This window comes from Streptomyces sp. NPDC058145 (assembly GCF_042884245.1).
GTDB lineage: Bacteria > Actinomycetota > Actinomycetes > Streptomycetales > Streptomycetaceae > Streptomyces.
Genome location: NZ_JBHVUH010000006.1, coordinates 203,951 through 260,842 on the forward strand (window position 1 = coordinate 203,951; position 56,892 = coordinate 260,842).

Sequence of the window (56,892 nt, forward strand, 5' to 3'; positions counted from 1 at the left end):
GTTGGGTGTGGTGGACCGAGGTGCGGTCACGGGCGCCACGGCACCCGGTGTTCGGCCAGGTGGGCCAGTACCGCGTGGTTCGCCTCCCACCCGTCGGGAAACTTCACCAGCGTGCCCAGCTGGACCGGTTCCGTGGACGGGTAGTCGTCCAGGAGGTCGCCGACGCCCGCGCGGCACACCACGACGCAGGCGTGGCGGTGGCGGGAGGCCAGCACGCACAGGCGGCCCGTCTCCAGGTGGAAGGCCGTGGCGTCGGGGCGGCCGGAGAGCGGGTGGAGGACGACGGTGACGTCGTACTCGCGGCCCTGGAGGCGGTTGGCCGTGTCGACCGTGACGTCCGGCACGCCGAGGTCGGCCAGGGCCGAGCGGACCGCCGCGGCCTGGTCGCGGTGGGCCGTGCCGACGGCGATGCGGTCGGCGGTCAGCGGGGTCGCGTCCGGTGAGCGTTCGGAGACGGCGGCGCCGCCCCGGTCCAGCAGGCGCCGTACGACCGCCGCCACCGCCCGTACCGCCTCCGGGTCCGTGCGCGGGGTGTGACGGGCGGGCAGTTCGAGCAGGCCCCAGCCGGACGCGGCCGCCTCGTTGATCACCCGGTCGGGACCGGAACCGTCGGAGGGGACCGCGAAGGTCAGCCGGCGGTCGCCGTGGCCCGTGCCGCTGCGGAACGGGGTGTACGGGTAGAAGGCGTCCGAGACCAGCGGGGCCGCCGACGCCGGCAGCCGCCAGGACACCGGCAGGCGGTGCTGCGGAAGCTCCGGGTTGTGGGCCAGCAGAGTGGTGACCGCCGAGGCCGACGGGTCGTACGACAGGCCCGCCCACTGCTCGCTGCCCACGATCGAGAACGGGTCGAGCTGCCCCGGGTCGCCGACGAACAGCGCCCGCTCGAAGAGGCCGGCGACGGCCAGCAGCGAGTCCGAGCGCATCTGGTACGCCTCGTCCACGATCGCGTGCCGCCACGGCTCGTCCACCTTGACGTGCGCCCACTTCGCGGCTGTGGAGACGACGACCGGGAGGCCGTTCAGATCGGCCGCCTTCGCCGACGTGCGGACCTGCGGCAGGTCGTCCAGCGCCTTGTCGTACGGGTCGGCGTCGCTGCTGTGCAGGCGGCCCACGGGCAGGTCCGGATCCTTCTCGGCGAGACGCAGCACCAGGTCGTCCACCTGGGCGTTGGTCTGCGCGACCACCATCAGCGGGCGCCCGGCGGCGGCGAGTTCGAGGGCCGCGCGCACCACCAGGGTGGACTTGCCGGCGCCCGGCGGGGAGTCGACGACCACGCCCCGCGCGGTGCCGTGCAGGGTGTCGTGGAGGATCGCCTCCGTGGCGCGTGTCGCCGCTGCTCCGGGGTCGAAGTCGACGGTCGTCACAGCACGTCCTCCACGGTCACGGTGTCGGGCGCCTCGGGGACCGTCTCGCCCGGCGGTCCGCCGTGCGTCCACGGGGTCTCCTCCGGGTCGGGCAGCTTCGCGCCGCCGCGCTGCTCGTGCTCGAAGAGCGTGAAGCAGACCGCGTCGCCCTTCTCCGGCACCGAGCCCGGCTCGGGCTTCTTGCCCCGGCCCATCTTGTCCACGATCCGCAGGACGAGCACACCGTCCTCCGGGGCGCCCTCGTACCCGACGAACTCCGCCGCCTGCGGCTTGCCGCCCAGCGAGCGGTACACCTTCGCGCGTTCCGCCAGATGCGGCCGGTCGTCCGTGCGGACCGTCACCAGCGGGCGCGGGCTGGGCCGCTTGCCCTCGCTGTACGCCATGACGGCGTCGGTGACCTCGCCCGCGAACGCCTCCCCGGCCAGCCGCCGCCCGGCCATAACCAGCGGATCGTCCAGCGCCTCCTGGGCCTCCAGCCGGGCCTGCTCGCGCTCGCGCGTGGCCAGCTTGTTCGCCGCGGTCACCGCGTCGTCCAGGCGCGGCTGCGGGGGCTCGCCGGCCAGGACCCGGTCGCGGTGGCCGGTGAACGACCAGCGGTCCCGCGTCCACCGCTCCTCGACGTGCGCGCCCTCCGGCAGCGCCCGCAGCAGGTCCAGGCCCTGCCATACGGAGTCCCAGGTGGGCCGGACGCGGCTCTCCACCAGATCGCGCACATGCTGTTCGGTCGCGGAGAGCGCGGCCAGCCGGTCGTCCGCCTGCACGGCGTCCTCGGCGGCGGCGAGGGCGGTACGGGCCCGGTCGTAGCGCTCGATGGCCGGGGCCAGCAGCTTGTTGTCGAACGCGGGATCGGTGGCCGGACCGGCCGGCGGGCACCGGAGCTGTCCCTCGTCGTCCCGGGCCAGCTCGGCCCACTGCGCGGCCTCCGCGCCGGTGCGTGCCCGCTGGGGGGCGCCCTGCTCGGGCGAAGCCGATGGCGGGGGAGGGTCGATCCAGGCGAGCAGGGCGCCCAGGTGCTGGTCCTCCAGGCTGGACTGGCCGGTCGCCCAGTGCCGGGACAGCACGTCGGTGAGCGCCAGCAGCAGGGAGGAGCCGGGGACCCGGGCCCGCTCCCCGTAGTGGGTCAGCCAGCGGCCGAGCAGGGGGACCCGGGGCGGCGCCGGGTGGGGCGCCTCCGGGTCCTGTTCGGCGGTACGGCGGAACCGCATGGAACGGCCCAGCAGCCGTACGAAGTCCAGGCCCGCCCGGCTGGGCACGATCAGCTGGGGCGCGTCGGCGCACAGCTCGACCTCGACCTTGACCCGCTTGCCGGTCTCCGGGTCGGTCTCCGTGCGCTCGGCCGCCTCGACGTCCCGCGCGTAGGAGTCGAGGTACGGCAGGACCACGTCGGCCAGTTCGGCGAGGAACGCGAAGCGCAGGTCGCGGTCGCGGGGCTGCGGCACGACCAGCAGCCGCGGCGCGTCCCGCTCCGTGCCGACCAGCGCGCCCAGCGGGGCACCGGCCTCACCGGCGGTGGTGAGCGGCACGAACACCAGGGGGCGGTCGGACAGCCTGCGGTGGCGGACGGTCGCCGCCGGCTGGGCGCGGCCGGTGCTGACGGCCTCGAGGCGGGCCAGGGTGGCGATCAGCGACACGGGGCCGCCACCTCCCGGCCGGCCGCCTGGGCGAGCGCCTCCGCGCGCAGGGCGGCCGCCCGGCGCAGGGCCGCGACCGCCGGGTCGTCCGGATCGCCGCTCTCGCCGCGAGCCGTTGAGAGGACGTCCTCCACCGTGGACAGACCGCCGAGTTCGGCCCGGAGCGGGCGGCCGAGGCTGGTCACGGCGCCGTCCGCGCGGGAGCGGCCACGGCAGTGGAAGGCCAGTTCGCAGGCGGACAGGCACTCGGGCGCGTACGCGGCCGGGACCGACTCGACGGCTGCCGTCAGCTCCTCGGCGGGCCGGTCGGGAGCGAAGCAGGTGCCCTCGGGCAGGGTGCCGGCGATGTCCTCGACGCGGGTGAGCCGGGCCAGCTGACGGGCGGTGACCGCGCGCTGCTTGCGCACGTCGACGGCGGAGGCGGTGGGCAGGTTGGAGAAGTCCCTGGGGCAGACCAGCAGCACCCGGTGCCGCACCCGCGGGGCCGGGTCGAGCCGGGCGGCGACGTCCTCCAGGGCCAGCACGTACACCGCCGACTGCCGGGCGGCGGCGCCGACCTTCGCCGGGTCGGCCGAGCCGTCCAGCATCGGGAAGGACTTGATCTCCACGACCGTCCAGCTCCCGTCCGGGTGCACCACCACCGCGTCCGGTTCCAGGAACGCGAGCGAGCCCGCCACGTCCAGCGCCAGCATCGGGTGGTCCAGCAGCGTCCAGCCGCCCGCGTCCACGGCCTCACGCAGCGCCAGCGCCGTACGGGCCGTACGCCCCTCGGGGCCGTGCGCGGAGAGGTCGGGAACCGAGGCCTTCGCGGGCGGCTCGGCGCCCGGGTCGAGCCGCGAGTGGACCAGCCGCAGCAGTTCCGCGCCGCCGTCGGCCTTCACCTTCGCCTCGAACGCGTTGCCCCGGGTCAGCGCGAACTGCGACTGCCCGAACCCGGACGGCGCGCCCAGCCTGTCCGCCAGCGCCGCCTTGTCCACCCCGGCGCCGTCCAGGATCGCCCGCCTGCGGCACCCCGGGTTCGCGGCCAGCGCCGCGAGGGCGCGCGCGTCCAGGGCCTTGGCCGGTACGTCGGGACCGCGCAGCTCAGCGAGCCGCTGCCGGAGCCCCTTCTCCCGCCTCGCTGGGGGAGGCGTCCGGTTCGGCCGCGGAAGCGAGCTGCGACTCGCGTTGCCGTGGAATTCGCTCACCCGCGGAAGTCTGGCATCCGCCACTGACAATCGGGGAACCGGCGGCCGTGGCGGCCCTCGGTGCCCGGGCGCCGAGGCGGGCCCGGAGCAGGTCGGTGGCCCGCATCAACCGCGGCGCCAGCAGCAGGCCCACGCCCATCACGGCCACGCCCGCGAGCGCGTCGAGGAAGTAGTGGTTGGCGGTGCCCATGACCACGAGCGCGGTCAGCAGCGGATAGGCGACGGCGAGGACCTTGGCGAGGCGCGTGCCGCCGTACCGCCACAGCATGACCCCGCACCACAGGGCCCAGCCGACATGCAGACTGGGCATCGCCGCGTACTGGTTGGTCATGCCGCCCATGCCGCGCGGCGCACTGGCCTCGCCGCCCCACCAGCCGTACGAGCTGTAGTGGGCCATCGTGTCGACGAAGCCGTAGCCCGGGGAGAGCAGCCGGGGCGGGCAGGTGGGCAGCAGGGTGAAGCCGATGAGGCCGATGAACGTGGACGCCATCAGCCAGGTCCGGGCCGCCCGGTAGTGCTCGGTACGGGCCCGGAACAGCCAGACGAGGATGGCCGGCGTGACGACGTAGTGCAGTGAGGCGTACCAGAAGTCCGCCGGTATGCCGAGCCACGGCTCGCTCGTGAACAGCCGGTTGAGCGGGTGCTCGGCGTTCAGGTACAGGGCCTTCTCGAGGCGCAGGAGCGCCAGGCCGTGATCGACGGCGGAGGAGACGTCGCCCCGGGCGAGCAGGCGGCCGGCCGAGTAGCAGCCGTAGACCAGCAGGATCAGGGGCAGCTCGGTCCACCACCGCAGCCGGGCCCGCTGGGTCACCTCGGTGCCCGGTGTGTCGGTCTGCGGCATCCGATCGCCCTCCCCCTTCTGCTGCGGCGCGCCACGGCGGCGACCGTGCCACTTTACGGTGTCCACATCCCGGCCATGCGGGCGCTTCAGCCCTCAAAGACGCCGTCATCGCCCGCCGGGTTGCCCGTGTTCGGGCTGAGCGATGATGGGAGTACCGCGTCTTCTGTTCGAGATGACCAAGATCTGTTCAACATGTCCCCGAAAGGTCTCCCATGGCACCGCGCATCCTGCTGGCCCGGCACGGACAGACGGAGTGGTCGCTGTCCGGCAAGCACACCGGCAGGACCGACGTACCCCTCCTCGAGGAGGGGCGGCGCGGGGCCAAGCTGCTCGGCGAGCGGCTGCACCGCGCTCCGCTGGACGGGCTGCCGGCCGCCGAGGTGCGGACCAGCCCGCTGGTACGCGCGCGTGAGACGTGTGAACTGGCCGGGTTCGGTGAGCGCGCGGCCGCCTGGGACACGCTCATGGAATGGGACTACGGCGCCTACGAGGGCATGACCCCCGCCGAGATCCAGGCCGGCCGGCCCGGGTGGCTGATCTGGCGGGACGGGGTGCCCGAGGGGGAGAGCCTCGCGGAGGTCACCGCGCGCGCGGACGAGGTGGTGGCGTGGGCGCGGTCGGCGGACCGGGATGTGCTGGTGTTCGCGCACGGGCACATTCTGCGGTCCATCGGGGCGCGGTGGTTGGGGCTGCCGCTGGCCTTCGCGGGGCGGATACGGCTCAATCCGACCTCGCTGTCCGTGCTGGGGTGGGCTTACGGGGAGCCGGCCATCGAGAGCTGGAACGACTCGGGGCATCTGGCGGGGTGACCGGACGCCCGGTGCTGCTGCCGGGCATGGGCGTTTCGCTTGCCCGCGCTTGCGGGGTGCCTCCCCCGCTCTCGGCTTCGCTCGAGCGGGGGGTCCCCATCGCCCACCCGTGCCGCCCTGGAGGGCCCGGGCCCTTGAGTCACTGGGAAAGGCACGCATGCCCGTGGCTGGGGCGGCTCGGCCGCCGTCGGCTGCGGGCAGTGGGCCTACCCCCGGCCCGCTCGGGGGGTTGAGGCGTGGCGGTCCAGGAAGTCGGAGACGCCTGAGGCGCGGCGGTGCGGGAGCAGGACCCGGGCCGTGCCCGCCAGCATGGTCTGGATGCGGGAGGACTGGACCTGGGTGAGCAGGTCCAGGACGCGCAGGCCGGCCGCCGCCGCCTCGTCGGGGCGGCCCTCACGGGCCAGGTCGTCGGCCAGTTCGGCGGTGTAGAGGGCGATGTTGCGGGTGAAGTGGGGGTTCTGGAGGTGGGCCGCCCGGCGGGCGTGCCGGGACGCGCGCCGCCAGTCGCCCAGCGTCGACCAGCACTGCGCCTCCAGGCCCTCCAGCTCGGCCTCTCCGTAGAAGCTCATCCACTCGGGGTCGGCGTCCGAGTGGCCCCGCTCGAAGAGGGCCTGCGCCCGGGCCAGTGCCTGTTCGCAGCCCGTGCGGTCGGCGAGTCCCGCCCAGCCGCCCGCCTCGCGCAGCGCGAGCAGGGACATCAGCCGGGGCGAGCCCAGGGGAGCGGCGGCGCGTCGCGCGGCCTGCGCGGCGCGTACCGCCTCCCGGGGACGGCCGGCGTCGCGGGCCAGGAACGCGGTGTTGCAGAAGGCGTGCGCCTCCAGGGCCGGGTCACCGGTCATCCGGGCGGTGGCCAGCGCTTCGGCGTAGTGCGAGCGGGCGTCGTCGAAGCGGCCGGAGTCATGGGCCAGCCAGCCCACTGAGATGGCCAGTTCACCGGCGCCCGAGTGCAGTCGCTCGGCGGTCGTCTGCCGGGTCGCGCCGGCGTCCAGAAGCGCGTACGCGGCGCGCAGCGGTGCGGCCGCGCGCTGGTACAGGCCGTCCGCGCCGTGCCGGTCGTCGAGCAGCCGGATGCGGCGGACGGCCTCCTCGAGGGCGGCCGCCTCGGGGGTGCCGACGCGGCGCGGCGGACGGACCGCCGCCGTGGCTTCGATGGTGAGCCCCAGCGGGCCCAGCGTGGCGGCGGCCACCGTGGCGCCTCCGCCGGTCATGAATGCGCGACGCAGCACGTCGCTCTCCTCGTGGTTCAGGGGGTCGTTCTCGTGCGGGTCGTACGGGTCCTGCGTGTCATACGGCTCGTGGGCCCCTCGCGTCTCAGTGGTACCGAACGCCGGGGGTGCCCCGGAGGCCGTACGCGCCGCGCGCCCGCGGACGGACGAGCGCGGCGCGAAGCCGAGGTCGGTGAGCGTGCGGTCGGGGAACATGTGCAGGAACACCCGTTCGTACGCGTAGTTCGGGCAGCGGATCTCACCCGCCTCCACCCTGCCGACGTAGCGCGCGTCACAGCTCACCCGCTCGCCGATCTCGCGCGCGGCCCGCCGCACCAGCGCCGCGAACTCGGCCGGTGAGTGCCGGCCGCGCAGCTGCCGGAAGGCGAGGTTCGGCCGTGCGGGCCGTTCGGGCTGTGACGAGGTCTCCGTTGACGACGCCATGGCCGGGTCCTCTCGTGCGAACCGTCGAACCATGCCGGATCCAACGTGGATTCGGGCTGAGTTGTCCGTGTGACACCCTGGTTCCGGCGAGCAAGAACGTACCCGCTGTGTCGGACCCACCACGCAGTGTTTAGCTACAAAACGGATATCTCATCCACGATCTGCCATGAACTGCCATCCTTTGCGGCGCACTTGTGCCGTAGCCGTTGACGCCCTCGCGCGTTTGACTCCACGGACCGCAAACGTGCAGCGTGGTGGAGGCCGGCATGGAGACCAGCCAGAGCAACGATCCCTGTACACCGGGCGCGCCACCGTCCGCGACGGAGGCTGACGCGACCTGCGACCTCGTGACGGTGCCGACCCGGCAGGGGCTGGAGGCCGTCGACATCCTGAGGCGCGGCGCGCCGGCGACGGTGGGTCCCGTCCTGCACGACGACGGCTGCGACACCCTCGGCTTCCTGGTCCCCGCCGGCACCGCCGCCTGCTGGGACGTGCCGGGCAGCACCTGCACGGAGACCGAGGGGCGCGGACTCAGACTCAACCCCGAGCCACCGGTGGAGGGCTCGGACTGGCTGCTGCCGCCCGGCGAGGCCGACCTCGCGACCGACCCCGCGGTGCTGCGCCGGGCCCTCGGGGAGGCGGCCCGGATGATCGAGGCGGCCGACAACTGCCGGTGACGCACCCGCCCGGGGCGCCTGCGAAAATGGACCGATGGGCAGGTCCAGGAACAACCGGCGCAGGCCGGCCGACGCGCAGGCCGTCACGGAAACCGTCGACGGCGGGCTCGCGCAGCTCGTACCCGACCCCGACCGCCCCCGCGCCCGTACGCTGCTGATCGACGGGGCACCCCAGTCGCACGTGGACCTGGACGACCCCGCGTACCTCTCCTTCGAGTACCAGCGCCGGATCGGTCATGTCATCGACCTCGCCGCGCCACCCGGCCGGCCGGTGCAGGCCGTGCATCTGGGCGGTGGCGCCCTCACGCTCGCCCGCTACGTCGCCGCCACCCGGCCGCGCTCCACTCAGCAGGTCGTCGAGCGGGACGCGGCCCTCGTCCAACTGGTACGGCGAGAGCTGCCGTTGGATCCGAACGCGCGGATACGGGTGCGGTCGACGGACGCCCGCGAGGGCCTGGCCAAGGTCCCGGACGGCTGGGCCGACCTGATCATCGCCGATGTCTTCAGCGGCGCCCGGACCCCCGCCCACCTCACCTCCACCGAGTTCCTGGACGAGGTCCGCCGGGCCCTGAAGCCCTCCGGCGTCTACGCCGCCAACCTCGCCGACGGCCCGCCGCTCGCCCACCTGCGCGGCCAGATAGCCACCGCCGCCGCCCGCTTCCCGGAACTCGCGCTGATCGCCGACCCGGCCGTACTGCGCGGCAAGCGCTTCGGCAACGCCATCCTGGCCGCCTCAGCGCTGCCGCTGCCGCTCGCCGAACTCACCCGCCGCGCCGCCTCCGACCCGCACCCCGCCCGGGTCGAACACGGCAAGCCGCTCACCGACTTCACCGGCGGCGCCGTCCCCGTCACGGACGAGGCGGCGGTGGCCTCCCCGGCCCCGCCGCCCTCGGCCTTCCACTGACCGCTTTCCTCACGGGCCGTCAGTACGTGCCCACTTCGACGCGCGGCGGGCCGTCGTGCCAGGTGCAGAACACCGACACCCGGTCGGCGTCCCGGCTGAACTCCACCCGGATCCAGCTCTCCGTCTTCCACACCTGCATCGACCAGCCGGTGCCCGGGGTCGCCGAGACGAGCGTCGCGTCGGCCGTGCCCAGGTCGAAGACCGCCCGGCCGCCGTCGGTGTCGTAGGCCTTGACCCGGCCGGGTGCGGTGGGGCCGGCGGAGGCGGTCGGGGAGGGACCGGTGGTGCGGGACGGGGTCCGGGAGGGCGTACGGCCCGGCGGCTCGGCCGACGGGCTCCTCGGCCGGGGCGGCCGGGCGGTCGGCGAACCCACCGGCTTCGAGCGCTGCGTGGTGGTGTCGGCCGCCGTGATCGGCAGGGCACGCGGCGGGTCGTACGCCGTGCCGGCCATGACCGTGTGCACACCCCACCACGACAGCGTGACCGCCGCGCCCGTGGCGAGCAGCCAGGCCAGTACGTGTACGAGTCCTCTGCGCATCGCGGGCCATACTGCCCCAGGGACACCGGGATGCGCACTCGCCCCGGGTTATCCACAGGTGGGGCACCGGCGTTGGCCGCATGGCGTACGGTGCGGCGCATGGCAAGTGTGCTCGTGGTCGAGGACGACCAGTTCGTACGCTCGGCGCTCATCCGGCACCTGACCGACGCCTCACACACCGTGCGCAGCGTCGGTACGGCACTGGAGGCGCTGCGCGAGGTCGCCCATCTCCGTTTCGACGTGGTCATCCTGGACCTCGGACTGCCCGACCTGGACGGCTCCGAGGCCCTGAAAATGCTGCGCGGCATCACGGACGTGCCCGTCATCATCGCGACCGCGCGCGACGACGAGGCGGAGATCGTCCGGCTGCTCAACGCGGGAGCGGACGACTACCTGACCAAGCCGTTCTCGGTCGAGCACCTGTCGGCCCGCATGGCGGCCGTGCTGCGCCGGGCCCGGGTCACCGGCGGGGAGGCACCGCCCTCCAGCGTCCTGCGGGTCGGCGGCCTCACCGTCGATCCGCTGCGCCGCCAGGCCGAACTGGACGGCGCCCGGCTCGACCTGACCCGTCGCGAGTTCGACCTGCTCGCCTTCCTCGCCGGCCGCCCCGGTGTCGTCGTGGCTCGCAGGGAACTCCTCGCCGAGGTCTGGCAGCAGTCCTACGGCGACGACCAGACGATCGACGTCCATCTGTCCTGGCTGCGCCGCAAGCTGGGGGAGACCGCGGCCCGGCCGCGCTATCTGCACACCCTCCGGGGTGTCGGCGTGAAGCTGGAGCCGCCCGGGGGAGGGGAGCCGGCGCGATGAGATGGGCTCTGGTCAAGGTGTGCCTCGCGGTCACCACCATGGTCGTGGTCGCCTTCGCCGTACCGCTCGGGCTGGTCGTGAAGGAGATGGCCCGCGACCGGGCGTTCTCCAACGCCGAGCGGGAGGCCGCCGCGGTCGCCCCCGCGCTGTCCATCACCACCGACCGGGACAAGCTGGAACGGGTGGTGGCCTCCGCCGGCGCCGACTCCGGGATGGCCGTGCATCTGCCCGCCGACGGCGGCGGGAGAGCGCTCGACCTCGGCCGGCAGCGCGCCGCCGGCAAGGACATCGCGGCCGTACGGAAACTGGGCCGCGCCTCCACCACCTCCGTCTCCGGCGGCTCCGCGCTGCTGCAGCCGGTCGCGCTCGGCTCCGGCGCGATCGCGGTCGTCGAGGTGTACGTGCCCGAGTCCGAGATGAGCAACGGCGTCGGTACGGCCTGGGCGGTGCTCGCGGCGGTCGGCCTCGCGCTGATCATCGGCTCGGTCGCGGTCGCCGACCGGCTCGGGGTGCGCATGGTGCGGCCCGCGCAACGGCTGGTCGAGAGCGCGCACGAGCTGGGCGAGGGCAAGCTGGGGGCCCGGGTGCCGGAGGAGGGGCCGAGCGAACTGCGGCTCGCGGCGGTCGCGTTCAACTCCATGGCCGACCAGGTCGTACAACTGCTGGCCAACGAGCGCGAGCTGGCGGCCGACCTGTCGCACCGGCTGCGCACCCCGCTGACCGTGCTCCGGCTGAACGCGGCCTCCCTCGGCGCCGGGCCCGCCGCCGAGCAGACCCGGGCGGCCGTCGCCCAGCTGGAGGGAGAGGTCGACACCATCATCCGCACCGCCCGGCAGGCCAAGCCGCAGACGGTGGCCGCCGGTCCGGGCGCCGGCTGCGACGCGGCCGAAGTGGTGCGCGAGCGCATGGAGTTCTGGTCCGCGCTCGCCGAGGACGAGGGCCGCAAATGGCGGGTGGCCGGGGTCGAGCGGCCGGTGCGCATACCCGTGGCCCGCCCCGATCTGGCCGCCGCCCTCGACGCGCTGCTCGGCAACGTCTTCCGGCACACCACCGAGGGCACCGCCTTCGCGGTCGACGTGCACAACGCGGAGGACGCGGTGATCGTGCTGATCTCCGACGCGGGCCCCGGAATACCCGACCCCGACGCGGCGATGGCCCGCGGCCGCGGCTCGGGCAGCGCGGGCTCGACCGGGCTCGGCCTGGACATCGTGCGCCGCCTCGCCGAGTCCACCGGCGGTGACGTGCGCATCGGCTCCTCGGTGCTGGGCGGGACCGAGGTGCGGATCTGGTTCCAGCTGGACGCACGGAAGCCGGCCGGCCGGGGGCACCGGGGGAGCGTGCGCGGACGCCGGCGGCCGGCGGGCGCCCGCTGACGCTCCGTTCGCACCGGACCACGGATTGGTCTCGACCTTTAACCGTCCCCGATCCCTTCCTTAAGCGCACCCTAAGGACTGCGGCGACCGTCCCCATAGGCCCGTTTGCCCGTTTCCGGCTCGCTAGCGTGCTGCCTCACCCCACCCCCCGTGAACAGCGAAGGCAGGCACGCGCATGAGCACGCACCGGCGCAGGATCAGTGGCAGGAACAAGGCGATCGGCTCCGTGGTGGCCGCGGCCGTGATCGGTGGCGGCGCCCTCCTGCTCACCGGCACGGCGAACGCGGCCGGGGTCAACGCCGCGTACACGAAGACGAGCGACTGGTCGACGGGCTACACCGCGCAGTACGTCGTCACCAACAACAGCGGCCAGACGGAGAAGACCTGGACGCTGGAGTTCGACCTGCCCGCGGGCGCGAAGCTCGGCTCCCTGTGGAACGGCGAGTCCAGCGTCAGCGGTCAGCACGTCACCGTGAAGCCCGCGAAGTGGGACACCGACGGCCTGGCCGTGGGCAAGTCGGTCACCGTCGGCTTCGTGGTCAACGGCAAGGGCGACCCGACGGGGTGCCGTGTCGACGACGCGCGGTGTTCCGCGGACGACGGCGCCACCCCCGAGCCGAGCGGCCGCCCGACCCAGACCCAGACCCCGGCCCCCAGCGCGACGCCGAGCCAAAGCGCCACCCCCACCCGGAGCGCGACCCCGACCCCCTCGCGGAGCACCGGCACCGGCACCACCGCCTCGGCCGGCTTCGCCCCCTACGTGGACACCTCCCTCTACCCGGCCTTCGACCTCCTCGCCGCGGCCGACGCGACCGGAGTGAAGAACTTCAACCTCGCCTTCGTCACCGACGGCGGCGGCTGCACCCCCAAGTGGGGCGGCGTCACCGACCTCACCGGCGACGCGGTGGCCGCGCAGATAGGCTCCCTGCGTGCCAAGGGCGGCGACGTCCGGGTCTCCTTCGGCGGCGCCTCCGGCTCGGAGCTGGCCACCACCTGCTCCTCGGCGGACGCGCTGGCGGCGGCGTACGGCAAGGCCGTGGACGCTTTCAAGCTGACCAAGGTCGACTTCGACGTCGAGGGCGGCGCGCTGCCCAACACGGCGGCCAACACCCGCCGGGCCCAGGCCATCGCCAAGCTCCAGGCCCAGCACCCGAATCTGGACGTCTCCTTCACCCTGCCGGTGATGCCCGAGGGCCTGACCCAGGACGGCGTGAACCTCCTGTCCAACGCCAAGTCCAACGGCGTCGAGATCAACACCGTCAACATCATGGCGATGGACTACGGCCCCGCGTACAGCGGTGACATGGGTACCTACGCCGAGCAGGCCGCCACCGCCACCCAGGCCCAGGTCAAGAGCGTGCTGGGGCTGTCCGACTCGGCGGCCTGGAAGACGGTCGCGGTCACCCCGATGATCGGTGTCAACGACGTCTCCTCCGAGGTCTTCAAGGTCGACGACGCCACTCAGCTCGTGAACTTCGCCAAGTCCAAGGGCCTCGGCTGGCTCTCCATGTGGTCCGCGGCCCGCGACAAGCAGTGCGACGGTGGCACCAAGCCCACCGCGGACGCCACCTGCAGCTCCATCACGCAGGACAAGTCCGCCTTCGCCAAGGCCTTCGGCGCCTTCAACTGAGCCGGCCACAGCGGCCACAGCGGCCGCACGGCCACATGGGCACGGCGGCATGACGAGGACGCGGCACCCCCTATCCGGGTGCCGCGCCCCCGCCGTCTCCAGGACCACCGGACGGTGCCTCGGACCACCGGACGGTCTCTCAGACCCCCGGCTCCACCGCCGTCGGCAGCGTGCCCGTCCGGGCCACCTCGCCGTACCAGCGGGCGCTCGACTTCGGGGTGCGCTCCAGCGTCGAGTAGTCCACGTACACCGCGCCGAACCGCTTGTCGTAGCCGTACGCCCACTCGAAGTTGTCCAGCAGGGACCACAGGTAGTAGCCGCGGACGTCGGCGCCGTCGGCGATGGCCCGGCGGACCTCCGCCAGGTGGCCGTGCAGATAGGCGACGCGCTCGGGGTCGTGCACCCGGCCGTCGGCGTCGGGCTTGTCGTCGTAGGCCGCGCCGTTCTCTGTGATGTACAGCGGCAGGCCCGGCGCCTCGCGGGAGTAGCGCATGATCAGCTCGTGCAGCCCGGTCGGGTCCACGGTCCAGCCCATCTCGGTCCGCTCGCCCGGGGTCTGGTGGAACAGCACGTCGTCGGCGGCCGGCCAGGGGGTGTGCTCAGCGGCGCCGTGACCGTCCGCCCGCGGGCCCGTGGCCTTGCCGTCCGCCGCCGAGACCAGGGTCGGGGTGTAGTAGTTCAGGCCCAGCGCGTCCAGCGGCGACCTGATCGTGCGGACATCCCCGTCGAGCACGAACGACCAGTCGGTGACCGAGGCGGTCTCGGTGAACAGGGTCTCCGGGTAGGCGCCGTGCAGGACCGGGCCGTGGAAGACGCCGTTGGCCAGGTTGTCGATCCGGCGGGCCGCCGCCAGATCGGCCGGGCTCTGAGAAAGGGGCCGCACCACCGAGGAGTTGAGGCTGAGCGCGATCTGGTTGCGGGCCGGCATCACCGAGCGCAGGGCCGCCGCGCCCAGGCCGTGCGCCAGATTGAGGTGATGGGCCGCGCGCAGGGCGGCCGCCGGGTCGGTGCGCCCGGGGGCGTGCACGCCCGAGCCGTAGCCCAGGAAGGCGCTGCACCACGGTTCGTTGAGGGTGATCCACTGTTCCACCCGGTCGCCGAGCGCCTCGCCGACCAGCCGCGCGTACTCGGCGAACCGGTGGGCGGTGTCCCGCTCCGGCCAGCCGCCCGCGTCCTCCAGTTCCTGGGGCAGGTCCCAGTGGTAGAGGGTGATCGCCGGCTTGATGCCGTGCGCCAGCAGTTCGTCCACCAGACGGCGGTAGAAGTCCAGGCCCACCTGGACCGCCGGGCCCCGGCCGGTCGGCTGTACCCGGGACCAGGAGACGGAGAAGCGGTAGGCGGTCAGGCCCAGCTCCGCCATCAGTGCCACGTCATCGCGGAAGCGGTGGTAGTGGTCGACAGCGATGTCACCGGTCTCACCGCCCGCCGTCCTGCCGGGGGTGTGGCTGAAGGTGTCCCAGATCGAAGGAGTTCGGCCGCCCTCCCGCACGGCACCCTCGATCTGGTACGCGGACGTCGCGGCGCCCCAGAGGAAGGCGGGAGGGAAGGTCGCGGCTGGCAAGGGCTCTGTCATGGAAGGACTCCCCGGATCGGCTGCGCCCCATTGTGCATGGGAGCGCTCCCATGTGAAAGCCCCCACCCTCCCCGGTACGTGTTTTCACAGCTTGCGGGCGGCCGGGCTCACGGCTCGCGGTCGGCCTGTTCCAGAGCTTGCGCACGGTTCCGGTTCACAGCTCGCGACCGGTTCCGGTCCACCGCCCACGACCGGTTCCGGTTCACGGCTCGCGCACGATTGCGGTCAACGGCTCGCGGCAGGACCGCGCGGCGCCGACGACGCTCAGGCCGATTCCCGCACGACCAGCCGGGTCGGCAGGACGACCTCGCGCCGGCCGGCCCGTCCCGCGATCTCGTCCAGCAGCAGGTCCGCCATGGCGCGCCCCATCTCCTCCATCGGCTGGCGGACGCTGGTCAGCGGAGGGTCGATGTGCCGCGCCACGATCGAGTCGTCGAAGCCGACGACGGCCACGTCGTCCGGGATCCTCCGGCCCGCGGCGCGCAGTTCGAGCACCGCTCCGGAGGCCATCACGTCGGAGGCCGCGAACACCGCGTCGAGCCCGGGGCGCCGCCGCAGCAGCTCGCGCATCGCCGCGCGCCCGCCCTCCTCGGTGAAGTCGCCCGGCTCGATCAGTTCCTCGTCCACCGCGACTCCCGCGGTCCGCAGCGCCTCGCGGTAGCCGTCGAGCCGGGTCCGGGCGACGTCCATGTCCAGGGGCCCGGTGATGGTGGCGACGGTGCGCCGCCCCCTGTCGAGCAGGTGCTGGACCGCGCTCCGGGCGCCGCCGCCGTTGTCCGCGCGGACATGGCCGAGCGGTTCCGGATCGCCCCGCCGCCCGGCAAGCACGGTGGGCACGGACAGCTCGTCGAGCAGATCCGGGAGGGTGTCGTCGCGGTGGACCGCCACCATCAGTACGCCGTCCACCCGTTGGGCGGTCAGGTACGAGGCCAGGCGCCGGTGTTTCCTCCCGTCGCGCGCGAGCACCAGCAGCAACTGCATGCCGGCATGGGTGAGCCGGGCGGAGGCGCCCCGGATGATGCCCGAGAAGTACGGCTCCGCGAACAGCCGGCTCTCGGCCTCCGGGACGACCAGGGCCACGGCGTCGGTACGGCGCGTGGCCAGGGAGCGCGCGGCGCGGTTGGGGACGTAGCCGAGTTCGGCGATCGCCTTCTCCACCGCGGCCCGGGACCGGTCGCTCACCTTGGGGGAGCCGTTGATCACCCGGGACACCGTGCCACGGCCGACACCGGCCCGAGCGGCCACGGCGTTCAGCGTCGGGCGCCGGACGCCGAGTGCTTCGGGCGGCTGGGCGTGGCTCATCGTTCACCTTCCGGTGTGCGGCAAGGGGTCGCCTCATTGTGTCCCAGCGCGTTCCGCGGCCGGCCGCCCCGTCCGGGCCGTCCGCCGGACCGGCACGAAGAACATCCCTGTGACCAGCGTAGATCCATCGGGCGGCGGGCGGATGTCCAGAGCGGGGCAGGGGATTTCGTGACACGTTCACGTGACGTCTGGGACACGCTCAGGCAACAACGCTGTTTTCAAGTCTTGACACCCGACCCCCGTAGCAAGGAGTCTTCCGGCATGCCGCGTGGGAGCGGTCCCACGGGAGGTTCCGGGGCTCGACTCGCGCGGATCAAAGCACTGATGGCCTTTCCCTCTACCTCGCATGACACACCGTTGACCAGCGCCTTTGCACCGCACGTCGCGTGCTGTGAGCCGGCCGCTGCTCGAAATCGAGAGGGCAGGTCCGGACCGTCGCCCCTTGGCGGTCTGCTTCCTGGGGTCCCGTTTCCCACCGGAACAAGGAGTAGTGGAATGCGCATCACCGGTACCGACGGCGGAGGCGGTCGCCGTCGCAGAGCGGCGGCCCTCGCCACCACGGTCCTGACGGCATCGGCCCTGCTGCTGACGGGCTGCAGCAGTGACGACGACTCGGACGCCTCCGGGTCCGACGGCTCGATCACGCTCACCGTGGCCGACTTCGGGCAGTTCGGCTACAAGGAGGCCGATCTGTTCGCCAAGTACCACAAGCTCCACCCGAACATCACGGTGAAGGAAGAGGTCACCGCCAACGAGCAGGACTACTACCCCAAGCTCCTTCAGCAGCTGAACACGGGCAGTGGTCTGGGGGACGTCACCGGTATCGAGGTCGGCCGGATCAAGGAGGTCGTCGACACCCAGGCGGACAAGTTCGCCGACCTGAGCAAGTCGATCGACGTGAAGGACTGGGTCTCCTGGAAGGAGAAGCAGGCCACCACGAAGGACGGCAAGGTCGTGGGCGCCGGCACCGACATCGGCCCGATGTCGCTGTGCTACCGCCGCGACCTGTTCGAGAAGGCGGGCCTGCCCACCGACCGCGAGGACGTGGCCAAGGCGATAACGGGCGGCTGGGAGGACTACCTGAAGCTCGGTGAGCAGTACAAGAAGAAGGCGCCGTCCGGCACCTACTTCATGGACTCCGCGAGCGCCATGTTCAACGCGGTCGTCAGCTCCTCGGACAAGCAGTACTACGGCACCGACGGCAAGCCGGTCTACAAGGACAGCGCCGCCGTGCAGCAGGGCTGGGACCTCTCCGCCGAGGCCGCGTCCAAGAAGCTGTCCCATGGTCTGCCGCAGTTCACCGACGCCTGGACGGCGGCGCTGCGCAAGGGCAGCGTGGCCACGGTGGCGTGCCCGGCCTGGATGGCCGGCCAGATCTCCACCAACTCCGGTGACGCCTACAAGGGCAAGTGGGACATCTCCCGCGCACCCGGTTCCACGGCGGCCAACTGGGGCGGCTCCTTCCTGGCGGTCCCGCAGGGCGGCAAGCACGTCAAGGAGGCCACCGAGCTGGTCAAGTGGCTGACGGCGCCCGAGCAGCAGGCCGCCGTGTTCAAGGCGATCGGCGTCTTCCCGTCCAACCAGCGCGCCTACGAGCTGGCCGACGTGAAGAGCGCGAAGCTCCCGTACTTCAACGACGCCCCGATCGGCCAGATCTACGCGGATGAGGCCAAGTCCATCCCCGAGGCGGTGCTCGGCCCGAAGGACGCCGTGATCAAGGACACGATCTCGACGCAGATCAACAACATGGAGCAGCGGGGCACCAAGCCCGCCGACGCATGGAAGGCCGCGACCGAGACGATCGACAAGGCGATCGGCTGACGCGCGCCGGGGCGGGCCGGTCCCTCGGACCGCCCGCCCCGCGCCCGCGCGTCCGGCCGGTCCGGCCGGGTCCCGCCGCGCCGGTGCCGTGACCGCGAGGGCCCACCGGTCCACGGGCGGCGGCGCGGCACGGCCGGCGCGACGGCACCCGGCGTCCGGCGGCGGATCCGGTGCCCGGCACCGGTGGCGGATCCGGGCACCGGCCCGGGCACCGCACCGTCGCGGCACCGGCCCGGAAACCGCGCCCGGCAGCCGCGCCCGGAAGCCGCGCCCGGCGGATCGGGTCCGGCGGATCGGATCCGGGACGCCGGGCTCTGGATGCCTGGCCGGGCGGCTCGGTACCGTACCGGCCGCCGAGGCGCGCGGGACGGGGGCCGGCGCGCGGTCCGGTGGACGCTGCGCCCGCCCCGTATCCGGCCGAAACCCTGCAGATAAGGACTCCTCCGTGGCAACAACAACCCCCACCCGGGGCGCGTACAGCCCGCCGCCCGGCGGTTCCGGCGCCGTGTCGAACGGACCCGGCCCCCGCGCGTGGCGCAGCCGGCTGTGGCGCTTCGACGACCTGGCGTCGCCCTACGCCTACATCGCGCCCTTCTTCCTCATCTTCGGAGCCTTCGGGCTCTATCCGCTCCTCTACACCGGCTGGATCGCCCTGCACCGGGTGGAGATGACCAGCCTCGGCCAGTCCGAGTGGGTCGGCTGGGATAACTTCGCCAGGATCCTCCAGGACTCGGAGTTCTGGACCGCCGTCGCCAACACCTTCGTCATCGGCGTCATATCGACCGTTCCCCAGCTCCTCGTGGCGCTTGGCCTGGCCCATCTGCTCAACTACAAGCTGCGGGCCAGCACGTTCTGGCGGACGCTCATCCTCACCCCGTACGCCACCTCGGTGGCGACCGCGGCGCTGGTCTTCGCCCTGGTCTTCCGGGCGGACGGCGGCATCCTCAACTGGGTGCTGCACTTCGCCGGTATCGGCAACATCGACTGGGGCAACGGCGAGTGGACGTCCAAGATCGCCATCTCGGTCATCGTGATCTGGCGCTGGACCGGCTACAACGCCCTGATCTACCTGGCGGCCATGCAGGCCGTGCCGACCGACCTGTACGAGGCCGCCTCGATCGACGGCGCGTCGCGATGGCAGCAGTTCCGCAAGGTGACGATCCCCTCGCTGCGGCCGACGATCCTGTTCACCATCGTCATCTCGACCATCGGCTCCATGCAGCTGTTCGGCGAGCCGCTGCTGCTGCAGGGCGGCACGCTCGGGTCCATCGGCGGCAGTGAGCACCAGTACGAAACCCTCAGCATCTACCTCTTCAACTACGGCTGGAAGCTGGGGCACCTGGGTCCGGCCGCCGCCGTGGCCTGGGCGATGCTCGTCCTGCTGCTGCTGATCGCCCTGATCAACTGGATCGTCGGCCGGTTCGTGCGCAAGAGCGCGGCCTGACGGGAGCGACTTCGATGACCACGACCAGTCCCATCAAGACCGCGGCCGACCTCACCCCGGCCCGCCCGTCCGCCCCCGGCAGCGGTGGCCGCGCCCGCCTCAGGCTCGGCGCCGGCCAGCAGCTCAAGGGCGGCCCCTTCACCTACGTGGCCCTCGTCATCGTCGGCCTGGGATCGATCTTCCCGCTGTACTGGACCCTGGTGGCCGCCTCGCACGACCAGCAGCGGGTCCTGGACAGCCCGCCGCCGCTGCTGCCGGGCGGCAGGCTGTGGAGCAACCTCCAGGCCGCCTGGGAGCAGGCCAACCTGGGCAAGGCCATCGTCAACAGCGTCATCGTGGCCGGCTGCATCACCGCGGCGACCCTGTTCTTCTGCACGCTGGCCGGCTACGCCTTCGCCAAGATGCGCTTCCGCGGCCGCGGCTTCCTGATGACCGCGGTCATCGCCACGCTGACCATCCCGCCGCAGCTCAGCGTCGTCCCGCTGTTCATGATGATGTCGGACATCGGGTGGGGCGGGAAGCTGGAGTCGGTGATCTTCCCGACCCTGGTCGGCGCCTTCGGCGTCTTCTTCATGCGCCAGTACCTGCTGGAGTCCCTGCCCTACGAGCTGATCGAGGCGGCCAAGGTGGACGGCGCGACCAACTTCCGCATCGTGTGGAGCGTGGTCCTGCCCGTGGCCCGGCCCGCCATGATGGTGCTCGGGATGCTCACCTTCGTGCAGGCGTGGAACGACTTCTTCTGGCCCTTCCTCGCCCTGAACCAGCAGAACCCCACCATCCAGGTGGCGCTCGGCCAGCTCAGCGCCTCCTACACCCCCGACCAGAGCATCGTCATGGCCGGTGCGCTCATCAGCACACTTCCGCTGCTGCTGGTCTTCGTGATCTTCGGCAAGCAGATCGTCGGGGGCATCATGTCGGGCGCCGTCAAGGGCTGACGGCACAGCCGTCCGGGCAGCAGACCGACCTTTCCACACGCCACTTTGGGAGCGCTCTCACCATGACCGCTGTACGACCCGAGCCGACGACCCGGCCGGCCGCGGACCTCTCCTTCCCGCCCGGTTTCGTCTGGGGCGCGGCCACCGCCGCCTACCAGGTCGAGGGCGCGGCCGCCGAGGACGGACGCACGCCCTCCATCTGGGACACCTTCAGCCACACGCCCGGCAGGGTGCGCAACGGCGACACCGGCGACATCGCCGCGGACCACTACCACCGGTACCGCGGCGACGTGGCGCTGATGAAGGACCTCGGCCTCCAGGCGTACCGGTTCTCCGTCTCCTGGTCCCGGGTGCAGCCCACCGGGCGGGGGCCCGCCGTCGAACGCGGCCTGGACTTCTACCGCCGTCTCGCCGACGAACTGCTCGAGGCCGGCATCACCCCCGTCGCCACCCTCTACCACTGGGACCTGCCCCAGGAGCTCGAGGACGCGGGCGGCTGGCCGCAGCGGGACACCGCGCAGCGCTTCGCCGAGTACGCCGAGACGGTGGGCCGGGCCCTCGGGGACCGCGTCGGGGTGTGGACCACGCTCAACGAACCGTGGTGCTCGGCCTTCCTCGGCTACGGCTCCGGCGTGCACGCGCCCGGCCGCACCGACCCGGCCGCCACCCTGCGCGCCGCCCACCACCTCAATCTGGCGCACGGCCGGGCGGTCGGGGCGCTGCGCTCGGTCCTGCCCAGCTCCGCGCAACTGTCCATCACCCTCAACCTGCACCAGGTGCGCCCGCTCACGGACGCCCCCGGTGACGCGGAGGCGGCCCGCCGCATCGACGCGGTCGGCAACCGGATCTTCACCGGCCCGATCCTCGACGGCGCCTACCCGGAGGACCTGCTCGCGGACACCGCCCGCATCGTCGACTGGGACGAGCTGGTGCGCGGCGACGACCTCGCCGAGATCTCCCGCCCGATCGACGTGCTCGGCGTCAACTACTACTCGCCGACCGTGGTCTCGATGCCCGCCGACGGCGCCGGCGCCACCAAGAACGACGGTCACGGTGCCAGCGACCACTCGCCGTGGACCGGCTCCGAGGACGTCTCCTTCCACCTCGCCAACGACGAGCTGACGGCGATGAACTGGGCCATCGACGCGGACGGCCTGCACACCCTGCTGGCCGGCATGGCGGCGGCGCATCCCGGACTGCCGCTGATGGTCACCGAGAACGGCGCCGCCTTCGACGACTACGTCTCGCCCGAGGGGAAGGTGAACGACCCGCAGCGGATCGCCTATCTCCACGGCCACCTGGACGCGGTCCGGCGCGCCATCGCCGACGGCGTCGACGTCCGGGGCTACTTCCTGTGGTCGCTGCTGGACAACTTCGAGTGGTCCTACGGCTACTCGAAGCGGTTCGGCGCCGTCTACGTCGACTACGGCACCCAGCGCCGTATCCCCAAGGCCAGCGCCCACTGGTACACCGACGTGATCCGCCGCAACGCGCTGCCGGACGCCGACCCGCGGATGTGACGTCCGCCCGCGGCCCGGCCGGGGGAGCCGCCGCGACGGCGGTGGCACCCCCCGGCGCCGTGCGCCGGGCCGCCCGCCGAGGGCCCGGCTCCGCCGGCGCCTTCGGGCGCGGGATGATGAGAGCGGGTGCTGTGGGATCTCGGTTACATTCCTGGCCGGACGGTAGCGGACAATCCCCCGGCCGGTCGGTTGTGAGCGGGAGGCGGAGACCATGCCAGTCAACGGAGAGCGGAGCCGGAGCAGTCGGCGGCCGACGCTGGAAGAGGTCGCCGCACGTGCCGGTGTCGGCAGAGGCACGGTCTCGCGGGTGATCAACGGCTCGCCCCGGGTGAGCGAGGCGACCCGCGCCGCCGTGGAGGCGGCCGTCGCGGAACTCGGCTACGTGCCCAACACCGCGGCGCGGGCCCTCGCGGCCAACCGCACCGACGCCATCGCGCTGGTGGTGCCGGAGCCGGAGACCCGCTTCTTCTCGGAGCCCTACTTCTCCGACATGCTGCGCGGTGTCGGCGCCGAACTCTCCGACAGCGAGATGCAGTTGCTGCTCATCTTCGCGGGCAGCGACCGGGAGCGGCAGCGGCTCGCGCAGTACCTGGCCGCCCATCGCGTCGACGGCGTCCTGCTGGTCTCGGTGCACGCCGACGACCCCCTGCCGGACATGCTGTCCCAGCTGGAGATCCCCGCGGTGATCAGCGGCCCCCGCTCCGCCGCCGAGACGCTGACCTCGGTGGACTCGGACAACTACGGGGGTGCCCGGTCCGCGGTGGAGCACCTGATGTCCCGGGGCCGTCGTCGGATCGCCCACATCACCGGCCGCCTCGACGTCTACGGCGCCCAGCGCCGTGTCGACGGCTACCGCGACGCCCTGCGCGACGCGGGCCTGCCCGTGGACGAGCAGCTGATCGAACCCGGTGACTTCACCGACGAGGGCGGCCGCCGGGCCATGACGACCCTGCTCGAGCGCCACCCGGACCTGGACGCGGTCTTCGCGGGCTCCGACGTCATGGCTGCGGGCGCCCGGCAGGTGCTGCGCGAGGCGGGCCTCGGCGTCCCCGGCGACGTGGCCCTGGTCGGCTACGACGACTCGGCCATCGCGCGGCACATGGACCCGCCGCTGACCAGCGTCCGCCAGCCGATCGAGGAGATGGGCCGCGCCATGATCGACCTGCTCCTCACCGAGATCGCCGACCGCCGCCCGACCACCACCCGCGACCCGCAACGCCGCCACGCGGTACTGCCCACGGAACTGGTGGGCCGGGCGTCGTCGTGACGGTCCTCTCGGGCGGGTGACGCCTGTCGCCCGCCACCGGGAGGCGGGCGACAAAACGAATCAGCCGGTGACCTCGTCTCTCGACGGAGTCACCGGCTGATTACTCAGGGTGAGTGACGGGACTTGAACCCGCGGCATCCTGGACCACAACCAGGTGCTCTACCAGCTGAGCTACACCCACCATGACCGGAAGTTCGAGGAGTGCTCTCCCCGACCGGCCGAGAAGAAGTCTACAGGGTCCGAAGGGGTGCTCGCGCACGGGTTTTCGCGCGGGTCCCGAACGGACCCCGGGGCGCTGGTCCCGGGGTCCTACCGCGCGGGCAGGACGTGCTTGGCGGCGATCGCCCTGGCGGTGTCGGAGTCCGGGCCCGGCTGCGGGACGAAGACGGCCTCGCGGTAGTAGCGCAGCTCGGCGATCGACTCGCGGATGTCGGCGAGGGCGCGGTGGTTGCCGTTCTTCTCCGGGCTGTTGAAGTAGGCCCGGGGATACCAGCGGCGGGCCAGCTCCTTGATCGAGGAGACGTCGACGATGCGGTAGTGGAGGTAGTCCTCCAGGGTCGGCATGTCGCGCAGCAGGAAACCGCGGTCGGTGCCGACGGAGTTGCCGCACAGCGGGGCCTTGCCGGGCTCCTTGACGTGCTCGCGGACGTAGGCGAGGACCTGCGCCTCGGCGTCGGCCAGCGTGGTGCCGCCGGCCAGCTCCTCAAGCAGCCCGGACGCGGTGTGCATCTCGCGCACCACCTCCGGCATCGTCTCCAGTGCCGAGTCCGGCGGGCGGATGACGATGTCCACCCCTTCGCCGAGCACGTTCAGCTCGGAATCGGTGACGAGGGCGGCCACCTCGATGAGCGCGTCGTCGGACAGCGAGAGGCCGGTCATCTCGCAGTCGATCCACACCATGCGATCGTTCATGTGTCTCACCTTACGGCGCGCCGCCCCGGGCCGGACCGGGCGTGCGGCGACCTTGTCGGTGTGCGCACAGAAGGGCGACAGCGGAAGAGGGACGGAGCCGTGCTCCGCCCCTCCCTTCCCGCTCTTCGCTCAGCTCCCGCTGCGCGGCCCCGGCAGCAGGCTCACCGCGCCGGCCGCCTGCCGGCGGCTCTGCATCGGCACCGCGCTCTCGCGGTCCGGATGCAGCACCGGTGGCGCGTGACCGACCGGCCCGTGGCCGGTCAGGCCGGGCCCGCCGGGTCCGGGCTGCACCGGGATCTCCGCCTCACCCAGCCGCTCGCCCTGCGGCCGGCGGGCCCGGTAGGCCGCGCGGTAGGCCGCCGGGGACGAGCCGAGCTGGCGGCGGAAGTGCCCGCGCAGCGCGACCGGGGAGCGGAAGCCGCAACGGCCCGCCACCTCGTCCACGGAGTAGTCCGACGTCTCCAGCAGCCGCTGTGCCTGCAGCACCCGTTGGGTGATCAGCCACTGCAGCGGCGCGCTGCCGGTCAGCGAGCGGAACCTGCGGTCGAACGTACGGCGGCTCATGTATGCGCGTGCCGCCAGGGTCTCCACGTCGAACTGCTCGTGGAGGTGTTCCAGCGCCCAGGCGACGACCTCGGCGAGCGGGTCGGCGCCGATCTCCTCCGGTAAAGACCTGTCGAGGTAGCGCTCCTGGCCGCCCGACCGGCGCGGCGGGACCACCAGGCGCCGGGCGAGCGCGCCGGCCGCCTCGTTGCCGTGGTCCGTCCGCACGATGTGGAGACAGAGATCGATCCCGGCCGCCGTACCCGCCGACGTCAGGACGTCGCCGTCGTCGACGAACAGCTCTCTCGGATCCACGTGCACCGACGGATAGCGCTTGGCCAGCGTCGGCGCGTACATCCAGTGGGTGGTGGCCGGTCGGCCGTCCAGCAGGCCGGCCGCCGCGAGGACGAACGCGCCCGTGCACAGCCCGACGATGCGGGCGCCCTCCTCGTGGGCCCGGCGCAGTGCGTCGAGCGCATCCTCCGGTGGCGGCGAGGTGATCGAACGCCAGGCCGGTACGACGACCGTCCCGGCGCGTGAGATCGCCTCGAGCCCATGTGGCGCGGTGAGTTCCAGGCCCCCTGTGGTCCGCAGTGGGCCCTCCTCGCCGGCGGACACCAGTAGTCGGTACCGGGGTACTCCGGCGTCCTGGCGATCGATGCCGAACACCGAAAGAGGTATGGAACTCTCGAAGATGGGGCCGCCGCTGAACAGCAGCACCGCGACGATCTCCTTGCGGCGGCGCCCGGACAGTTTCCGGGCCGCGGCTTCCGGCGCGGCAGTGGAGTCGTGGCTCATCCTGCTAAGCCCCCCTCGGTGGTCGCGGCTCCTCGGTTGTGTCGCTCCTGCACGTTTCCCCTCGGTCCTGCACGAGTCCCCCGCCGTAAGACAGTCAAGATCGAATCTACTGGCTACCGCGGTCTGACGGTGGCCAGTTCGACACGCCGGACATTGTCGACATGACAACTTGGCGTGAAGCATTCGATCACGAAGCGTTGCACTCGTGGGGCGAGTAGGGAAGTGCGCCTTGTCGCAGTGGCCAAACCGCGTAGGGTGCGGAGGCCGGCCCGGACCCTTTCCGTGCAGGTGGAACGGGGGTTGGGGGGTGGTCGGGACCCCTCCTGGGCGGCATCCGGAAGTTGGCCGAAAAGAAGCGCTCGAGGGTACGGAAACCGGTCAGTCGACCGGTGTCTCTCCTCTGGTGTGGCGTCCGCCTCTTTGCGCGGCGCAACGTTCGGACCGCCGCAACAGCACCCGGCAGGCGGCCGTGACGGCGGCGAGTCCGAAGGCGGTGCCGGCCGCGCCGGCGAGCGAGGTGCCGTACCAGACGAGGACCACGGGAACGAGGACGCAGCAGAAGGCCGCCCAGCGGATCACGTCGCTCGTGGTGTCCGGGGCGGGACGCGGGTCGGTGGTGGATCTCGGTCCGGGCAACTCGTACTCCCTGTGGCGGTGGCTCACGGAGATCAACGCCCGTTCGATCCGTCGGTCACCGGCCGCTGCTCCGTTCACGCTGTGCAAACCGCCTGTACGAGGCAGCAACCATTGCGTTACGGGCGCCGCTCGTGCATGCTCCGGGGAACCCCCACGGACATTCGGGGGTCCCGCTTACGGAGCGTGCGCGGGAAATGGGCAGAGGAGGCGTGCCGCCGTACCCTTGGGGGTATGGGGTTGGGAAGACGAATCCCGGACACAGCTCCGCCGCTCGATGTCATTCCCACCCACACAAGGATCACAACGCCGAGACAGTCATGGCCGGTCACGAATTCTTCGAACCCGCGGACCGCAAGCGGCCCGTCGCCGACCCCACGGCGGCCGATCCCCTGGCGGCGCCAGAGGCACGCCCGTCCTGCGACCCCGCCTTCCTGCACGGTGTGGTCGTCGGCTTCGACGGCTCGACCTCCAGTGAGCGCGCCCTCGCCTACGCGATCGGCATGGCCCACCGCTCCGGCTCGGGACTGATCATCGTCCATGTGGCCAACCGGCTGCCCACCACCGTGTGGGCCGGTTGTGAGCCGCCCGTCTTCGTCGACGTACCGGATCACCGCACCGAGGTGCTCGGTCTCGAACTGGCCTGCGCGGACTATCTGACCGAGGTGCCCTGGATCCTGGTCGAGCGCGGCGGTGACATCTGCCACGAACTCGAAGAGGTGGGGCGGGAGTACGAGGCCGACGCGATCGTGGTCGGCACCACCCACGGCATCGTGGGCCGGATCTTCGGCTCCGTGGCCGGACGGCTCGCCAAGCGGGCGCAGCGGCCGGTCATCGTCATCCCCTGAGTCCCGCTCCTCGCCGACGCTCCGTCAACTCCCTTTGTGCAACGCGAAACTACTCGCGCGTAGAGGTGTTTGTGCCCTTGTGAAGGGCATATACGGGTCATCGCACCGAGGCGTGCTGCGAGCCGGCGGGTGACGGCCGCCGGCTGATCGGACAGCAGCACGAGAACGGACCCCCGCGTGAGAGGTGGCGACGCGGGGGTCCGTTCTTTGCGCCTTGACCGGCGCCGCTCTCGCGAACCCGGTCGCTCGCCGCGGGGGTTGCTCGAGCGCCGCCCCGGCCGTCGGACGGGGCGGCCGGCTACTCCACCGTGACGGACTTCGCCAGGTTCCTCGGCTTGTCGATGTCCCGGCCCAGGGCCTTCGCCGTGTGGTAGGCCAGGAGCTGCAGCGGGATGCCCAGGAGGATCGGGTCCAGCTCGTCCTCGTTCTTCGGGACGACGATCGTCCGGTCGGCCTTCTCCTGCTCCTGGTGGGCCACCGCGAGGATCTTGCCGCTGCGGGCCTTGATCTCCTCCAGGGCCGCGCGGTTCTTCTCCAGCAGGTCGTCGTCGGGGACGATCGCGACCGTCGGCAGGGCCGGCTCGATCAGGGCCAGCGGGCCGTGCTTCAGCTCGGAGGCGGGGTAGGCCTCGGCGTGGATGTAGGAGACCTCCTTGAGCTTCAGGGAGGCCTCGCGGGCCACCGGGTAGCCCCGAACGCGGCCGATGAAGAGCATGGAGCGGGCATCGGCGTAGCTCTCCGCGAGCTGCCTGATGTCCTCCTCCTGCTTGAGGATCTCGGTGATCTGCTCCGGCAGCCTGCGCAGGCCCTCGATGATCCGCTTGCCGTCGCGCACCGAGAGGTCGCGGGTGCGGCCGAGGTGCAGGGCGAGCAGGGCGAAGGCGACCGTGGTGTTGGTGAAGCACTTCGTCGAGACGACGCAGACCTCGGGACCGGCGTGCACGTAGATGCCGCCGTCGGCCTCGCGGGCGATCGCGGAACCCACCACGTTGACCACGCCGAGCACCCGGGCGCCCTTGCGCTTCAGCTCCTGCACGGCGGCGAGCACGTCGTACGTCTCACCGGACTGGGAGACGGCGACGTACAGCGTGTCGGGGTCCACGACCGCGTTGCGGTAGCGGAACTCGGAGGCCGGCTCGGCGTCGGCGGGGATGCGGGCCAGCTCCTCGATCATCTGGGCGCCGATCATGCCCGCGTGGTACGAGGTGCCGCAGCCGAGGATCTTCACACGGCGGATCCGGCGCGCCTCGCGGGCGTCAAGGTTGAGGCCGCCCAGGTGCACGGTGGAGAACCGCTCGTCGATGCGGCCGCGCAGCACACGGTCCACGGCGTCGGCCTGCTCGTGGATCTCCTTGTGCATGTACGTGTCGTGGCCGCCCATGTCGTACGACGCCGCCTCCCACTCCACGGTGGTCGGCTCGGCGCTGGTACGGGTGCCCTCGGTGGTGTAGGTGCGGAAGTCGTCGGCCTTGAGGGTGGCCATCTCGCCGTCGTCCAGCGTGACGATCTGCCGGGTGTGGGTGACCAGGGCGGCGATGTCCGATGCGACGAACATCTCCTTCTCGCCGATGCCGAGGACCACCGGGGAGCCGTTGCGGGCCACCACGATGCGGTCGTTGAAGTCGGCGTGCATCACCGCGATGCCGTACGTGCCCTCGATCAGCCGCAGGGTCTCGCGGACCTTGTCCTCCAGCTTCTCGGCCGTGGAGCGGGCGATGAGGTGGGTGAGGACCTCGGTGTCGGTCTCGGAGAGGAACTCGACGCCGTCCGCCTCCAGCTTGCGACGCAGGTCGGCGGCGTTGTCGATGATGCCGTTGTGCACGACGGCGACCTTGCTGTCGGCCGACATGTGCGGATGGGCGTTCACGTCGGAGGGGGCGCCGTGGGTGGCCCAGCGGGTGTGGGCGATACCGGTGGTGCCCTTGAAGCGCGCCGGGACCTTGGCCTCGAGGTCGCGCACCCGGCCCTTGGCCTTGACCATCCTCAGGCCGGCCGTCTTCGGCGACGTGACGACGATGCCCGCCGAGTCGTAGCCGCGGTACTCCAGGCGCTGCAGGCCCTCCAGGAGCAGCGGAGCCACGTCACGCTTGCCGATGTATCCGACAATTCCGCACATATACAGGTATCTCTCAGTCTGGCGTCTCAGCCGTAGACCATGCGGCGCAGCTGCCTGAGCGTCAGCTCCGGCGGCGCCACCGCCCGGTATTTCAGGTCCGCCTCGATCCGGTCGAAGATCGCCGTGTTCGTCAGGCCGTTGGCCTGCAGCTCGCGGTGGCGGCGACGGACGTAGTCCTGCGTCGTCTCGTCGAAGTAGGCGAGCACGTCCTGCACCACCCGCAGCGCCTCGCCCCTGCTGAGGGGCGTGGACCGCGTCAGGTGATCGACAAGTTCCTCGTGCACCCGGTAGATCCTGGAGTAAGAGCGCGAGTTTCGCAAGAATCCTGCCCGATTCCGGGCAGGGGCCAGTTGGAAGTCTTATGGGGCTCTGTTTGCGGGCTGTCCATCCTGTGTCCCGCGCCTCGTTGCCCGGCCGGACGAGTTTCAGACGTCATGGACATTCCTCGTATGGGAGTACCCGAGAAGCTGGCCGCGCGCATGAGCATGGCCGAGCAGCACGAGTATCTGCGCACCAGGTTCTCGCGGCGCACCATGATCAGGGGCGGCGCCGTCACCCTGGGCGCCGTCACCGGCGGCGCGTTCGTGTCGGGCGCCGGCGCCCGGGCCACGGTTCCCACCCCGCGCACCGCGCCCGCCGCCGAGCAGGTCGACGGCTCCCTGGCCGCCCCCTTCGGCCGCCATCTCGCCTGGGGCAACGACCCGCGGACCGAGATCAGCGTCTCCTGGCAGGTCCCGGTCGCGGTGCAGAGGCCCTTCATCCGCGTCGGCGCCCACCCCTGGGACCTCTCCCGCCGGATCGACGCCGAGGTCCGCACCCTGTACACCCCGGCCGGTGTCGGCGCGAGCGGCGACCACACCCAGTACTACCTGCACGCCCGGCTCGCCCACCTGCGCCCCGGCCGGACCTACTACTACGGCGTCGGCCACCAGGGCTTCGACCCGGCCGAGCCCCACCTGCTGGGCACCCTGGGCACCTTCACCACCGCCCCCGCCCACAAGGCGCCCTTCACCTTCACCGCCTTCGGCGACGAGGGTGTCGGATATCACGGCCTGGCCAACAACGCCCTGATCCTCGGCCAGAACCCGGCCTTCCACCTGCACGCGGGTGACATCGCCTACGGCGACCCGGCCGGCCAGGGCAGGACCGGCGACACCGGCTTCGACTCGCGCACCTGGGACCAGTTCCTGCACCAGACCGAGTCGGTCGCCAAGCAGGTCCCCTGGATGCCCGCCTACGGCAACCACGACATGGAGGCCTGGTACTCGCCCAACGGCTACGGCGGCGAGGAAGCCCGCTGGACCCTCCCCGACAACGGCCCGGACCGCGCGAACCTGCCCGGCGTCTACTCCTTCGTCTACGGCAACACCGCCGTCATCTCGCTCGACGCCAACGACATCTCCTTCGAGATCCCCGCGAACCTGGGCATCTCCGGCGGAACCCAGACCACCTGGCTGGAGGCTCAGCTCAAGAAGTACCGCGCCGCGAAGGACGTCGACTTCATCGTCGTCTTCTTCCACCACTGCGCCTACTGCACCTCCACCGCGCACGCCTCGGAGGGCGGTGTCCGCCAGGAGTGGGTGCCGCTGTTCGAGAAGTACACCGTGGACCTGGTCATCAACGGCCACAACCACCAGTACGAGCGCACCGACGTCATCAAGGACGGCCAGGTCACCAAGAAGCTGCCGATCGGCGGCACCGCCCACCCCGAGACCGAGGGCGTGGTGTACGTCACGGCCGGCGCGGCGGGCCGTGGCCTGTACGCCTTCTCCGCTCCGGACTCCTACGAGGGCCACGAGCACGAGGTCGACTCGGTCGCCTCCTTCGTCAACACCAAGGACGGCAAGCGGAACGAGACGGTCACCTGGTCCCGGGTGCGCTACCTCGACTACTCCTTCCTGCGTGTGGACGTCACGCCCGCGGCGAAGGGCCACCAGGCCACCCTGACGGTGTCGGGCATCGCCGAGACCGGCAGGCGCATCGACCACTTCACGGTGGCCCGCAAGGCGAAGTAGGGCGCGGACGGCCGCACCGATGGCCCAACCGCCGTTCCTGCGGGGGATTTCCGCAGGGCGGGGACTGATTCACCGGATCTGCGGGAGAGTGGTCTTTACCACTCGTGAAGGGAGCGCATGTGAGACGGCACCACAGCACGACTCCCCGGCTGACCCGCGTCCTCGGATCCCTGCTGCTCGTCGCGGCGGCCGGCGTGACCACCGTCGGCGCGGCCCCGGCGCCAACGGCCGCGGCGGCCACCCCACTGGCCCGGGTGGTCCCGGCGCCCGCCGGGACACAGCCCGGCGGGCGTCCGTACCGCATCACCTGGGCCACCGGCGTCCGCGTGGACGGCTCGGACGAGGTCCGCCGGATCGGCGAGTACCTCGCCGGCATCCTGCGCCCGTCCACCGGCTACCGCGTGCCGGTCACCGACCACGGCACCGGCGGCATCCAACTCCATCTCACCGGCGACCAGTTCGGCGCCGAGGGCTACCGGCTGACCAGCGGACCCACGGGCGTCGCCATCACCGCGAGCGCCCCCGCCGGCCTCTTCCACGGCGTCCAGACCCTGCGCCAGCTCCTCCCCGCGTCCGTCGAGCGCAAGAGCCTCCAGCCCGGACCGTGGCGGATCGCCGGCGGCACCATCGAGGACCGCCCCCGCTACGCCTACCGCGGCGCCATGCTGGACGTCTCCCGGCACTTCTTCACCGTCGGTCAGGTCAAGCGCTACATCGACGAGCTGGCCCTGTACAAGATCAACACCCTGCACCTGCACCTCAGCGACGACCAGGGCTGGCGCATCGCCATCGACTCCTGGCCCCGCCTGACCACCTACGGCGGCTCCACCCAGGTCGGCGGCGGCAAGGGCGGCTACTTCACGAAGGCCGACTACCAGGACATCGTCCGCTACGCCGCCTCCCGCTACCTGGAGGTCGTGCCCGAGATCGACATGCCCGGCCACACCAACGCGGCCCTCGCCTCCTACGCGCAGCTCAACTGCGACGGCACCGCGCCCCCGCTGTACACCGGCACCCAGGTCGGCTTCAGCTCGCTGTGCGTGCCGAAGCAGGTGACGTACGACTTCGTGGACGACGTGATCCGTGAACTGGCCGCGATCACCCCAGGCCGCTATCTGCACATCGGCGGCGACGAGGCGCACTCCACCAGCCACGCCGACTACGTGAAGTTCATGGACCGCGTGCAGCCCGTCGTCGCCAAGTACGGCAAGACGGTCATCGGCTGGCACCAGCTCACCGGGGCCACCCCCGTCAAGGGCGCCCTCGCCCAGTACTGGGGTCTGGACGGCACCAGCGCTACGGAGAAGGCCCAGGTGGCCAAGGCCGCCCAGAACGGCACCGGCCTGATCCTGTCCCCGGCCGACCGGGTCTACCTCGACATGAAGTACACCGCGAGCACGAGGCTGGGCACCAAGTGGGCGGGCCTGGTGGAGGTGCGGCGCTCCTACGACTGGAACCCGGGCGACTACCTGCCCGGAGCGCCGGGTTCGGCCGTCCGGGGGGTCGAGGCACCGCTGTGGTCGGAGACCCTCACCAAGTCCTCCGACATCGAGTACATGGCCTTCCCACGCCTGCCCGGAGCGGCCGAGCTGGGCTGGTCCCCGGCGGCCACCCACGACTGGGACGGCTACAAGGTCCGGCTCGCGGCCCAGGCCCCGCGCTGGGACGCCCTCGGAATGAGCTACTACAAGTCGCCCCAGGTCCCCTGGCCGACGGGCTGAGAGCACAGCACGACGGGCACCCCGCGGGCCCGTACCGCGGGGTGCCCGTCCGTCCGTCAGGGCGTCAGAACCCGGCGACGGGGTTGTCCAGGTGCCCCACGAGCTGGAGCGCGCCGGACGGATCGGCGAGGTCCACCATCTGCCGGTTGTCGCGGAGCTGGAGCCGGTTGAGGCAGGACAGCGCGAAGCGGGGGGCGAACACGTCGTACCGCTCGAACCGGTCGGCCAGTTCGGGCGTCGCCCGCTGGTACTCGCGGGTGACCTCGGCGACCGCGCGCCAGAAGTCGTCCTCCGTCAGGATCCCCTCGGTGGCGAGGTTCGCCGCCAGGAACCGGAAGAAGCAGTCGAAGACGTCGGTGAAGACCGACAGCAGTTTCTGGTCCTCGGGCACCTCCACGCGGATCCGCCCCACCTCCGGCGGCAGCACCGCGTCGAGGTCCATGACGACGATCTCCTCGGCGATGTCCTTGTAGATCGCGCGTTCCACCACCCCGTCCCGCAGGACGAGGATCACGTTCTCGCCGTGCGGCATGAAGGCCAGGTCGTAGGCGTAGAAGCTGTGCAGCAGCGGGGTGAAGTAGGCCCGCAGGTAGCGCCGCAGCCATTCGGCGGGCGGGAGGCCGGAGCGCTCGACGAGCGCGCCCGCGAAGGAGGCGCCCGCGTCGTCGACGTGCAGCAGCGAGGCCATGGTGGCCAGTGACTCGCCCTCGCGCAGGGACGGCACCGGGCTCTCCCGCCACAACGCGGCCAGCATCTTCCGGTAGGGCGAGTAGCGGTCGGTGGCCCGCTCGTACTCCAGGTGCCGGTAGCCGACGGCCGCCCGCTCCCGGATGATCGACAGACCGGTGGACCTCAGTACGGGGTCGTTCTCGATGAGCTTCGCGAGCCAGTCGTTGATCGCCGGGGTCGCCTCCATGTAGGCGGCCGAAAGACCGCGCGTGAAGCCCATGTTGAGGACGGACAGGGCCGTCTTCACATAGTGCCGGCGCGGGTCGGAGGTGTTGAAGAAGGTCCGTATGGACTGCTGGGCCAGGTACTCGTCGTCGCCCTCGCCGAGGCACACCAGATGCCGGCGGGCCACCTCGGCGGCGAAGGTGACGCTGAGCTTGTTCCACCACTGCCAGGGGTGCACCGGCATGAGCAGGTACTCGGCGGGATCGAGACCCTGGCCGGTGAGGGTGGCGCGGAACCGGTCCAGCGTTTCCTCGCCCAGCTCCGCCCGCAGGAAGGACTCGTACTCGATCCCGGCCCCCGCCGTGAACGCGGCCCGCGAGCGGTGCGCGGCGAGCCACACCAGCCGGACGGGGCTCGCGGTCTCCGGGGCGTACGACAGGTACTCGTGGACACCGAAGCCGAGCCGCCCGTTGTTGGCGACGAAGCAGGGGTGGCCCTCGGTCATCCCGGTCTCGATGTCCTGGAAGGAGCTTCGCGCGAGCTCCGCGGAGGTGACGTGGGGCTTGGTGAGCTTGTAGCAGGTGCCGGAGAGGGTGGAGGAGATCTCCTCCAGGTAGACCGGCAGGATCTCGTCGCTCAGCCCCAGGGCGTCCCTCATTTCGATGAGGAAGTCCATGGCCGCGAGCGGCAGTTCGGAGCCGTCGCGGTGCCGGGAGATCGACTCGGCGTCGACCTGCCAGTGGTCGAGCGCGCGGCGGACGGCGGCGAACCGGTACCGGGTGAGCCCGTCGTCGCTGCGGACGACGTACCCCTCGCCGTCCACCTCCGGGGTGATCAGGCGCTCGTGGGCGAACTCCGCGAGCGCCTTGCGCACGAGCAGCCGGTTGGCCCGCTCCCAGCGCTCGGGGGAGAGATGGGCGACGGCGTCGGCGAGGCTCATGCGGACACCGCCTTCAGGAACCGCTCGCGCGTGCAGAAACTCAGCAACGCCCGCTTCTCCGGCTTCTGGATCTCGCGCGCCGCTTCAAACCCCACCGCCTCGTTCAGGGCGTGCACCGCCTTGTTGCCCACGTCGGGTTCGACCACCACCCGCCGGGTCGCCGGGTCCTCGAAGAGGTGCGCCATCACGGCGGTGATGACGGCCCGGGTGAACCCGTGCACGGGGGTGTCGGTGGGGGCGACGAGGAAGTGCATGCCGAGGTCGCCCGGCCGCGGCTCGTACAGTCCGACCAGCTCGCGGTGGGCCGGGTCGTACTTCTCCAGCAGAAAGACCGGCTCCCCGTCGCGCAGCCCGAGGAGGGCGTGGTGGTGCTCGTCGGCCGCGATCTCCATGTAGGCCCGCTCGACGTCCCGCAGTCTCGCGTCCCGCATCATCCAGAACGCCGCCTTGGGGTGGGTGACCCAGCCGTGCAGCAGCTCGACGTCCCTCAGCGGGTCGAGCGGCCGGAGGGTGAACGTCATGGTGTCGCTGGTCATACGGCGAACTCCTGGAAGGCGATGGTCTTCTCGACCGGGTAGTACTCCGTGCCGAGCAGCTCACGGATGATGTACGCGTTCCGGTACGCGCCCATGCCCAGGTCGGGGCTGGTGACGCTGTGGGTGTGGACGCCGGCGTTCTGCAGGAAGACACCGCGGCCGGTGACGTCGATGGCGTAGTTGCGGGCGACGTCGAAGCGGCCGTGGCCGTCGAAGCGGAGGCGCTCGCGCACCGGCTCCAGGAAGGCCGGTGGCCGGTAGTGGTAGCCGGTGGCCAGCACCAGGCCCTCGGAGCGGATCTCGAAGTCCTTGCCCTGCTCGTCCTGGTGGAAGCCGAGCGTGTACGCGCCGTCCTCGTGGCGGGCCTCGGTCAGCGTGGAGTTGGTCAGCAGACGGGTGGGCACCGGGCGGTCGCCGCTCTCCACGTTCTTCTGGTAGAGCAGGTCGAAGATCGAGTCGACCAGGTCCGAGTTGATGCCCTTGAACAGGCCCTTCTGCTGCTTCTCCAGCCGGTAGCGGGTCTCCTCGGGCAGCGCGCGGAAGTAGTCGATGTAGTCCGGGGACGTCATCTCCAGGGTCAGCTTGGTGTACTCCAGCGGGAAGAACCGCGGGGAGCGGGTGACCCAGTTCAGCTCGTAGCCGTGGACATCGATCTCGGACAGCAGTTCGTGGTAGATCTCGGCGGCACTCTGGCCGCTGCCGACGATCGTGAGGGACTTCCGGGCCCGCAGGTCGGCCTTGCGCTGCGTGTACCGCGCGGTGTGGACGACGTCGCCGCCCAGATCCCGGCAGGCCTCGGGGACGAACGGGACCGTGCCCGTGCCGAGGACCAGATGCCGGGCGCGGAACGTCTCGCCGGCCGCGGTGCGGACGACGTACACCTCGTCCTCGTACGTCACCTCGGTGACCGTGGTGCCGAAGCGGACGCTGCTGAGCTTTCCGGCCGCCCAGCGGCAGTAGTCGTCGTACTCGACGCGCAGCGGGTAGAAGTTCTCGCGGATGTAGAACGGGTACAGCCTGCCCTTCTCCTTCAGGTAGTTGAGGAAGGAGTACGGGGAGGTGGGGTCGGCCAGGGTGACCAGGTCCGACATGAACGGGGTCTGCAGGTGGGCGCCGTCCAGGAACATGCCGGCGTGCCACTCGAAGTCGGGCTTGGAGTCCAGGAAGACGCCGTTCAGTTCGGCGATCGGCTCGGTCAGGCAGGCGAGGCCCAGGTTGAAGGGGCCGAGACCGATCCCCACGAAGTCGTACGGGGCGTTCGGGGCTTCAGGACGCGCGGTCAAGGGACTCTCCCAGGTACTGCTCGGCATGGCCGGCGATCAGGTCCAGGACCGCGGCGATGTCGGCCGCCGTCGTCTCGGGATTGAGCAGGGTGAACTTCAGGTAGTGACGGCCACCGACCTTGGTGCCCGCGACCACGGCGTCGCCGGACGCGAACAGCGCCTTGCGGGCGTACAGGTTGGCGCGGTCGGTCTCAGCCGGGTCGGTGACCGCCGCGGGGACGTAGCGGAAGACGAGGGTGGAGAGGGAGGGTTCGACGACCACGTCGTAGCGGGGGTCGCCGGCGAGCAGCCGCCAGCCCTCCCGGGCCAGTTCGCAGACCTCGTCGAAGAGCTGCCCGATGCCGTCGGCGCCCATGGTGCGCAGCGTCAGCCACAGCTTGAGGGCGTCGAAGCGGCGGGTGGTCTGCAGGGACTTGTCCACCTGGTTGGGGATGCGCTCCCGCACCATGCGGCGCGGGTTGAGGTACTCCGCGTGGTAGGTGGCGTGCCGCAGGGTGGCCGCGTCCCGGACCAGCACGGCGGAGGAACTCACCGGCTGGAAGAAGGACTTGTGGTAGTCGACGGTCACCGAGTCGGCGCGCTCGATGCCGTCGATGCGGTCCCGGTGCTTCAGCGAGGCGAGCAGCCCGCAGCCGTAGGCCGCGTCCACGTGCATCCACACGCCGTACTGGGCGCAGAGTTCGGCGATCTCGGGCAGCGGGTCGATGGAGCCGAAGTCGGTGGTCCCGGCGGTGGCGACGACGGCCATGGGCACGAGGCCGTCCTGTGCGCAGCGCTCCAGTTCGTGGGCGAGCGCCACGGTCTGCATCCGCTTGTCGTGGTCGACGGGGACGGTGACGACGGAGTCCGGGCCCAGGCCGAGCAGTTTCGCGGACTTCCGGACGCTGAAGTGGCCGGCCTCGGAGGTGAAGATCCGCAGTTTCCCGAGGCCGTCGCTCTTCGCCTCCTCCCGGGCCAGCAGCAGCGCCTGGAGGTTGGACTGGGTGCCGCCGGAGGTGAACACGCCGTCGGCGCCCGGGCCGAGGCCGATGCGGGCGGCGGTCCAGTCCACGAGCCTGCGCTCGATGAGGGTGCCGCCGGCCGACTGGTCCCAGGTGTCGAGGGAGGAGTTGACGGCGGAGAGCACCGTCTCGCCGAGCACCGCCGGGATGACCACCGGGCAGTTGAGGTGGGCGAGGTAGCGGGGGTGGTGGAAGTACACCGCGTCGCGGAGGTACAGGTCCTCCAGTTCGTCCAGCACCGCGGCGCTGTCACCGAGCGGCCGGTCGAGGTCGATCGCGTCGACGCGGGGGGCGAGGGCGTCGACGGTGACGCCGGTGAACGGACGGTCGGTGGTGGCGAGTTTGGCCGCCACCCGCTCGACTCCTTCGGTCACGGAGCGGCGGTAGTGCTCCGCTGTGAGGCCATTGAGCAGGTGCGAGCGCATGTGGGGGTCCTCCGAGGGGACTGTCCGTGCGGGATGGAAGAGGGCGAAGATCCGCGACTTCAACTTAGGTTAGCCTAACCTAAGTCAGCCGCACGAGGGCGCACTCTTGCGGTGGCCGGGGTCACTGCGGGGGAGTCGTTCGCGTTACTGCGAGGCGCGGAGCTGTTCCTCCGTCATGCCCTGCCGCCAGTAGCCGACGAAGGTGACGCGCCGTCGGTCGACACCGCGCTCACCGATGAAGTGCCGGCGCAGCTCCCTGATCCGGCCGGACTCGCCCGCGATCCACACGTACGGCGCCTCGGCGGCCGGCAGTTCCGCGGCCCGCACGGCGTCGAGGGCCGTGGGGGATCCCCCGTGCCGCACGAGCCAGGTGATCTCCGCGTCCGCCTCGGTCGCCACGTCCTGGATGTCACCGGCGTGCGGCACCACCAGCCAGGCGCGGACGCGGGTGCCCTCGGGCAGGGATTCGAGGATGGCGCAGGCGGCGGGTACGGCGGTCTCGTCGCCCCAGACGAGGACGAGGTCGGTACCGGCCGGCGGCCGGAACCGGATCGCCCGGTTGTCGGCGATCGCCGGGCCGAGCAGCAGCACACGGTCGCCGGCGACGGCGCGGGAGGCCCACCGGGAGGCGGGTCCCGCGGGGGTGTGCAGGGCGAAGTCGATGTCGATCTCGTGGGGATCGCGCCGCAGCGCCCGGAGCGTGTACGACCGCATCACGGCCCGTACGTCGTCCGGCAGTTCACGCCATCCCTGCCACCAGCCGTCGCCCAGTTCGAGTGGTACGGCCGGTTCGGTCTGCCCCGGGTGCGGCAGGAAGAGCGACAGGGACTGGTCGCGCCCGTCGGATTGGAAGGCGTGCAGATCGTCCCCGGCGAAGGTGACCCGGACCAGGGACGGCCCCAGCCGCCTCGTCCGTACGACCTGAAGGGAGAAGAAACGGAACGGGGCGGCTACGGCCGTCGTCATGCGGGGCTCCTGAGGTTGCCGTTCAGGAAAGGGGGCTTCAGCGGACCTTCTTGGCCTTCTCCAGCGCCTCGGCCAGGCCGGTGAGCAGCGGCACGCACTTGTCGTAGGAGAGGATCGGCTCGGGGGAGCGGGCGATGACCTGTCCCGCCTTGACCGCGGGCAGCTTCTTCCAGGTGGCCTTGGCGATGTCGGCCGGCTGGATGGCCGAGGTGCGGTCGTCCATCATGATGATGTCGGCCTTGTACTTGTCGACGTTCTCCCAGCTCAGCGACTCGTACCAGCCACCGCCCTGCTTCTTGGCGCTCTCCGGGGGCTCGACGAAGTTCACGCCGAGGGCCTTGAAGTACTCCAGGTCGATGGAGAGGTCGGTGCCGGAGACGTAGAAGAGCTGGTCGCTCGCCGAGCCCGCCATCACCTTGACGCCGGGCTTGGCCTTGGCGGCGGCGCGCAGCCGGGTCGAGGCGTCCTCGAACCGCTTCTTGGCGGCCGTCACCTTCGCGGCCTTCATGTCCGCGCCGAGCGACTCGGCCAGCTTCCACATGCGCTGCAGCGGCTGGGTGAGCTGACGGTCGTAGACGGAGACGCCGACGCCGGGTGCGAGCTGGGCGATCTTCTTCTTCGACTCCTCGGGGACGTACCAGAGCGTGCCGGCGTCGTCGAACATGGTGCTGATGAGCACGTCGGGGGCGAGGGCCGCGTACTTCTCGAGGTTGAACTGGCCCCAGGTGTTGCCGAGGATCGTCACCCTGCTGATGTCCATGTCGCCGGCCTGGACGTCGGCCTTGCCCGCGGTGGTCTTCGTCGGGCCGAAGACACCCTTGACCTGGATGCCGTAGTCGTACAGCGCGGCGGCGGCACCGGTGAAGGCGACGATGTTCGCGGGGACCTTGTCCAGCTTCACCGTCGTACCGCGGTCGTCCGTGAAGCTCCAGGGGCCGGACTCGCCGCCCTTCGCCTGCCCGCCGGACCCCGCGTCTTCACCCTTGCCGTCCCCGCAGGCCGCGAGCGCGGCACCGAGTCCGAGGACACCGCCCGCGGCGAGCAGACCGCGTCGGGAGAAGTGGGTGGAACGGGCATGGGACATGGGTATGGCTGCTTTCGACCGGGGCGTGGCCGCCCGCCGGACAGTTCGAAGGTAGGTTAGCCTAACCTCAGTAAATGTCCAGGGGGGCGGGGTCCACCGCCGACACCCCGTCAGCAGCGCGAACGCGGGGTGGCGGACGGACCGGTCCGCCTGCCGCCCCGCGTTCTCAGCGGTGGGAAACGCCTCAGCCGATGAGCCCCAACTCGCGGGCCACCAGCATCCGCTGCACCTCGCTCGTGCCCTCGCCGATCTCCAGGATCTTGGAGTCGCGCCACATCCGGGCCACCGGGTACTCGTTCATGAAGCCGTATCCGCCGTGCACCTGCGTGGCGTCGCGGGCGTTGTCCACGGCGACGGTGGAGGAGTACAGCTTGGCCATCGCCGCCTCCTTCTTGAAGGGCTCGCCGGCCACCAGCCGGTAGGCGGCGTCACGCCAGGCCAGACGGGCGGTGTGGGCCTTCATCTCCATGTCGGCGATCTTGAACTGGATGGCCTGGTTGGCGCCGATCGGCCGGCCGAAGGCGTGGCGTTCCTTCGCGTACTTCACCGACTCGTCCACACAGCCCTGGGCCAGGCCGGTGGCGAGCGCCGCGATGGCGATACGGCCCTCGTCGAGGATGCGCAGGAACTGCGCGTAGCCCCGGCCCTCCTGGCCGAGCAGGTTGGCGGCGGGCACCCGGACGTCCTGGAAGGACAGTTCACGGGTGTCGGAGGCGTTCCAGCCGACCTTGGAGTAGGGCGCGGCGACCGTGAAGCCGGGCGTGCCGGAGGGGACGATGATGGCCGAGATCAGCGGTTTGCCGTCCGCCTTGCGGCCGGTGACCGCCGTGACCGTCACCAGACCGGTGATGTCGGTGCCCGAGTTGGTGATGAAGCACTTCGTGCCGTTGATCACCCACTCGTTCGTGTCCGGGTCCAGGCGGGCCGTGGTGCGGGTGGCGCCGGCGTCGCTGCCGCCGTCCGGCTCGGTGAGGCCGAAGGCGCCCAGGATCTCGCCGGAGCAGAGCCGGGGGAGCCACTCGCGCTTCTGCTCCTCGGTACCGAAGAGGTGGATCGGCATGGCACCCAGCGAGACGCCGGCCTCGAGCGTGATGGCCACCGAGGAGTCGACCCGGGCCAGTTCCTCCAGGGCGATGCCGAGGGCCAGGTAGTCGCCGCCCATGCCGCCGTGCTCCTCCGGGAACGGCAGCCCGAACAGGCCCATGCGGCCCATCTCGCGGACGATCTCGTACGGGAACTCGTGCCGCTCGTAGAAGTCGCCGATCTTCGGCGCCACCACGTCGTGGGCGAACTCCTCCACCGTGCGGCGGAGTTCCTCGAGCTCGGGGCTGAGACGGTGGTCCATGCTGATCACTGATCCTTGTGGGTCTGTGTCGTGTTACCGAGTGCGCGGACGGTTCGGGACGGGCTGGGCCGGCCCAGCTGTTCGGCCATCCACACGCTGGTGGCGGTCAGACGGCCGAGGTCGACCCCGGTCTCGATGCCGAGGCCGTGCAGCATCCATACGAGGTCTTCGGTGGCGAGGTTGCCGGTGGCGGACTTCGCGTACGGGCAGCCGCCGAGGCCTCCGGCGGACGCGTCGACGGTCGTCACGCCGTGCTCCAGGGCCGCGTAGGTGTTCGCGAGCGCCTGGCCGTAGGTGTCGTGGAAGTGCACGCCGATCACGTTCGTCGGTACGCCCTCCTCGTTCAGCAGGGCGAGCAGTTCCAGGACGTGGCCCGGAGTGGCGACGCCGATGGTGTCGCCGAGGCTCAGCTCGTCGCAGCCCATGTCGCGCAGCGCCTTGCAGACGCGGGCCACCTGGTGGAGCGGGACGGCTCCCTCCCAGGGGTCGCCGAAGCACATCGACACATAGCCGCGCACCTGCGCGCCCGCGTCCTTCGCCTGCCGCACCACCGGGTCGAACACGGCCAGCGACTCGTCCACGGTCCGGTTGAGGTTGGCCTTCGCGAAGGACTCCGTGGCGCTGGCGAACACCGCGATCCGGCGGGCGCCGAGCGCCAGGGCCCGGTCCAGACCGCGCTGGTTCGGCACCAGCACCGGCAGTTCCACGTCGAGGTCCGAGACGAGCGGGAACAGCTGCTCGGCGTCGGCCAGCTGGGGCACCCACTTGGGGTGGACGAAGCTGGTCGCCTCGATCGTCGTCAGGCCCGCGCCGGCCAGGCGGCGGATGAACTCCGCCTTCACCGCCGTCGGCACGGACGTCTTCTCGTTCTGCAGCCCGTCGCGCGCGGCGACCTCGTGGATCCGCACCCGTGCGGGCAGATCCTGGGCCGGTACGACCATGGGCAGCCCCTCGGCGCTCACTCGGCCTCCTCCTTGGGCGTGATGACGGCCAGCACCTGGTCCATGGCGACCGTCGAGCCCGGGGTCACGTCCAGCTCGGCGACCGTGCCCGCGTGCGGGGCGGAGACGACGTGCTCCATCTTCATCGCCTCGACCACCAGCAGGCTCTGCCCGGCCGCGACCTCGTCGCCGACGGCGACCTTCACCACCGTCACCGTGCCCGGCATCGGCGCGGTGAGCGAGTCGGCGCCCGCGTGCGCCGACCGGGTCAGGGCGGCTTCCACCGGGTCGTGGTCGCGCACCTGCCAGGCGTCGCCGTCGCGGCCGATCCAGTCACCGGCCCGGCGGAAGGTGTGCCGGACACCGTCGAGGGTGACGGACACCCGGTCGCCGGTGACGGTGTGGGTGCCGCGCGGGGTGTACGCGACCGCTTCCTGCGCCCGCAGGTGGACGACGGGCCGCCTGGGCGTGCCGCCCAGCCGCCAGCCGCTCGGCACCGAGAAGGGGTCGACCCAGCCGTCGCCGGCCGGCCGCAGCGCCTCCAGCCGTACGGCCGCCGCCGCCTCGTACACCTCCTCCGGCACGTCCGTGGCGACCAGCTCGTCGACCACCCGCTCCACCAGCCCGGTGTCCAGCTCGCCGGCCACCACCGCCGGGTGCGCCAACAGCCGCCGCAGGAAGCCCGCGTTGGTCTGCACGCCCAGCGTGACGGTCTCGGCGAGTGCGGAGCGGAGCTTGCGCAGCGCCGTCTCCCGGTCGGGGCCGTAGGCGATCACCTTGGACAGCATCGGGTCGTAGAGGCTGCCCACCTCGGTGCCCTCGCTGAGCCCCGAGTCGGTGCGGACGCCGTCGCCCTGGGGCTCGTTCAGCAGCCGCACCGTGCCGCCCGAGGGCAGGAAGCCGCGCGCCGGGTCCTCAGCGCAGATACGGGCCTCCACCGCGTGCCCGGTCAGCCGGACGTCCTCCTGCGCGAAGCCCAGCCGTTCCCCGGCCGCCACCCGCAGCTGCCACTCCACCAGGTCAAGGCCGGTGATGAGCTCCGTGACCGGGTGCTCCACCTGGAGACGGGTGTTCATCTCCATGAAGTAGTACGACGAGGGGTCGCCACCGGGCACGATGAACTCCACCGTGCCCGCGCCCCGGTAACCGCAGCTGCGGGCCGCCTGCACGGCGGCATCGCCCATCGCGGCCCGGGTGGCCTCGTCGAGGAGCACGCTCGGCGCCTCCTCGATGATCTTCTGGTGCCGCCGCTGCAGCGAGCACTCGCGCTCGCCGAGGTGGACGACGTTGCCGTGCCCGTCGGCCAGCACCTGGATCTCGATGTGCCGGGGACGATCGACCCACCGCTCCACCAGCAGGGTGTCGTCACCGAAGGAGGCGCGGGCCTCGCGGCGGGCGGCCGCGATCTCCTCCTCCAGCATGGTCACGTCCCGCACCAGCCGCATGCCCTTGCCGCCGCCGCCCGCCGAGGGCTTGAGCAGCACGGGCGTCCCGATCTCGCGGGCGGCGTCGGCCAGTTCGGCGTCCGTGAGGCCGCTGCCGCTGGAGCCGGGCACGACCGGGACCCCGGCCGCCTTCACCGTCTCCTTGGCGCGGATCTTGTCGCCCATGAGCGCGATCGCGTCCGCGGACGGCCCGATGAAGACCAGCCCCGCCTCCTCGCAGGCACGCGCGAAGCCGGCGTTCTCGGCGAGGAAGCCGTAGCCGGGGTGGACGGCCTGGGCGCCGGTGCGGGCGGCGGCCTCGAGCAGCCGCTCCACCGACAGATAGCTCTCGGCCGCGGGCGCCGGGCCGATCCGTACCGCCGTGTCGGCCTCCCGGACGTGCCGCGCGTCGGCGTCGGCGTCGGAGAAGACCGCCACCGAGCGGACGCCCAGCGAGCGCAGCGTACGGATGACGCGTACGGCGATCTCGCCCCGGTTGGCCACCAGCACTGTGTCGAACACGGTTCCCCTCCTCACATCCGGAAGACGCCGAACTGGGGGTCTCCCAGCGGCGCGTTGGCGCAGGCCGTCAGGGCGAGTCCCAGCACCTGACGGGTCTCCATCGGGTCGATCACGCCGTCGTCCCACAGGCGGGCGGTGGCGTAGTAGGCGTTGCCCTGGCTCTCGTACTGGGCGCGGATCGGGGCCTTGAAGGCCTCTTCCTCGTCGACGGGCCATTCCTCGCCGCGCGCCTGCGTCTGGTCCCGCTTGACCGTGGCGAGCACGGAGGCGGCCTGCTCGCCGCCCATGACGGAGATCTTGGCGTTGGGCCACATCCACAGGAAGCGGGGGGAGTAGGCCCGGCCGCACATCGAGTAGTTGCCGGCGCCGTACGAGCCGCCGACGACGACGGTCAGCTTCGGCACGCGCGTGCAGGCCACCGCGGTGACCATCTTGGCGCCGTGCTTGGCGATGCCACCCGCCTCGTAGTCCCGGCCGACCATGAAGCCGGAGATGTTCTGCAGGAACACCAGCGGGATGCCGCGCTGGTCACACAGCTCGATGAAGTGGGCGCCCTTCTGGGCGGACTCCGAGAACAGGATGCCGTTGTTGGCGACGATCCCGACCGGGTGGCCGTGGATCCGGGCGAAGCCGGTGATGAGGGTCTGCCCGAACTCGGCCTTGAACTCGGCGAACCGCGAGCCGTCGGCCACGCGCGCGATGATCTCGCGCACGTCGTAGGGGGTGCGGGAGTCCACGGGGACGGCGCCGTACAGCCCGGCCGGGTCCACCTTGGGCTCCACGGCCGGGGTGACCTCCCAGGGGAGGGTCTGCCGCGCGGGCAGCGTGGCGACGATGTTCCGCACGATCCGCAGGGCGTGCGCGTCGTCCTCGGCGAGGTGGTCGGTGACCCCGGAGATCCGGGAGTGCACCTCGCCGCCGCCCAGCTCCTCGGCGGTCACGACCTCGCCGGTGGCCGCCTTCACCAGCGGCGGGCCGCCCAGGAAGATCGTCCCCTGGTTGCGGACGATGACGGCCTCGTCGCTCATCGCCGGTACGTAGGCCCCGCCGGCCGTGCACGAACCGAGCACGGCCGCGATCTGCGGGATGCCGGCGCCGGACATCCGCGCCTGGTTGTAGAAGATCCGCCCGAAGTGCTCGCGGTCCGGGAACACCTCGTCCTGCATCGGCAGGAACGCCCCGCCGGAGTCGACGAGGTAGACGCAGGGCAGCCGGTTGTCGAGGGCCACCTCCTGCGCGCGCAGGTGCTTCTTCACCGTCATCGGGTAGTACGTGCCGCCCTTGACGGTGGCGTCGTTCGCGACGATCACGCACTCGCGCCCGCTGACCCGGCCGATACCGGCGATCACGCCGGCGGCCGGTGCCTGCCCGTCGTACATCCCGTCGGCCGCGAGGGGAGCCAGCTCCAGGAAGGGCGATCCCGGGTCGAGCAGCGTGTCCACCCGGTCCCGCGGCAGCAGCTTGCCGCGGGACGTGTGCCGGGCCCGCGCCTTCTCGCCGCCGCCGAGGGCGGCGGCGGCCAGTTTGCCGCGCAGTTCCCCGACGAGTGCGAGATGAGCCTGTTCATTGGCCCGCCAGGCCTCCGACGCGGGATCGGCCGCGCTGTGAAGCTCCGGTGCCTCTTGCATCCTTGCGGTCCCCTCACCCAGTGGTGACTGTTAATGAGCGTTAACCATTTCCTTCAGGTTAACGACCGCTAACCTCGCTGTCTAGAATTACTGGCATGGTCACCAGAACCGACGCCCCCACCCGCCGCGAGCAGATCCTCAAGGAGGCTGCCCGGCTCTTCGCCGAGCGCGGCTTCCACGGAGTCGGGGTGGACGAGATAGGCGCCGCGGTCGGCATCAGCGGCCCCGGCCTGTACCGCCACTTCCCGGGCAAGGACGCGATGCTCGCGGAGCTGCTGGTCGGCATCAGCGGCCGGCTGCTGACCGGGGCCAAGCGCCGCCTGGCCGAGGCCGACGGGCGGACCGGGGCCCCGGAGGTCCTGGACTCGCTCATCGAGGGCCATATCGACTTCGCCCTCGACGACCGCCCCCTGATCACCCTGCACGACCGCGAGCTGGACCGCCTGCGCGACAGCGACCGCAAGCTGGTGCGGCAGTTGCAGCGGCAGTACGTGGAGCTGTGGGTGGAGGTGGTGCGGGAGGTCTACCCCGGGCTGACCGAGCCCAGCGCCCGCTCGGCGGTCCACTCGGTCTTCGGCCTGCTCAACTCCACCCCGCACCTCGGCCGCGCCGGCTCCCTGCCGAGCCGCGCCGCCACGGCGGCCCTGCTGCACCGGATGGCCCGGGGGGCGTTCGGGGCGGCCGGGGCGGCCGAGGACTGAGCCGCGGGGGCACTCCTGGCCGCCGGGTGGTCAAGGTCACCCTGGACGACTGAACGTACCCGCCAGTATCTTGGAGTCTGAGCAAGCGCTTAGACATGCCCGAATGTCATGCCGAGGTACGTGGAGGTGGCGGCGTGCGCCGTACGGTGTTCAACGAGGATCACGAGGCGTTCCGGGAGACCCTTCGCGCCTTCATCGAGGCCGAGGTCGTTCCCGTCTACGACGAGTGGTTCGCCGCCGGCCAGGCGCCGCGCGACTTCTACCACAAGCTCGGCGAGCTGGGCATCTTCGGGATCAACGTGCCCGAGGAGTTCGGCGGTGCCGGTCTGGACAGCCACAAGTTCGAGGCCGTCCTCTACGAGGAGACCGCCCGCGCCGGCGTGCAGTTCGGCGGCTCCGGCGTGCACGTGCTGCTCGCCCTGCCGTACATCAAGATGCTGGCCACGGACGAGCAGAAGAAGCGCTTCCTGCCGAAGTTCGTCACCGGCGAGGAGATGTGGGCCATCGCGATGACCGAGCCGGGCACCGGCTCCGACCTCGCGGGCATGAAGACCACCGCCAAGCTCTCCGAGGACGGCACGCACTACGTCCTCAACGGCTCCAAGACCTTCATCACCGGCGGTGTGCACGCCGACAAGGTCATCGTCTGCGCCCGGACCTCCGCGCCGACCGCCGAGGACCGCCGTCACGGCATCTCGCTGTTCGCCGTGGACACCAAGTCCGAGGGCTACTCCATCGGCCGCAAGCTGGACAAGCTGGGCCTGCGCACCTCCGACACCGCCGAACTGGCCTTCGTCGACGTCAAGGTGCCGGCCGAGGACCTGCTCGGCGAGGAGAACAAGGGCTTCTACTACCTCGGCCACAACCTGGCCTCCGAGCGCTGGGGCATCGCCTTCGGCGCCTACGCCCAGGCCAAGGCCGCCGTACGGTTCGCCAAGAGTTACGTGCAGGAGCGCACCGTCTTCGGCAAGCCGGTCGCCCACTTCCAGAACACCAAGTTCGAGCTGGCCGCCTGCCAGGCCGAGGTGGACGCCGCCGAGGCCGTCGCCGACCGCGCGACCGAGGCCCTGGACGCCGGTGAGCTGACCCCCGCCGAGGCCGCCTCCGCCAAGCTGTTCTGCACCGAGGTCGCGCACCGCGTCATCGACCGCTGCCTCCAGCTGCACGGCGGCTACGGCTACATGAACGAGTACCCGATCGCCCGCCTGTACGCGGACAACCGCGTCAACCGCATCTACGGCGGCACCAGCGAGATCATGAAGACGATCATCGCCAAGGACATGGGTCTGTAAGGTCTCCGCAATCATTGGCGGGTACAACCATCTCATGAGCCAGGCACTTCAGGACCTCCTCGATCTGCTCGACCTCGAGCAGATCGAGGAGGACATCTTCCGCGGCCGGTCCCGCTCCGCCGTCGTACCCCGCGTCTTCGGCGGGCAGGTGGCGGCGCAGGCACTGGTCGCCGCCGGCCGTACGGTCCCCGGGGAGCGGCAGGCCCACTCCCTGCACGCGTACTTCCTGCGCCCGGGCGACCCCGGCGCGCCGATCGTCTACAGCGTCGACCGCATCCGCGACGGCCGGTCCTTCACCACCCGCCGCGTGGTCGCCGTGCAGCACGGCAAGCCGATCTTCCATCTCTCGGCGTCCTTTCAGACGTACGAGGAGGGGCTCGACCACCAGACCGCCATGCCGGCCGCGCCCGATCCGGCCGCGCTGCCCACCTCCCAGGAGCGGATGCGCGGTTACGCCCATCTCGCGCCCGAGGTCGTGGAGCGCTTCCTCGAGGCCCGCGAGGCGATCGACCTGCGCTATGTGGACGAGCCGCCGTACGGCAGGTTCGGCGAGCCGCGCGAGCCGCACTCCCAGGTGTGGTTCCGCACCAACGGCAAGCTCGACGACGACCCGTTGCTGCACGTCGTGCTCGCCACCTACGTCTCCGACATGACCCTCCTCGACTCCGTGCTGCTCGCGCACGGTCGTGGCGGCTGGGCTGTCGGGGACGTCGTCGGGGCGTCGCTGGACCACGCGATGTGGTTCCACCGGCCGTTCCGCGCCGACGAGTGGCTGCTGTACGACCAGGAGTCGCCGTCCGCGCACGGCGGCCGGGGCCTCGGCCAGGCCCGCATCTACACCCAGGACGGACGGCTGGCCATCTCGGTCATCCAGGAGGGCGTGGTCCGCGTCCCCCGCTGACCCCGTCCCGCCGGCAGGCCCGCCCGCGCCCTCGCACCGAGAGGGCGCGGGCGGGCCTCGCCGCGCAGGTCAGTCCCTCCGGATCAGCTCCGGATCGATGCGCCGGCCCACCAGCGGCAGCGTGCCCAGCGTCGCGACGACGACCACGCCCAGGGCCGCGCACACCAGCACGGGGATCCCGGCGAAGTCCCAGAAGACCTCGCCGCCTCCGGTGATCAGGTAGCTGGACTCGGCGAGCTTGCCGGTGACCAGCGCGAGCGCGAGGCCGATGGCGAGCGGCAGCACGACCTGGACGCTCTGCACCGCGCGCAGCGTGCGGCTCCTGGCTCCGATCAGCGTGATGGCGGTGACCTGCGCCCGGCGTTCGACGGCCCGGTCGGTGACGGCGACCAGGAAGGCGGCGACACCGATCACCAGCCCCATGATCATGCCGAGCACCAGCAGCGTCTCGATGACCGCGATCTGCTGCAGGCTGTCGACGTTGACGCCGACCGGCTCGACGGAGGCGGTCGGCGCGGCTGTTCCGATGCCGTCCAGGACGCCGCGGACGACGTGCGGGTCGGAGTCGCTGTTCAGGACCAGGAAGCCCGACTGCGGCCGGGCGTGGGCCGGCAGCAGCGAGGGCGGGACGATCACGGACGCGTCGCCGACCGCTGAGGGGTCGTACGGGCGCACGACGGTGGCGGCGGACGGGAGTGTGAGGGACAGCGTGAGGTGCCGCTGCCCGTCCCGCAGCCGGAAAGGGAAGGAGGCGCCGGGCCGGATGTCCGGATCGGTGGAGCTGTTCGGATTCACGAGCCGCATGACCCGCCCCTCCTGGCAGCCCTCGACGCTCCGCACCAGCCGCGTCAGCTGGGTACAGGTGGCGATCAGTGCGGTGGCCTGCGGCGGAATGCCGGAGTCCGTCGGCTTGCTCCAGGACACCATCGTCCGGGCGTGCGCCCGTACTCCCGGCACCTCGGTGAGCCGCTCCTGCTGCCTCTCGGAGAGGACCGTGAGCGGCACGGAGTAGTCCTGCACGGGATTGCTCGGCCTGCTGACCTGCTCGAATTCGATCAGCACACCCTGCGCCAGCGACGCCGCGAACACCAGCAGCACCAGGCCGGTCACGACCCGCATGGCGCTGCCGGGCTCGACCTCGTTGCGACGCATGGCCAGATTGAGCGTCAGGGACTGGGTGGCGCCGGCCACCTTGCGGGCGAGGAGGTACGACAGCCAGGGCAAAGCCAGTACGAGCCCCATCCCGGTCAGCAGCACTCCGCCCACCAGGAGGATGCCGAAGACCCCGTTGCTCGTGGCGGGATGGTCGGTGAGGCCGGTCGCGCAGAAGCCCGTGACGATGCCGAGCCCGGTGACCAGCAACAGGCCGCCCCACTTCGAGGGAGGCTTCGGCACGGCCGTACGGCGCACCGCCAGCGGATTGGCGGCGGCGCCGCGCGCGCTCGCCCGGCCGACGAACCAGGCGAGGGCCGGGCAGCCGATCATGCAGACGGCGACGGTGCTCCAGGACAGGGCGCCGTCGGCCGGATACCAGCGCAGCGCGGGCAGGCCGGAGCGGGACATCACCTGGTTGAGGAGCCAGTACTCGCCGAGCCCGAGCAGAACGCCGAGCAGCGCGGCGGCCACCGTCTCGGCGGCGTTGACGCGCTGGGTGCCCTTGGCGCTCAAGCCCAGCAGCCGCAGCGACGCGAGGCGCCGGGTGCGGCTGGCGGCGGAGAGCCGGGCGCACACCGAAAGGAAGACAGCGAGCGGAAGCAGGACCAGAGTGGCGAGGGCGAAGCGCAGGTTGGTCAGCGTGGAGGGCTCGACGACCGAGACCGGGGCGTAGGAGTAGCCGAAGGACTGCAACGCCCCGGTGTCCGCGTCGTGGGCGATCTTCGCGCGGGTCGTGCCGACATATGCGTACAGCTCGTCAGGGTCCGCGAGACCGGGGGCGCCGATCAGGCCCTTCTCCCGGCCCGGCAGTAGTCCCTTGATGCCGGGTTCGGAGCGCAGCAGGTCGTGCAGGCGGGGGGAGAGGTACAGCTCGCCGGGGGCCGGGAGCGCGTCGAGGCCGGGCGGCGGCTGCTGGTGCGCGCTGCCGCGGGCGACGAACACCCGGGCGAACGGCCTGGAGCCGTGTGGATCGCGGCGCTCCAGGACGAGCGCCGAGCCCGCTCCCGCCTTGCCCATGGACGTCGTCTGCGGCTCACGGGCCGCAGCCCGTCCGTCGTGCGCGTCCAGGACGGCGGGGATCGTCAGCACCAGGGCCAGACAGCACACCCCGAGGGAACTGCCCGCCGCCATGAGGAAGAAGCGCAGGCGGTTGCCCCGTCCGGCGCCGAGCAGGAGCCGTAGTCCGAGCAGGAACTCCCTCATGAGGCACCTCGTGGGGAGAGCACACCGTCGGCCATGGTGTAGTGGCTGTCGGCCCGTGCGGCGACGGCTGGGTCGTGCGTCACCAGCACCACGGCGGTGCCTTGGGAGCGGGCCAGATCGAGGAACTCCCGCAGTACGGCGGCGGCGTTGGCACTGTCCAGCGACCCGGTGGGTTCGTCGGCGAAGACCACCGCCGGGCGGTGCACCAGGGCACGGGCCACCGCGACGCGCTGACTCTGACCGCCCGACACCTGCGAGGGCCGCCGCTCGCGCAGCTCGCCCAGGCCGAGCCGTTCCAGCACCCGGCCGGCTTCCGCCAGAGCGGCCTTCTTGCGCTTCCCGGCCAGGCGCAGCGGCAGTGCCGTGTTCTCCTCGACGGTCAGCTCGGGCAGCAGCTCGCCGTACTGGAAGACGAAGCCGAAGCGCTCGCGGCGCAGCGAACTCATCTCCTCGTCGTCGAGGTCCGCGAGCACCGTCCCGTCGAAGCGCACCTGTCCGTGCGCGGGCGGCAGCACCCCGGCCAGGCAGTACAGCAGCGAGGACTTGCCCGAGCCACTCTGCCCGGTGACGGCTGCGACCTCGCCTCGCGCGATCGAGAGATCAACGCCGCGGACGGCGAGGTGATCGCCGTAGGAAAGCCCGACACCTGTGGCGGAGAGAATGTGTGACGTAGTGATGACTTCCCCCAGAAGCGGATGGGCCCAGGCTCTCACCTGGGCCCGGAGTCTCGCCGGTGTAGCGACTACGGCCGCTTGTAGTGCTTGGTCACGGAGCAGTTGTCCGGGTGGAACGAGCCCTTGTCCCGGCAAACGCGTATGTAGGCGTTGACCGTGTAGCGCTCTGCGCCGTCCCAGTTGTAGTTGTCCAGGGGGACGGTCTTCTTCTGCTTGCCGTTGTACCGGCTCCAGTCGTAACCCTCGACCTTCACCTGCATGTACACGTTGTGTCCGTCGCCGTGGTCGGCGTCCTGGAGCTTGCCCTTCCACTCGAAGGCGCCGTGGTGCTGGCCGGCGGGCCAGAACTTGTACTGGCCGTCGTAGAACTTCGCTCCGCCCGTGTGCAGTGTCGGAATCGTGTGCCATGAGGCGGCGAACGCGGTTCCTGCCCCCGTGGCGAACAGGGCTGCCGTCAGGATGCCTGCTGCCAGTTTCCGCATGTGTTCTCCCGTTTCAGTTGTGTGATTCCTGGTGGTCAGGCCAGGAACTCCTAGAACGTAGCCGCAGGGGTCGTCGGGGCAGATTGAATATGGGTGGCGTATGGCGGTGTTTGGGGCGGTAGTTCCGGGCATACTTTGCCGTCACCTTGCCTGCCGCTGAGCGGAATATGATCTTCCGAGGCTTTCCGGGGCGGGCGGAAAATAGTTGCCTGCTCAAAGTGACGTGTGGCGCATGGGGGACTAGGCTCTGATGTGAAAGCCGCAGTGCACGGCATGCCCGGCCGGCGAGGATTCGGATCAACCCGACCTCAGCCGCGGCACCCGAGGGCGCGATCGCGTACGGGGTGGGCCACAGGCGCCGGCAGGGTGACGCACGTCGTGCTGCATCACACGCTGCGGTGACACCTCTGCGACCGCCCCGCTCTTCCCCTTTGATTCGCGGCGGCGGCCATCCACCCAGGGATGGAAGGTATTTCCCATGCGAGCACAGCGCACGAGGCGCCTTGTCGCCATGTCCGCCACAGGCCTGCTGCTGGCCGGCGGGGCAGCGGTCGGCACGGCGGGCACCGCCTCGGCCTCCGACAACGGCAACCACGGTTCCTACAGCCACAGCTGGGACCGGGGAGACAACGACCACTTCAACCACCACAACAACTGGTGGTGGGACGACGATGACGACGGCTACGGCGGCTATGGCGGCTATGGCGACCACGGCGGCTATGGTCACGGCGACCATGGTGGCTATGGCGACAATGGTGGCTATGGCGGCCACGGCGACCATGGCGGCTATGGCGGTCACGGCGGTCATGGCGGAAACGGCGGTCACGGCGGCCACGGAGGGCGCTGAACCGACCACCACCTGAGACAAGGATGTGCGGCCCCGTCCACGGAGCCGCACGTCCGCCGCGCCCGGGGGCTAGTCGAGGCCCGACGCCGCCAGCAGATACGCCGTCATGGGGTCGTAGTGGCGCGGGCTGACGACGTGGTCGTCGAGCGGTACCACCACCTGCACGGTGCTCTCGGACTCGGCGAGGAAAAGCGCCGGGTCGTTGCTGTCGGCGTATCCGACGGAGTCGACGCCGTGCTGTCCCGCGTACCCGGCCCAGCCGTGGTCGGCGACCACCAGGTCCGGCAGCGGGCGCCCCCCGCGCTCAAGTCCGTTCAGAATGGCCCGCATCGGTTCGCCGGAGTGCGTGTGCCACAGCGACGCGCCGTGCTCCAGGACCGCCACGTCCGCGAACTGCATGACGTAACCCTCGTCCGTCTGCAGCCCGTCCGGGATGACCACGATCTCGCAGCCGGCCGCGCGCAGCGCCCCGGCCGTGGCCCGGTGCACGTCCAGCAGACCGCCCGGGTGACCGGTGGCGAACAGTACCCGCTGCCGTCCCTCGGCCGCCTTGCGCAGCCGGGCGGCCAGCCGGTCCAGCGCGTCCACGGTCAGCTCGGGGTCGATGGTGTCCTGCCCGAACCGGTACTCCGGGTCGTCGTTGACGCCCACCCGCTCGGCCATCACCGCGAGCACGTCCTGCTCGTCCGCCCAGCGGTCGCCCAGTTCGAGCCCCAGCCAGAAGTTGCGCTCGCCGTTGGCCAGCCTGCGGTAGTGGGAGAGGTTGTTCTCGCGGGGCGTGGCGACGTCCCCCGCGATACGGGTTCTCACCAAGTGGTCGACGAGCTGGGCGCGGCTGGGTGTCCCGGGTATCGGCATGCCTCCCATTGTGAGGGCAGCCGGGCGGGCGCGTCCTCGGCATACCGCACGCTGGGACTTGGATCACTGGGTCTCACCGCAACACCCGGCCCCCGCACCCCGTTCAGCCCTGCCGCAGCGCGAACCACAGCTCCATGCGCGCGTCCGCGTCGTCCAGGTCGGCGTCCAACAGTGCGGCGCAGCGGGCGATCCGCTGCCGCACGGTATTGCGGTGCACGTCCAGCGCCACCGCCGTACGGTCCCAACTGCCGTGCAGCGACAGCCAGGTGCGCAGCGTCTCGGCGAGCGCGGGCCGGCCGTCGAGGGGCGCGAGCAGCGCACGGGCGTGCGCCCGGGCGTCCGCGCTGGGCACCAGGTCCGCCAGGCCCGGCCGGGCACCGTGCCGGACCAGCGGGACACGGGTGGCGCGGGCGCGGGTCAGCGCGCGGGCCGCCTGGGTGTCGGCGGCGGGCCACTCGCCGGGGCCGGCCGCCGCGCTGACCCCGAGGGTCCAGCCCGGCTGCGGCACGGGCTCCCGCTCGGCGGGCACCAGCACCCGTACGACGTCACGGGCCATGTCCACCAGCGGCGATCCGAGGACGGCGCCCAGCGCGGAGGCGGCCACGGCGTCCGGCGACTGGGCCTCCGGCCGGGCGTGCACGACGATCCAGTGGCCGTCCCCGAGCAGCGGCGCCACCTCTTCGGGGGGCGAGCCGAGCAGCAGCCGCACGAGCGCGGCCGACCGGGCCGCGCCGGACCCGCTCTGGTGCTCGCCGGTCAGCAGGGAGAGCAGTACGGCGGCGACGGAGGCGATGGTGTGGTCCCCGGGTCCGCGCTGCCCGGAGGCCACCCCGAGCACGAACCCCTCACCGGCCCCGAGGGCGTAGGCGGCGAGGTGGGTGTCACCGAGGGTGTCGGTGGCGGAGGAGGGGACCGGCCGGGGGGCGGGGGTGGCGGGTGCGGTGGGGGTGAGCCCGGCGGCGCCGCCGGGCCGCCGGGCCTCGGCGGGGGCAGGTGCCGGGCCAGGGCGTCCGAGCCCGGCGGAGGCGGTCGCCCCGGCGGGCGGGGGAGAGGAGGCGCGCTCGCCTGCCTGGCGGGCCGCGCCGACCTGCCCGCCGCGGACGGGGCCGCCCGCGCCGTCGGCCGTCGGGCCCCCGGCGCCGGGCCGGACGGGTCCGGTGCCGCCGGCCCCCGGGCCACCGGTGCCGGATCGCCCGGTACCGCCGTCGCCCTCCGGGGCGCGTTCCGGCTCGGGGGGCCGCGGGCCGTTCGGCCGGACCACCCCCGCCAGCTTCGCCAGGGCTTCCCGCACCTCCCCGGACACCGCCCGGCCCGCCTCCGCGATGCCGGTGCCGTCCGGGCCGTACAGGATCGCGTGGCCGCCCAGACGCTGGGCCAGCTGGCGCAGCACCGAAGGCACCGGGTCCGGGCGGGAGGCCGCCGCGGCGAGGCTCTGCTGGGCGTCGGTCACGCGGCGCAGCTCGGCCAGGCGGGCCTGTGCCATGAGCTGCCAGACCGCGCGGGCCACGCCCGAGAAGGTCGTCCGGGGCGGGACTTCGAGCAGCGGGAGGTGCTGCGCGTCGCAGGCCGCGATCAGGGCGGGCGGCACGGTGTCGTGCACCGGTGCCAGCCCGAAGCCGAGGGCCGCGCCGCCCGCGGCCACGATCCGGGAGACGTAGTCGTCGAAGTACGTGCCCGCCTCCGCCGCCTGCGGGATGTGCACCCCGGCCGTCAGCAGCAGCTCCCCGCCCAGCAGATACGGGTACGGGTCGGCCATCTCCGAGGTGTGCGCCCCGTGGATCACCAGGGACGGACCGGACGGGCCCGCGATCTGGCGCAGGGCGAGGTCCTCCCGGGCCAGCAGGGCCGAGAGCGCGACCGGTGGGGTCGGTGGGACGGCTGGGGCGACCGGTTCCGGCATGGTGTGCGTTACCTCCATCCAGCCCCGTTCATATGGATGAAACGTACACTTCGCAGTCGCTTTCCGGCCACCTAGTGTCAGGTCGGACCGGCAGCCGCGGGTACGGGCGGATGTCCCCGCGATCCGCTGCCGGCACGTCCCCGTTGCAACCCGCACGACACGCCACCGGATGTGCGCGAAGGAGGGCCCCACATGGCCGTCGACTACACAGTGATCGTCGTCTATCTCGCCGGCATGCTGGCCATGGGCTGGTGGGGCATGCGCCGCGCCAAGTCCAAGAGCGAGTTCCTGGTGGCCGGCCGTCGCCTCGGGCCCGCCATGTACTCCGGCACCATGGCCGCGATCGTCCTCGGCGGCGCGTCCACCATCGGCGGCGTCGGGCTCGGCTACCAGTACGGCCTCTCCGGCGCGTGGATGGTCTTCACCATCGGCCTCGGTCTGCTGGCCCTGTCGGTCTTCTTCTCGGCGCGCATCGCCCGCCTGAAGGTCTACACGGTCTCCGAGATGCTGGACCTCAGATACGGCGGCCGCGCGGGCGTGATCTCCGGCCTGGTCATGTGGGCCTACACCCTCATGCTCGCGGTGACGTCCACCATCGCGTACGCCACCATCTTCGACGTCCTCTTCGACATGAACCGGACCGTCGCGATCATCCTCGGCGGCTCGATCGTCGTCGCGTACTCGACGCTGGGCGGCATGTGGTCGATCACCCTCACCGACATGGTGCAGTTCGTGGTCAAGACGATCGGCGTGCTCCTGCTGCTCCTGCCCATCGCGGTGGTCAAGGCGGGCGGCTTCTCCGCGATGAAGGCCAAACTGCCGACCACGTACTTCGACCCGCTGGGCATCGGCGGCGAGACGATCTTCACCTACGTGCTGATCTACACCTTCGGCATGCTGATCGGCCAGGACATCTGGCAGCGCGTGTTCACCGCCCGCGGCGACAGGACGGCGAAGTGGGGCGGCACGGTCGCCGGTACCTACTGCCTCGCCTACGCCCTCGCCGGCGCTGTGATCGGCACGGCGGCCAAG

At 71.7% G+C, this 56,892-nt stretch carries 47 protein-coding genes and 1 tRNA gene (1 of these 48 running past the window's edge); 19 read left to right on the forward strand and 29 right to left on the reverse strand.

Features of this window, described 5'->3' with window-relative positions; all coding sequences use genetic code 11:
• Positions 1–26: 26 nt before the first annotated feature.
• Genes ACFVVO_RS15700 through ACFVVO_RS15715 form a run of 4 tightly spaced genes read right to left on the reverse strand, consistent with a single transcriptional unit; the run spans position 27 to position 5,023 of the window.
• Positions 27–1,364 (reverse strand): AAA domain-containing protein, encoded by a 1,338-nt coding sequence (locus tag ACFVVO_RS15700; RefSeq protein WP_390055193.1) that lies wholly within the window; start codon positions 1,362–1,364, stop codon positions 27–29.
• Positions 1,361–2,995: a hypothetical protein gene (locus tag ACFVVO_RS15705; RefSeq protein ID WP_390055195.1), complete on the reverse strand. Its 1,635-nt coding sequence runs from the start codon at positions 2,993–2,995 to the stop codon at positions 1,361–1,363. Before ACFVVO_RS15705 ends, ACFVVO_RS15700 begins: the two co-directional genes overlap by 4 nt.
• Positions 2,986–4,077, reverse strand: a complete 1,092-nt coding sequence (locus tag ACFVVO_RS15710) for a hypothetical protein (RefSeq protein WP_390055592.1) — start codon at positions 4,075–4,077, stop codon at positions 2,986–2,988. The genes ACFVVO_RS15705 and ACFVVO_RS15710 overlap by 10 nt, the downstream gene beginning before the upstream one ends.
• Before the next feature lies 1 nt (position 4,078).
• Positions 4,079–5,023: a phosphatase PAP2 family protein gene (locus ACFVVO_RS15715; RefSeq protein ID WP_390055197.1), complete on the reverse strand. Its 945-nt coding sequence runs from the start codon at positions 5,021–5,023 to the stop codon at positions 4,079–4,081.
• A 212-nt stretch (positions 5,024–5,235) separates the two neighbouring features.
• On the opposite strand from ACFVVO_RS15715, the gene ACFVVO_RS15720 reads away from it, so the two are divergent.
• A complete protein-coding gene (locus ACFVVO_RS15720; protein WP_390055199.1) occupies positions 5,236–5,832 on the forward strand; it encodes a histidine phosphatase family protein in 597 nt (198 codons plus the stop codon).
• Between the two features lie 206 nt (positions 5,833–6,038).
• On the opposite strand, the gene ACFVVO_RS15725 is transcribed toward ACFVVO_RS15720, so the two are convergent.
• A complete protein-coding gene (locus tag ACFVVO_RS15725) occupies positions 6,039–7,481 on the reverse strand; it encodes a hypothetical protein (RefSeq protein WP_390055201.1) in 1,443 nt (480 codons plus the stop codon).
• 266 nt (positions 7,482–7,747) lie between these two features.
• Here ACFVVO_RS15725 and ACFVVO_RS15730 point away from each other — a divergent pair, with 266 nt between their 5' ends.
• Positions 7,748–8,158 (forward strand): hypothetical protein, encoded by a 411-nt coding sequence (locus ACFVVO_RS15730; protein WP_390055203.1) that lies wholly within the window; start codon positions 7,748–7,750, stop codon positions 8,156–8,158.
• A gap of 34 nt (positions 8,159–8,192) precedes the next feature.
• Positions 8,193–9,062, forward strand: a complete 870-nt coding sequence (locus tag ACFVVO_RS15735; protein WP_390055204.1) for a spermidine synthase — start codon at positions 8,193–8,195, stop codon at positions 9,060–9,062.
• Between the two features lie 19 nt (positions 9,063–9,081).
• On the opposite strand, the gene ACFVVO_RS15740 is transcribed toward ACFVVO_RS15735, so the two are convergent.
• The gene (locus ACFVVO_RS15740; protein ID WP_390055206.1) at positions 9,082–9,600 is read right to left on the reverse strand and encodes a hypothetical protein; all 519 of its coding nucleotides are present in this window, start codon (positions 9,598–9,600) and stop codon (positions 9,082–9,084) included.
• 99 nt (positions 9,601–9,699) lie between these two features.
• On the opposite strand from ACFVVO_RS15740, the gene ACFVVO_RS15745 reads away from it, so the two are divergent.
• The 3 genes from ACFVVO_RS15745 to ACFVVO_RS15755 all read left to right on the forward strand — a co-directional run bounded on the left by ACFVVO_RS15745 (position 9,700) and on the right by ACFVVO_RS15755 (position 13,410).
• On the forward strand, positions 9,700–10,407 hold the full coding sequence (locus ACFVVO_RS15745; RefSeq protein WP_390055208.1) for a response regulator transcription factor: 708 nt from the start codon (positions 9,700–9,702) through the stop codon (positions 10,405–10,407).
• The gene (locus ACFVVO_RS15750) at positions 10,404–11,780 is read left to right on the forward strand and encodes a sensor histidine kinase (RefSeq protein ID WP_390055210.1); all 1,377 of its coding nucleotides are present in this window, start codon (positions 10,404–10,406) and stop codon (positions 11,778–11,780) included. Before ACFVVO_RS15745 ends, ACFVVO_RS15750 begins: the two co-directional genes overlap by 4 nt.
• A gap of 175 nt (positions 11,781–11,955) precedes the next feature.
• A complete protein-coding gene (locus tag ACFVVO_RS15755) occupies positions 11,956–13,410 on the forward strand; it encodes a cellulose binding domain-containing protein (RefSeq protein ID WP_390055212.1) in 1,455 nt (484 codons plus the stop codon).
• A gap of 139 nt (positions 13,411–13,549) precedes the next feature.
• Here ACFVVO_RS15755 and ACFVVO_RS15760 read toward each other — a convergent pair whose 3' ends face one another.
• Complete coding sequence (locus tag ACFVVO_RS15760; RefSeq protein WP_390055214.1) at positions 13,550–14,983, reverse strand: GH1 family beta-glucosidase; 1,434 nt, start codon at positions 14,981–14,983, stop codon at positions 13,550–13,552.
• A gap of 264 nt (positions 14,984–15,247) precedes the next feature.
• Complete coding sequence (locus tag ACFVVO_RS15765) at positions 15,248–16,285, reverse strand: LacI family DNA-binding transcriptional regulator (protein ID WP_390055216.1); 1,038 nt, start codon at positions 16,283–16,285, stop codon at positions 15,248–15,250.
• A 495-nt stretch (positions 16,286–16,780) separates the two neighbouring features.
• Between ACFVVO_RS15765 and ACFVVO_RS15770 the strand changes: the two genes are divergently transcribed.
• The 5 genes from ACFVVO_RS15770 (at position 16,781) to ACFVVO_RS15790 (ending at position 23,272) form a co-directional block, all read left to right on the forward strand.
• Entirely contained in the window at positions 16,781–18,106 is a 1,326-nt protein-coding gene (locus ACFVVO_RS15770) for an ABC transporter substrate-binding protein (RefSeq protein ID WP_390055218.1), read from the forward strand.
• Between the two features lie 445 nt (positions 18,107–18,551).
• A complete protein-coding gene (locus ACFVVO_RS15775; protein ID WP_390055220.1) occupies positions 18,552–19,550 on the forward strand; it encodes a carbohydrate ABC transporter permease in 999 nt (332 codons plus the stop codon).
• 14 nt (positions 19,551–19,564) lie between these two features.
• Positions 19,565–20,485 (forward strand): carbohydrate ABC transporter permease, encoded by a 921-nt coding sequence (locus tag ACFVVO_RS15780; RefSeq protein ID WP_390055222.1) that lies wholly within the window; start codon positions 19,565–19,567, stop codon positions 20,483–20,485.
• A gap of 62 nt (positions 20,486–20,547) precedes the next feature.
• Entirely contained in the window at positions 20,548–22,005 is a 1,458-nt protein-coding gene (locus ACFVVO_RS15785) for a GH1 family beta-glucosidase (RefSeq protein WP_390055224.1), read from the forward strand.
• 211 nt (positions 22,006–22,216) lie between these two features.
• Positions 22,217–23,272 carry a LacI family DNA-binding transcriptional regulator gene (locus ACFVVO_RS15790; RefSeq protein WP_390055226.1) on the forward strand — a complete coding sequence of 352 codons (1,056 nt, stop codon included), beginning with the start codon at positions 22,217–22,219 and terminating at the stop codon, positions 23,270–23,272.
• A 108-nt stretch (positions 23,273–23,380) separates the two neighbouring features.
• Here ACFVVO_RS15790 and ACFVVO_RS15795 read toward each other — a convergent pair.
• The 4 genes from ACFVVO_RS15795 to ACFVVO_RS15810 all read right to left on the reverse strand — a co-directional run bounded on the left by ACFVVO_RS15795 (position 23,381) and on the right by ACFVVO_RS15810 (position 26,161).
• A tRNA-His gene (locus ACFVVO_RS15795) sits at positions 23,381–23,453 on the reverse strand.
• A gap of 128 nt (positions 23,454–23,581) precedes the next feature.
• Positions 23,582–24,184 (reverse strand): oligoribonuclease, encoded by a 603-nt coding sequence (orn, locus tag ACFVVO_RS15800; protein ID WP_358937845.1) that lies wholly within the window; start codon positions 24,182–24,184, stop codon positions 23,582–23,584.
• Between the two features lie 129 nt (positions 24,185–24,313).
• A complete protein-coding gene (locus ACFVVO_RS15805; protein ID WP_390055228.1) occupies positions 24,314–25,525 on the reverse strand; it encodes a helix-turn-helix domain-containing protein in 1,212 nt (403 codons plus the stop codon).
• A gap of 378 nt (positions 25,526–25,903) precedes the next feature.
• Positions 25,904–26,161: a hypothetical protein gene (locus ACFVVO_RS15810; RefSeq protein WP_390055230.1), complete on the reverse strand. Its 258-nt coding sequence runs from the start codon at positions 26,159–26,161 to the stop codon at positions 25,904–25,906.
• Between the two features lie 317 nt (positions 26,162–26,478).
• Between ACFVVO_RS15810 and ACFVVO_RS15815 the strand changes: the two genes are divergently transcribed.
• Positions 26,479–27,006, forward strand: a complete 528-nt coding sequence (locus ACFVVO_RS15815) for a universal stress protein (RefSeq protein ID WP_390055231.1) — start codon at positions 26,479–26,481, stop codon at positions 27,004–27,006.
• Between the two features lie 298 nt (positions 27,007–27,304).
• Here the strand turns inward: ACFVVO_RS15815 and glmS are convergent, their stop codons facing one another.
• Positions 27,305–29,122, reverse strand: a complete 1,818-nt coding sequence (glmS, locus tag ACFVVO_RS15820; RefSeq protein WP_390055233.1) for a glutamine--fructose-6-phosphate transaminase (isomerizing) — start codon at positions 29,120–29,122, stop codon at positions 27,305–27,307.
• Between the two features lie 26 nt (positions 29,123–29,148).
• Positions 29,149–29,406 (reverse strand): hypothetical protein, encoded by a 258-nt coding sequence (locus ACFVVO_RS15825; RefSeq protein ID WP_390055235.1) that lies wholly within the window; start codon positions 29,404–29,406, stop codon positions 29,149–29,151.
• Positions 29,407–29,571: 165 nt separating this feature from the next.
• Here ACFVVO_RS15825 and ACFVVO_RS15830 point away from each other — a divergent pair, with 165 nt between their 5' ends.
• On the forward strand, positions 29,572–31,137 hold the full coding sequence (locus tag ACFVVO_RS15830; RefSeq protein ID WP_390055237.1) for a purple acid phosphatase family protein: 1,566 nt from the start codon (positions 29,572–29,574) through the stop codon (positions 31,135–31,137).
• A 119-nt stretch (positions 31,138–31,256) separates the two neighbouring features.
• Positions 31,257–32,858: a beta-N-acetylhexosaminidase gene (locus tag ACFVVO_RS15835; RefSeq protein ID WP_390055239.1), complete on the forward strand. Its 1,602-nt coding sequence runs from the start codon at positions 31,257–31,259 to the stop codon at positions 32,856–32,858.
• A gap of 64 nt (positions 32,859–32,922) precedes the next feature.
• Here ACFVVO_RS15835 and ACFVVO_RS15840 read toward each other — a convergent pair whose 3' ends face one another.
• From ACFVVO_RS15840 to ACFVVO_RS15885, 10 genes are all read right to left on the reverse strand, one after another.
• Entirely contained in the window at positions 32,923–34,692 is a 1,770-nt protein-coding gene (locus ACFVVO_RS15840) for an IucA/IucC family protein (RefSeq protein ID WP_390055241.1), read from the reverse strand.
• Positions 34,689–35,228, reverse strand: a complete 540-nt coding sequence (locus ACFVVO_RS15845; RefSeq protein ID WP_390055243.1) for a GNAT family N-acetyltransferase — start codon at positions 35,226–35,228, stop codon at positions 34,689–34,691. Before ACFVVO_RS15845 ends, ACFVVO_RS15840 begins: the two co-directional genes overlap by 4 nt.
• Positions 35,225–36,511, reverse strand: coding sequence for a lysine N(6)-hydroxylase/L-ornithine N(5)-oxygenase family protein (locus ACFVVO_RS15850; protein WP_390055245.1), 1,287 nt, complete (start codon positions 36,509–36,511; stop codon positions 35,225–35,227). Before ACFVVO_RS15850 ends, ACFVVO_RS15845 begins: the two co-directional genes overlap by 4 nt.
• Positions 36,495–37,937, reverse strand: a complete 1,443-nt coding sequence (gene desA / locus ACFVVO_RS15855) for a lysine decarboxylase DesA (RefSeq protein ID WP_390055247.1) — start codon at positions 37,935–37,937, stop codon at positions 36,495–36,497. The genes ACFVVO_RS15850 and desA overlap by 17 nt, the downstream gene beginning before the upstream one ends.
• Positions 37,938–38,081: 144 nt before the next feature.
• Positions 38,082–38,903: a siderophore-interacting protein gene (locus ACFVVO_RS15860; protein WP_390055249.1), complete on the reverse strand. Its 822-nt coding sequence runs from the start codon at positions 38,901–38,903 to the stop codon at positions 38,082–38,084.
• A gap of 37 nt (positions 38,904–38,940) precedes the next feature.
• Positions 38,941–39,987: an ABC transporter substrate-binding protein gene (locus tag ACFVVO_RS15865; protein WP_390055251.1), complete on the reverse strand. Its 1,047-nt coding sequence runs from the start codon at positions 39,985–39,987 to the stop codon at positions 38,941–38,943.
• A gap of 184 nt (positions 39,988–40,171) precedes the next feature.
• Positions 40,172–41,332, reverse strand: a complete 1,161-nt coding sequence (locus ACFVVO_RS15870) for an acyl-CoA dehydrogenase family protein (RefSeq protein ID WP_390055253.1) — start codon at positions 41,330–41,332, stop codon at positions 40,172–40,174.
• 5 nt (positions 41,333–41,337) lie between these two features.
• Positions 41,338–42,273, reverse strand: coding sequence for a hydroxymethylglutaryl-CoA lyase (locus ACFVVO_RS15875; RefSeq protein ID WP_390055594.1), 936 nt, complete (start codon positions 42,271–42,273; stop codon positions 41,338–41,340).
• Positions 42,274–42,290: 17 nt separating this feature from the next.
• Entirely contained in the window at positions 42,291–44,219 is a 1,929-nt protein-coding gene (locus ACFVVO_RS15880) for an acetyl-CoA carboxylase biotin carboxylase subunit (RefSeq protein ID WP_390055255.1), read from the reverse strand.
• A gap of 11 nt (positions 44,220–44,230) precedes the next feature.
• Positions 44,231–45,847 (reverse strand): carboxyl transferase domain-containing protein, encoded by a 1,617-nt coding sequence (locus ACFVVO_RS15885; protein ID WP_390055257.1) that lies wholly within the window; start codon positions 45,845–45,847, stop codon positions 44,231–44,233.
• 95 nt (positions 45,848–45,942) lie between these two features.
• Here ACFVVO_RS15885 and ACFVVO_RS15890 point away from each other — a divergent pair, with 95 nt between their 5' ends.
• The 3 genes from ACFVVO_RS15890 (at position 45,943) to tesB (ending at position 48,741) form a co-directional block, all read left to right on the forward strand.
• The gene (locus ACFVVO_RS15890; protein WP_390055259.1) at positions 45,943–46,548 is read left to right on the forward strand and encodes a TetR/AcrR family transcriptional regulator; all 606 of its coding nucleotides are present in this window, start codon (positions 45,943–45,945) and stop codon (positions 46,546–46,548) included.
• A gap of 134 nt (positions 46,549–46,682) precedes the next feature.
• The gene (locus ACFVVO_RS15895) at positions 46,683–47,840 is read left to right on the forward strand and encodes an acyl-CoA dehydrogenase family protein (protein ID WP_390055261.1); all 1,158 of its coding nucleotides are present in this window, start codon (positions 46,683–46,685) and stop codon (positions 47,838–47,840) included.
• A 34-nt stretch (positions 47,841–47,874) separates the two neighbouring features.
• Positions 47,875–48,741 (forward strand): acyl-CoA thioesterase II, encoded by an 867-nt coding sequence (gene tesB / locus ACFVVO_RS15900; protein WP_390055263.1) that lies wholly within the window; start codon positions 47,875–47,877, stop codon positions 48,739–48,741.
• A 69-nt stretch (positions 48,742–48,810) separates the two neighbouring features.
• On the opposite strand, the gene ACFVVO_RS15905 is transcribed toward tesB, so the two are convergent.
• From ACFVVO_RS15905 to ACFVVO_RS15915, 3 genes are read right to left on the reverse strand one after another with little or no spacing between them, the layout of a single operon-like run.
• Positions 48,811–51,099: an ABC transporter permease gene (locus ACFVVO_RS15905; RefSeq protein ID WP_390055265.1), complete on the reverse strand. Its 2,289-nt coding sequence runs from the start codon at positions 51,097–51,099 to the stop codon at positions 48,811–48,813.
• Positions 51,096–51,812, reverse strand: coding sequence for an ABC transporter ATP-binding protein (locus ACFVVO_RS15910; RefSeq protein ID WP_390055266.1), 717 nt, complete (start codon positions 51,810–51,812; stop codon positions 51,096–51,098). The genes ACFVVO_RS15905 and ACFVVO_RS15910 overlap by 4 nt, the downstream gene beginning before the upstream one ends.
• A 29-nt stretch (positions 51,813–51,841) precedes the next feature.
• Positions 51,842–52,255: a hypothetical protein gene (locus tag ACFVVO_RS15915; RefSeq protein ID WP_358937891.1), complete on the reverse strand. Its 414-nt coding sequence runs from the start codon at positions 52,253–52,255 to the stop codon at positions 51,842–51,844.
• Between the two features lie 478 nt (positions 52,256–52,733).
• Between ACFVVO_RS15915 and ACFVVO_RS15920 the strand changes: the two genes are divergently transcribed.
• Positions 52,734–53,102 (forward strand): hypothetical protein, encoded by a 369-nt coding sequence (locus ACFVVO_RS15920; RefSeq protein ID WP_390055268.1) that lies wholly within the window; start codon positions 52,734–52,736, stop codon positions 53,100–53,102.
• A gap of 69 nt (positions 53,103–53,171) precedes the next feature.
• Here ACFVVO_RS15920 and ACFVVO_RS15925 read toward each other — a convergent pair whose 3' ends face one another.
• Both ACFVVO_RS15925 and ACFVVO_RS15930 read right to left on the reverse strand, forming a co-directional pair.
• Positions 53,172–53,960: a phosphatase gene (locus ACFVVO_RS15925; RefSeq protein ID WP_390055269.1), complete on the reverse strand. Its 789-nt coding sequence runs from the start codon at positions 53,958–53,960 to the stop codon at positions 53,172–53,174.
• Positions 53,961–54,063: 103 nt separating this feature from the next.
• A complete protein-coding gene (locus ACFVVO_RS15930) occupies positions 54,064–55,860 on the reverse strand; it encodes a PucR family transcriptional regulator ligand-binding domain-containing protein (RefSeq protein ID WP_390055271.1) in 1,797 nt (598 codons plus the stop codon).
• A gap of 192 nt (positions 55,861–56,052) precedes the next feature.
• Between ACFVVO_RS15930 and ACFVVO_RS15935 the strand changes: the two genes are divergently transcribed.
• On the forward strand, positions 56,053–56,892 hold the 5' portion of the coding sequence (locus ACFVVO_RS15935) for a sodium:solute symporter (RefSeq protein ID WP_390055273.1). It continues 621 nt past the right edge of the window; only the first 840 of its 1,461 coding nucleotides appear in the window; it begins with the start codon at positions 56,053–56,055; its stop codon lies beyond the right edge, outside the window.

Bases quoted from the DNA above. Each gene is read 5' to 3' on its own strand.
- tesB (WP_390055263.1), top strand. From the start codon at position 47,875: ATGAGCCAGGCACTTCAGGACCTCCTCGATCTGCTCGACCTCGAGCAG.
- ACFVVO_RS15735 (WP_390055204.1), top strand. From the start codon at position 8,193: ATGGGCAGGTCCAGGAACAACCGGCGCAGGCCGGCCGACGCGCAGGCC.
- ACFVVO_RS15840 (WP_390055241.1), bottom strand. From the start codon at position 34,692: ATGAGCCTCGCCGACGCCGTCGCCCATCTCTCCCCCGAGCGCTGGGAG.
- ACFVVO_RS15730 (WP_390055203.1), top strand. From the start codon at position 7,748: ATGGAGACCAGCCAGAGCAACGATCCCTGTACACCGGGCGCGCCACCG.
- ACFVVO_RS15755 (WP_390055212.1), top strand. From the start codon at position 11,956: ATGAGCACGCACCGGCGCAGGATCAGTGGCAGGAACAAGGCGATCGGC.
- ACFVVO_RS15830 (WP_390055237.1), top strand. From the start codon at position 29,572: ATGGGAGTACCCGAGAAGCTGGCCGCGCGCATGAGCATGGCCGAGCAG.
- ACFVVO_RS15890 (WP_390055259.1), top strand. From the start codon at position 45,943: ATGGTCACCAGAACCGACGCCCCCACCCGCCGCGAGCAGATCCTCAAG.
- ACFVVO_RS15805 (WP_390055228.1), bottom strand. From the start codon at position 25,525: ATGAGCCACGACTCCACTGCCGCGCCGGAAGCCGCGGCCCGGAAACTG.
- ACFVVO_RS15925 (WP_390055269.1), bottom strand. From the start codon at position 53,960: ATGCCGATACCCGGGACACCCAGCCGCGCCCAGCTCGTCGACCACTTG.
- ACFVVO_RS15765 (WP_390055216.1), bottom strand. From the start codon at position 16,285: ATGAGCCACGCCCAGCCGCCCGAAGCACTCGGCGTCCGGCGCCCGACG.
- ACFVVO_RS15845 (WP_390055243.1), bottom strand. From the start codon at position 35,228: ATGACCAGCGACACCATGACGTTCACCCTCCGGCCGCTCGACCCGCTG.
- ACFVVO_RS15790 (WP_390055226.1), top strand. From the start codon at position 22,217: ATGCCAGTCAACGGAGAGCGGAGCCGGAGCAGTCGGCGGCCGACGCTG.
- ACFVVO_RS15770 (WP_390055218.1), top strand. From the start codon at position 16,781: ATGCGCATCACCGGTACCGACGGCGGAGGCGGTCGCCGTCGCAGAGCG.
- ACFVVO_RS15905 (WP_390055265.1), bottom strand. From the start codon at position 51,099: ATGAGGGAGTTCCTGCTCGGACTACGGCTCCTGCTCGGCGCCGGACGG.
- ACFVVO_RS15720 (WP_390055199.1), top strand. From the start codon at position 5,236: ATGGCACCGCGCATCCTGCTGGCCCGGCACGGACAGACGGAGTGGTCG.
- ACFVVO_RS15920 (WP_390055268.1), top strand. From the start codon at position 52,734: ATGCGAGCACAGCGCACGAGGCGCCTTGTCGCCATGTCCGCCACAGGC.
- ACFVVO_RS15885 (WP_390055257.1), bottom strand. From the start codon at position 45,847: ATGCAAGAGGCACCGGAGCTTCACAGCGCGGCCGATCCCGCGTCGGAG.
- ACFVVO_RS15870 (WP_390055253.1), bottom strand. From the start codon at position 41,332: ATGGACCACCGTCTCAGCCCCGAGCTCGAGGAACTCCGCCGCACGGTG.
- ACFVVO_RS15760 (WP_390055214.1), bottom strand. From the start codon at position 14,983: ATGACAGAGCCCTTGCCAGCCGCGACCTTCCCTCCCGCCTTCCTCTGG.
- ACFVVO_RS15815 (WP_390055231.1), top strand. From the start codon at position 26,479: ATGGCCGGTCACGAATTCTTCGAACCCGCGGACCGCAAGCGGCCCGTC.
- ACFVVO_RS15785 (WP_390055224.1), top strand. From the start codon at position 20,548: ATGACCGCTGTACGACCCGAGCCGACGACCCGGCCGGCCGCGGACCTC.
- ACFVVO_RS15865 (WP_390055251.1), bottom strand. From the start codon at position 39,987: ATGTCCCATGCCCGTTCCACCCACTTCTCCCGACGCGGTCTGCTCGCC.
- ACFVVO_RS15875 (WP_390055594.1), bottom strand. From the start codon at position 42,273: ATGGTCGTACCGGCCCAGGATCTGCCCGCACGGGTGCGGATCCACGAG.
- ACFVVO_RS15745 (WP_390055208.1), top strand. From the start codon at position 9,700: ATGGCAAGTGTGCTCGTGGTCGAGGACGACCAGTTCGTACGCTCGGCG.
- ACFVVO_RS15780 (WP_390055222.1), top strand. From the start codon at position 19,565: ATGACCACGACCAGTCCCATCAAGACCGCGGCCGACCTCACCCCGGCC.
- ACFVVO_RS15930 (WP_390055271.1), bottom strand. From the start codon at position 55,860: ATGCCGGAACCGGTCGCCCCAGCCGTCCCACCGACCCCACCGGTCGCG.
- ACFVVO_RS15750 (WP_390055210.1), top strand. From the start codon at position 10,404: ATGAGATGGGCTCTGGTCAAGGTGTGCCTCGCGGTCACCACCATGGTC.
- ACFVVO_RS15915 (WP_358937891.1), bottom strand. From the start codon at position 52,255: ATGCGGAAACTGGCAGCAGGCATCCTGACGGCAGCCCTGTTCGCCACG.
- orn (WP_358937845.1), bottom strand. From the start codon at position 24,184: ATGAACGATCGCATGGTGTGGATCGACTGCGAGATGACCGGCCTCTCG.
- ACFVVO_RS15740 (WP_390055206.1), bottom strand. From the start codon at position 9,600: ATGCGCAGAGGACTCGTACACGTACTGGCCTGGCTGCTCGCCACGGGC.
- ACFVVO_RS15860 (WP_390055249.1), bottom strand. From the start codon at position 38,903: ATGACGACGGCCGTAGCCGCCCCGTTCCGTTTCTTCTCCCTTCAGGTC.
- ACFVVO_RS15715 (WP_390055197.1), bottom strand. From the start codon at position 5,023: ATGCCGCAGACCGACACACCGGGCACCGAGGTGACCCAGCGGGCCCGG.
- desA (WP_390055247.1), bottom strand. From the start codon at position 37,937: ATGCGCTCGCACCTGCTCAATGGCCTCACAGCGGAGCACTACCGCCGC.
- glmS (WP_390055233.1), bottom strand. From the start codon at position 29,122: ATGTGCGGAATTGTCGGATACATCGGCAAGCGTGACGTGGCTCCGCTG.
- ACFVVO_RS15725 (WP_390055201.1), bottom strand. From the start codon at position 7,481: ATGGCGTCGTCAACGGAGACCTCGTCACAGCCCGAACGGCCCGCACGG.